Raw genomic sequence first — 55573 nt, forward strand, 5'->3', positions numbered from 1 at the left:
GTACAACTCTCACTGGATCAAATCCCAACTGATCTCTTATCTCTTGATATGCTTGTTCTTCCGCTTCATTATCTATCGTTTTTGCTCTCTTCTTTGAATTATTTACCTTGGACACCTGCCTGTCTCCAACAGCCTGTTCCACCATCTCCACGATTCTCTTTGGTCCACCTACTCCTGTTGTCCCTATTCCTATCACAAGCACCAATACTGCTGCCGCAGCTGTGATCCGCTTCCGGTGATGTCGTCTTTTTGCTCTGGATTTTTCCTCCTCTTTCTCTTTTCTCCGCTTCTGTAACTCTCTGCCCAGACGTAGTGCTTCCTGGTCTTCTTCTGACAAGCCCTCCATCGCCGAATCTTCCGAATCTGCATCTTCATGACCTGGGATCATCGCGTAGATTTTCCGTTCCATTTCTTCACTCGGCTCCGCAGACATTGCCTCTGGATCCGCTTCCACCATTTTTATAATTTCTTCTGCGTCCTTGTCGATTCCTTCCCATATTCTCTTTTCGTAATCGTTCAAATGCTCTTTCATAACTTCCTCTTTTCACTTGACCATCGCACTCCCCTCGTTTACAATTACTTTATTGATATTGATTGGAGGCGCACTATGAAACGTATTATCTTAACCGGCGGCGGCACTGCCGGGCACGTCACGCCGAACATTGCTCTGCTGCCGCGTCTCAAAGAACTGAACTATGATATTCACTATATCGGTTCATATAACGGAATTGAAAAGGAGCTGATCGAACAGCTCGGTATCCCATATCACGGGATCTCTTCCGGTAAGCTGAGACGTTATTTCAGTCTTCGTAACTTCACAGATCCTTTCCGTGTACTCAAGGGTTTCCGTGAAGCACATCGATTAATTAAATTACTAAAACCGGATGTAATCTTTTCCAAAGGCGGCTTCGTATCTGTTCCGGTCGTATTCGCCGGAAAGAAATGCAAGGTTCCAACGATTATTCATGAGTCTGATATGACTCCGGGACTTGCGAATAAGCTGTCTATTCCGTCAGCTACAAAAGTGTGCTGTAACTTCCCGGAAACAGTAGAATTACTTCCGGCAAGCAAAGCGGTACTGACTGGTTCTCCGATTCGACAGGAATTGCTGTCAGGAGACCGCCAGCATGCACTCGACTTTACAGGGCTGACAGACGGTAAGCCTGTAATTCTTATCATCGGTGGAAGCCTCGGCGCTGTAGCAGTAAATGAAGCTGTCCGTCGTATTCTTCCGGTATTATTAAAAGATTTTCAGGTTATTCATCTGTGTGGCAAAGGTAAGCTCGACCCTTCACTGAACGCATTGGATGGTTACGTACAGTATGAATACATCAAAGATGAACTGAAGGATCTCTTTGCATTATCAGATATTGTTATCTCACGTGCCGGAGCTAATGCAATCTGCGAACTGCTTGCACTGCGTAAGCCGAATCTTCTGATTCCACTTTCTGCCAATGCCAGCCGGGGAGACCAGATCCTGAATGCACGTTCATTTGAACGTCAGGGATTCAGCGCCGTAATGGAAGAGGAAGAGATCACCAATGAGAAGCTTCTGGATACAATTCATGAGCTTTTCCAAAACCGTGATCGCTATATCTCAGCTATGAAGAGCTCTAACCAGCAGGATTCCATCGATATGATCATTGATCTGATCGAGTCTGTTGCACGTGCATAATTTTTTAAACTGTAAAGATATTTTTATTGTATAAGTACAGAAAAAGGTGTCAGTCTGACACCTTTTTCTGTTAAGTATTAATGTGGTCAAACTCGTCTTTATATTTTTTTCTGATCCAATCCTTGATTCTTGTCAACGTACTCATCACTGCATTCAAAGACATTCCCATACGGTCAGCTATCTCCTGTCTAGGCATCTCATTACAATATGCATATACTGCCAGATTATACCATTTCCGCTTTTTGGTCTTTAGTGCCGCCAATATCCTGCATGCACATTCGATTTCATCTTTCTCACGTAAAGTTCCAAAAAATTGTTCTTCCGGATCTTCTTCGTACCCAAGATAGTCTTCCATCGTTTCTTTCGCCCATAGCAGTCTTTCATAGCTTATATGTTTTACGTGATTCACCGCAACGTTCCTGGCTGTCGTCGCCAGCCAGCTCCGTACGTTTGTCACACGACCGGTTTCTGAAAAAATGTAATATCTGCCAAAGACCACCTGTGAAATGTCTTCTGCCTCTTCTCTATTGCAGGTATAATGATACGCTATACGGAATACCATTTTATGATATTCCTCATATACAGCATCGAATCCATTCTTTTTTTCGGACTCTATTCCCACTATTAATTCCCTTATTTCTCATTGCTTCATAACATTGTCTACGAATATATTCCTATATTCCGCTATTCTGTCTCTTTTACCTTCTTCAGGACTTCATCTCTGACTTCATCCGTGAGTTCACCTGCATTCCACATTGGAAAAGCATTATCGCCTTCGTATCTTGGAATCAGATGCATATGGTAATGGAACACTGTCTGACCCGCAGGTTCCTCATTATTCTGAAGTACATTGAATCCATCACAGTTCAGTGCTTTCTTCATTCTTGTAACCATCTTCTTCGCAAGAATGATAGACTTTCCTGCCGTCTCCTCCGGAATCTCATACAAATTCGCATAATGCTCCTTCGGCAAGATCAAAGCATGTCCCTTTGTTGCCGGACCAAGATCCAGAATTACACGGAACTCTTCATCCTCATACAAGGTAGCAGATGGAATCTCTCCATTTGCAATCTTACAAAAAATACAATTACAGTCTTTCATAACAATTACCTTCTTTCCTTATATTTACGATTCGTCGCTGTCTCCTCTATATTGTAATTCTATGATATCAGTATAACATCATAATTCGTCTTCATCAATATAGATTCCGTCCCAGTCCCCCCATCTCGGCCGCTTATGGCGATTTAAAAATTTCTTTACAGGATTCCAGAGATTGTCCGTCTCTTTCATAATTTTACTGCCCATCTCCTGCCTTGTGATCCAGTCATGTTCCTCTGTGTCATATGTGTGTGTACTTTCCTGATACACATCGTCCTCTTTTGTATCCCATATCTCCGTTTGTGCTTTAGTAATTGCTTTGTCAACTTTTATATTTCTATTCTTTTCTTCTAATTCGCTTAGACTTTCTATGATTCCTGTAAGACTGTAATTTTCTCTCATTGTTTCTTTATGAAGCAAAAACGCAGTCTGGACACTGGCTATATCCTGATAATCAGTCCATTGTACAAAATATTCCATTAACTTATGAAAGCTTTCCCGAATCGTACCATCATACTGTGGCATATAACAAAAATGAAATTCACCGTTCTTTTCAAAAATCATTTCCGGTTCCAGCAGGATTCTATTTGAGTTCAGTAAATAACGTTCCACATCCCAAATTGTTTCCTGCATTTTTGATAGAAACTTTTTCATCTCTTCTTTAGTAATCTTGTCCTGCCGATATTTATTTTTCATTGATACCAGCCCCGTAATTTCATATTCGTATACGGTCATTTCTCCCTCACCGCGTATAGCAACAGGCAGCACTCCTTTTATCTGATTCATCTGCAGCATCCGTATCTGATAATCTGCTTCCGTAATGCCCGGAACACAAATGCGCAACAATGTTTTATTCAACTCGCTTTTTACTTCTGTATGTATTTCCATTTGTTCCTTCTTTCTAGTATCTTTTCAATCCTAATTTTCGATAACTTCTTATCTTTTCTTCTGGTTTTGTAATGCTTGAAGACTCCGCGACCGAAAGCTTCATACGACCTTTTGTTGCATCTGCTGTAATCGTAATCTGGTCTTTGTTAACTTTTGCATTTACACTTGGATTGCCAAATACAATACATTTTCCCCTGATCCGTTCTTCAAAAATTGTTGACACTACGGTTTCTGTTACTTCATCCTTTTCTCTGACCTTTGTTCCGGCAATTGCTGCCGTTTCGTGTGCGGCAGCCGCTGTAAGTGCCTTATCATGATAATAAAATATTCCCATAATGCTCAGAAAAAATATCATTAATATAAAAGGCACAATATATGCCATTTCTACTGTAAACATTCCATTCAATTCCATTGTTCTAATTTTTGCAAGTTTTCCTTCATTTTTGTATATTTTATAATTTCTTTTCATCCATACCTCGTTTTCTTATGCATTTGCAGCCATCATTATCTCCGTCAGCCATACGGCTATATATCCAACTGTAATAAGCGGAACCAGAGGTATTGACGTTCGCTTTTTGAATCGACTTCGCGCCAGTATAATCCCTGCTACCACTGCTGTTAACATCCAGGTCATCACTAACAGTTCAAGCATATTCCAGATTCCCAGATACCCTCCCAGAATACACATCAACCAGCTGTCTCCATATCCCAGACCCTCTCGTGTTGCTTTACTGATTACGATAAAAAGCGATCCGATCACCAGACCTGCCAGATATGATTTCCATGCTCCGGAGCCCACGGTAACCACAGCTATACCACTCTCAATTCCGGTTATTAAAGCACAGCCTATAAGTGCAATCACAGATACTTTATGCTCCTGTACATCTTTATAAGCCATGAATACTAATGCCAGACATACCATCATTCTGCCAATAACCTGGAACCAACCGTATTCCATCAGATATATATTTATTTGCTGCATTTTGTACATGCTCCTTTCCCTACTGCCTCTGATACAGGAATCGCATATACCGTTCGTTTAAGTCCACTACAACTTAATGAATTATGATAACGATTGCCATAGTCTGTCAGATATACCTGCGAAGCCGCACTTCCATGCACACATCTATCGCAGGGATGATATTTTTCCTGATCATTGTTACGCAGGTCATCCACCGTTCCTGCATTGACTGTTCGAATAGATAGTTCCAGATAATTGCAATGATAATCCCGATGGTATACCATGCCTGTCTCCGTAATGTACACGGTCTCATTATCCTCTTTATCCCAGAATGCCGACTGATAACCATTCCATCCTTTCATCCGCATAGTTTCTTTCATATGAACCGACTTTGCTGCAAATACAGGTATCGGAAGCTTCACCTGATAAGTCACTTCCATTTCCAGAATGCCTGTCAACATCGACATACGTGAATTCTGACAGCTGATTCCACTGCTTCCATTTACGACAATGCTTCGTTCCAATCGTTCACTGCCAATTGCCCTGACAATATCTGCCTCCAATGCGGACGGTGAGACCATCTGTGTCAGATAGCAATCTTCTGCCGCGCGTTTTGCCGCATATTGCATTCCATTACGCACACTGGTGCGTATGGACATTACTTCCATCATGTAAAAAAGAGCTAAAACCGCCAGAAAAAACAATGGAATTGCAAATGCCGCCTCTATTGTAATAGATCCTTTTGTTGCTAAAAGGCAGAAGGATGTCCTCTGGTTTTCAGTTTGTTCATTTGTTTTTGTATTGTGATACGAGGGATTCACAGAGTAATTCATCATATGCCTTGAGGGAGGCATCATAGAGAGCATCTCCTTTCTATATATGCAAAAAAGATTGTTACTATATCCCAAAGGACATCCTTCTGCCTTTCAGCTATTGATAAGTATAATAAGTGTTAAATGTATAAGTGATTCCTCTTCGAAGCCGCACCGTCGAGGCCACTTCCATCCTGTAAACGCAATGATCTGCACGAAACCACGTAAGTCCCTTTTCGTTACGCATGCATAGTTCTATCAGATCTTCAGTCCGAAGAATCAGGTTTGTTTTATTTTCCAGAAGAAGCAATCCTCGTAGATAGCCCTTATAATCCAGACCTTCTTCTGCATCTACTCCTTCTCCATGGTCATCCTCAGTTCCAAGTGTCATAAGCCCGGCAAGCGACAATTGCCATGTCTCCGTACTTTTTACTAACGGTACTTTCCCACCTTTCATAAGACTTCGAAGATCCATAACACTTTCCCCCAGTGCCCACGCTAACAGCAATGCCTGTGCTACCGCTTCACTTGCCACCGGAAGTGCAATCAGACTACATAGTGTCAGAGCAAGACTCTGCGCCTCCGCCTGTTTTGCTGCATCCTGCTGAAGGAACGCATAATTAGGCGCAAACCGAAGCATCAATAAACGTTTTAATACTGCATTCAGATTCTCCCGGTCGCTCTTCTCCCCGGCAAGCAGATACTCCATTTCATACTTCAGTGTGCCATCTGCCCCATCTTCCTCCACTGCTGTATCAAAATGCCCTAAAAGATATTCATTCAACAGCATCTTCGATAAAGACTCCTGTTTTGCCTTGTCACTGAAATCTCCATATCCACGCTGAAGGGTCCTTCCTGATACCAAAGTATCGGACGTCACACTGGCATCAGATACTTCTTTCCCCTCTGGCATTACAAGTTCAGTCAACGGAGTAGATGCAACTCTCTGCATATTGGAAAGCGGATTATTCTCTGTCGGAAGCTCCTGTTCATTCTCCGACAGAATCCCCGCCAATTCTTCATTTACACGATCCTCTATCTTAACCGACTCTTCCGCTTCATCTGCCCGCTCTTTCCAGACATCCTCATCCTCACCGAAAGGATTCAATGAACTAAGACCATACTTACTTTTCATATATTTCGCTATCTGATCCTCTAATGCTGCGCCATTATAATCCGTCAACAATTGCACCCGTTTCATTGTCTGTTCCATGCCGGATGCTCCATAATAAGACAACCGGTCAAAAATTCTTTCCTCACTATAATCACTGCTCTCATAAGAAGCATCCAGCACAAACAGATCAAACTCTTCCAGCATATCCCGCTGATATTCCGCAAATACTGATTCCATGGCACAGTTCATATCTGCTCTCCGATAACTTTTGGCAGATTGCAGGGACGCACTTTCCATCATGCTTCCGGTAAATCCAACCAGTAGCACAAAGATTAATGCCAGAAATGCTGTTACCTCACCACGTTTCTTTTCTGATTTATATGCCGGAACTTTCACTGGTAATTTTCTCAAATATCGTATTTACAAGACTGGTAAGCTGCGACTTAAAAATGATTACCAGACCAATCAGCACAACAAGGATCAGAATAACTTCCACCACACCGATCCCCTTCTCATCGCACAGGATGTCCGTGATCCTCTTTTTTAATTGAAACCCCTTCCATCTCATTCGGTACAACTGTTTCTTTATCATACGTATTCTCCTTTCTTCACATCCAAGCTTCCTTGCCTCTAATCGTCTTTACATCTGGGTGTCCTTACATTTGAATAGATAAAAATGCCGGAACTATAACAATAAGAAGTACCATCGCAAGCATCATAAACATTGGTAGCAAAAGCTTAGTTCCTGCCTCTTCGCCCCTTTTCTTCGCAGCAGCTTTACGTTCTTCAAATGCCTGATCGGCTTCTGTCCGAAGCAGTTCTGATAAACCTTTGCTTCCTTTTCGCAGATTCTGTGTAAGCAACGCAGCCAACTTCCGATATGCTTTTAACCCACATCTTTTCCCAAACTGTTCGTACGACTCCAACTCTGTTACTCCACTCTGCATCTCGTTGCATGTCTTCGCCATTTCTTCATAAGCAAAACGGATTCCCCGATAATTTTTCTGCTTCTCATAATCGGTTACAATCTTCTGCCAGGCACTTTTTACTGTGATTCCTGCTCCCAAAAGTAGCGTAAGTTTATCCGTTATCTCCGGATAATCTAACATCATCTGCTGCTTTGTCTCCTGATCTTCTTTTTGACGATTCTGCCGGTCTAATGCCAGCAACAGTATACATATCATCGGTCCTAACGCTAACACATACCATCCCCGGAGATTCTGAGGATTACGAAGCACTATCGTATTACCATCTATCTGTGTCGGAATCTTGAATTCTGACTTCTGCCTGGAAGACTCCTCCTGTTTTCTCAGTTCTTCTGTCACAAGCAAGACTGTTTTCTCATCATTATCATCTAGTGGCGGATATATTTTTACTGCCATTTCAGTTATTGCACGCTTCGTCTCATCCTGCTTATATATCAGACAGGCTTTCAGGTTCACCAGAACTCCTTCCGGTTCTTTCATCAGATTTTCTTCATTCAGAACACCATATACACTGATCACATCATAGCGATCAATCTCCCACTCTACGCGAACAGGAATGTCTGGAATTTCCTTGATCAGATTCAGGTCATACCGCACATTGTCCAGATTTTTATTCTGTCCAAGGATTCGATCACCAAGGTTTTCTGTCTCCTGATCGAAGACTTTCTGAAGTTCTTCATCTGAATAATTCCTTTCCTGAACCGTAATCCTCACTTTGTCTTTCTGACGTATACCGTTTACTATCAATTGAAGTTCCATTGTTATACTTCCATGTCCACTGCTTTCTCTGGGGATACTCGTCACCGATTTCGTTGCCTCTCTCTGATCTGTCACAAGCAGTATCACTGCCAATACGCAGCTTCCAATGACGATTCCCAGCATCAGACTTCGATATTTACAATCTTTTCCCCAAGCAAATATGCGCCGAAATATATTGCCAGACATGCTGTCATCACTCCTATTCCTGTCGGATTCCCATATAGTATCTTCATAAATTCCGGAAAACTGAATTTCATATAAGCAATCATCACAAAGGGAATTACTGCCATGACTTTAAATTCGTATTTTCGTGCCGCAAGCATCGTCTCTATCTCAGCTCTTACCTCCAGCTTGTCCCGGATCTGCCCGGCTGTATTGCGAATAATACCAATCATATTACCTCCGCTTCTTCTCGCCATAACAAATACATTTACAAAGTTCCTGACGTCCTCCTGCTCTACACGCTCTGCCCATTCTTCCAAAATCCGTTCTGCCGGAATCTGCAGATAAATCTGGCGAACCATATGCGTAAATTCTCTTTGTATGGCCGTATCCTCCTTATAAAGTATACTTAGATCCTTTTTTGTTTCTTTCATAGCATTTTCAATCGAATATCCTACCTGAAGTGATGCCGCAAGTGACTGTATTGCCTCCCGAAACTGCTCCTGAAATTCTCTTCGTTTCTGATTAATCTTATCCACTTCCCAGTGCAAAAAATACCAGACACCAACAGGTGTTAAAATGATAAATGCGATTTTTGATTCATAGAACAGATACGCCAAAAGCATTTGAAGTGACACAGTTTTGAATAATGCTGATGCATATTCAGAGCGTCTGATATCCTGCCGAAAATAACTTTTCCGTATTTGCAAGATCCTGAACTTTCTTCCACTTGCCGGCAATTCTTCCATGTTCTCTGCCTGTTTCTTCAAACTGGTACAAAATCCTTGTATCAATTTCTTCCCCGTTATAATCCATCACCTCTACAATCTCCAGAAGCTTTCTGCTTTTATCCCAAAGTCTTCCAATATGAATAATGATATCTATCGCCGATGCAATCTGTCTCTGAATAGCTGCCAGTGGTACGTCCATCCCCATAAGCACCATCGTTTCCAATCGCCTGAGCATGTCCTTTGGACTATCCGAATGCCCGGTACTCAAACTACCTTTATGTCCTGTTGACATCGCCTGCAGCATATCAATGGTCTCAGGTCCGCGGACTTCTCCGACAATGATGCGGTTAGGACGCATACGAAGTGCCGAGCGTATCAGCTCACGAATCGTGATCTCGCCAATGCCTTCCACATTGGCATTCCGGGCTTCGAGCCGCACAAGATTCGGAACATCCAGTATCTGCAATTCTGCGTTGTCCTCGATCGTAATGAGACGTTCTTCCTTTGGAATATACTGAGAGAGTGCATTCAAAAGTGTCGTCTTACCGGAGCCGGTTCCTCCGCTGATAAATATGTTATATCCGGACACAACCAGTTTTTTCAGCACTCCTGCTACTTCCTCGCTCAGAGCCTCCAATTCTACCAGCCTGTCCATCGTAATCTGTTCTTTCGGAAACTTACGGATCGTAACTACCGGTCCATTCAACGCCACCGGATACAGCACCACATTAACACGCGAGCCGTCAGCAAGTCTGGTATCTACGATCGGCGATGCCTCATTTACCAGACGGTTCGTCCCAGCCACAATCTGCTGAATCACATCATCCAGTTTGTCCCGAGATACAAAATGCCTGTCCGTCAAATACAGCCGTCCATGCTTTTCTACAAATATATTCTGCACTCCATTGATCATAACCTCTGTAATCTCATCATCCTCAATCAACTCCTGCAGCAAATCCAACTTGCGAAACGCATTGAAAAGCTCCTTCCCAAGTCTTGCCTTTTCTTCCAACGGAATATATTCCACCGCACTTTCTTCTTCCAGCACACAAAATATCAGTTCCTGTAATTCTTCATCCTCTACTTCACGAGACAGATCCAGCCGCCCCAGTATTTTTGTTTTTAATGCTTCTTCTGACGTCACAGCGAATCATCCTTTCCCATAAACTGCCGTACCCATGTCGGCAAAGTGTTTCCTCGTACTGACAGAGCTTGGAAACAGCCAACCTGTCTCCGGAAGTCATCATATAGACCTGGTCACAACTTTGTAAAATGTCAAAGATTCCCTGAATACAGTCACCTATATCCAGAATCAACACATCGTAAATACTTCGTTCCAATATTTCCCGAAGCAGCCATAGCCATTCCTCTGTTGTCACTGTTTTCAGATCCTCTGGGTATGTCACCGGAGGAATATAATCCATCCCAGACATCTGCTGTACCAACGTAGTTATTAAGAGTCCCGGATTACCGGTCTCCTGTTTTGCATAATACAAAAGCATCGACAGATTCCTTTCCTTTTCGTCTGCAAAATGACCACCTATTCCGGCATATGGTTCCATATTCAGATACAGAACATTCGATTTCTTCGCAAGCTGTATACCATTCTTAATCGCCTGTGAGGTCTGTCCCAGTCTACGTATCGGACTATAATATCCGATCAGCTGACCTCTGTTCTTTTTTCTCACAGCCCACAGATCTCCCATTCCACTCGCAGTCAATCCATCAACCAGACAGGTATAGATGGCATCTGCTGACTGATAACGGTAGATCCGGGGCTTATGATCCGGAGGTGCACTTGTCTCAAAGACCGACAGATACATCACTTCCTGGATTGAATCCAATACTCCTTCCGTGAATTTCATATTTTCATCTGCCAGCAGAATATCAATCTTCGTATCCCGCCTCATTGACAGTACCTGCTCCGGGCTCTCACAGATCTTTACCTGTAATGACAGGTCTCTTTTCCCGCCAAGGTACTCGGCAAGACGAGCAGCATATTCCGTTTCTGCATCGCAAATGACTAAATTTTTTCCACTCACCATCATCCTCCCTCCTTAAATTAATTTACATAAAACATTTCTGCTTAGTCTTTTCCTCCTTCTGTACTTTTCCATTTTTCAGTTACTTCTGTTTTGATTTCTGATCGACCTGATCAGATCACGAAACATAATCAGATTTTTCAACTAGATTCAACAACTCAGATACAAGTTTATGTAACTTGTAAGATGTATTATATTCTTACTTTTCGCAAAAGTCCACCACTTTTTTAAGAATATGTAAACATTGTATATTTTTCACAAAATGTGATATACAGAAATACCATAAAGCAACGCAACCCCAGGAATTCCAAGGGTTCCGCTTGTCAAAAAGCTAAATAGATTCATTCCAACCGCAACATTTATCCCCTGATAAGCAAGAAATTCATTTACAAAGAAAATCATACATACACCGACAAATGCGCGCACAAAAAAGTTTACGATAAATCCCGGACGTTTTTCAGACATATATCCTTCTCCATTTCTGTTTTTATTACAGATATATGCTTCCCATACAAAAAAAAGAATGCATCCGCAGACACATTCTTTCTATCACGTTCATTATTTACTTATAATTCTATCTCAATCTTTCTTCCCGACCGCTGATACTGATGATACTTCACTCCCGCCGCATCAAACATCATCATAGACGCCTGCACCCTGCTGCTGCCATCGTATTTGTTGCAGTCATAAATGACCTCTTTAATTCCGCTCTGAATAATTGCCTTGGCACATTCATTGCAAGGGAACAGAGATACATATAATTTCGAGCCTTCCAGACTTCCGCCACGATAATTCAGTATTGCATTCAATTCACTGTGCACTGTGTAGAAATACTTGGTCTTTAGATCATCTTCCCCTTCCCTGACCCATGGAAACATGTCATCAGAACAACCTATCGGGAATCCGTTATAGCCCATAGATAAAATCTTATTATCCTGACTGACAATACAGCATCCCACCTGTGTATTCGGATCTTTCGAACGACTGGCCGACAGCTTGGCAACTCCCATAAAGTACTCATCCCAGCTGATATAGTCTTCTCTTTTTGTACTCATTACGCACCTCCGTTATCTCTATGTTATCTATAATTTCCTCTATACAGGCTCTATACATGAATTACCTGATGACCTGCCGCCTTCAACAGCCGGTTCATGATCGCGCTTCCAATGCCTTCTTCCTGAAATGCTTCACTATATATCACATTGACTCCGTCTGAATCAAATTCACGCAGAACGCCGAACAGACCTGCCGCTATCGTGCGTTCATCCGCCCTCGTTCCAATACACTTAACATCGCCTGCCAGATATTGTTCCATCGTCTCAGCCGTCGCGATAATCCCCGCCCGCATTCCATTTGCTACATGTTCTGCTGTCCGTTCATTAATATAGTTTACCACTGCGTCTGTGTCACCCTCTACAACCGTAAGCTGTGCCTTTGGTGCATAATGACGATACTTCATACCCGGAGCTTTTGGTACTTCTTTACTGTCCGGCTTGATCAATGTATGATCTACTGCAACCGTTCCAACTACACCCTCAAACATTTCTTTGGTAATTGCTCCCGGTCTCAAAATCATCGGTGGATCTACCGTCACATCCAGAATCGAAGATTCCACTCCGATATCCACCGGTCCACCATCCACGATCATATCAATCTTACCAGTCAGATCTTCTTCCACATGCTGTGCAGTCGTCGGGCTCGGTCTTCCTGAAGTATTAGCACTTGGTGCGGAAATGTATCCACCGCCAGCCAATATGAGATCTCTCGCTATCGGATGGTCTGGCATACGAACCGCCACGGTATCCAGTCCACCGGTTGTTCCATGCGGCACCAGGTCACTCTTCTGAAATATCATCGTAAGCGGTCCCGGCCAGTACTTCTCTGCTACTTTTTTCGCTGCTTCCGGAATCTCTGTCACGATCTTCGGCAGATCCTTCATATCTGCAATATGCACGATCAGCGGATTGTCTGATGGTCTTCCTTTTGCGGCATAAGTCTTCATAGCAGCCTCTTCATCCAACGCATTGGCGCCCAGTCCATATACTGTCTCTGTCGGAAATGCAACAAGTCCGCCTTTTTTCAAAATATCTCCGGCCTGGCAAATGATATCTGCTTCCGGATGTTCTTTATTTACTTTCTTAATTATTGTCTTCATTCGTTTCTCTCGCTTTCTTAACCCTCAGTATAACACGCTTTTTTTTATTTTTCCATATAAGCCTTTATTCCTGCCACAATCGCTTCTGCGACTTTTTTTTGATACTCCTCCTGCTTTAATAAACCAGCCTCTTCTGTGTTGGTTAAGAATCCACACTCTACAATAATTGTAGGACTTTCCGTTCGTTTCAGCAGATAATATGTATCATTTGCTTTCGCCTTTCTATGATTCGTATCATCCAATACCAGCAAAGATTCCTGCATGATTTCTGCTGCCTTCTTTCCTTCCCCTGAATGCGTATAATAAAACACCTGTGCTCCTTTAATCTCTTCCTGTGGATAGCTGTTCTGATGAATGCTGACCGTCAGCAATGGTTTCTCTTTGTTAATCTGCTCTACTCTCATTTTCATATCACCGATTTTAGTTTTTTCTCCACTATCTTCTGACAGCATCTCATCCTTTTCTCTGGTCATTACAACTTCAATTTTTTCCTTTTTCAATAACTCTTCCACATATTGCGCGATTGCCAGGTTCACTTCCTTTTCTTCCAATCCATTAATTCCGATCTTTCCGGGATCAGAACCCCCATGCCCGGCATCCACAACCACTTTATTTCCAGCGACATCTTTTACGTTGTCACTCGCCGCATATCTACTTACTTTTCTGCTGGCAAATATCAGCCCAGCTAACAATAACACTGTAATCACCAATTCTATTTTCTGACGCAAAAAAATATCCTCCGATGGCTTATATCAATTAAATATATGCCTCTCGGAGGATATCTATTCATTTCCACTTACCTGTTAATATCAGACCTTACTTTCTTAGCTCTGATATCAGTTCACATACTTAAGGATTACATCCCAGATATCAGATGTCTCCTGTCCCAGACGCCATGCGGCCGAACCCGCCAGATTGTAATCTTTGATAAGCTGCAGCTTAGGTGCCAGCGATTCCGCATCTTCCAGCCATACTTCATAGGTACTTCCGTCGGCTTCCCAGGTCGCATAATTCTGTTTGGTCTTATCATCCCATTCAACAGTGACGCCAGCCTGCTCTACTACGGTCTGTGCTTCTGCCATACCGTACGCTGTACTTTCTACATTCATAGTATAGTCTTCATTATCCGTCCCTTTTGCTTTTGCCAGTTCCGCATCGGTCTTCGGCGTCTCTTTCCACACTCTCGTAAAGAATGGGATACCACTGATCACCTTCTCTGACGGAACTTCTTTGACCGTCTGTTCTACACCATTTTTCACATAATCATAAGATGCCACAGATCCTGCTTCCGGTGAGCCGCCATAATGCTCATCATATCCCATGATGACTACATAGTCTGCAAATACACCCTGCTCTTTTCTGTGATACTGCTGATTATATGCCTGTGGTACATAGTTATCCACAGAGAGTACCAGTCCATTCTGACGGCACTTTACAGACAATTCGCGAATAAACTGAATGTAATGTTCACCGCACTCCTCTGAAATCTTCTCAAAATCTACATTAATACCATCAATGCCCGTCGACAACGCTGTTGAGATAATCTGATTAATGAGATTCGTTCTGCTTGACGTATGGCTGAGCAGTTCATAGGATTCATCATAAGAATTAATGCCTCCGTCAAAATCACGGATTGCCGCCCATACTTCAATATTAGCCTGATGTGCATAGTTCACAACTTCTGTACTGGCAATAGATTCCAGATCACCATCTGTATCTGCCACATGGAACCATGTCGGTGATAATGTAGTAAGTCCTTTTGTCTGTGCGATCAACTGCAGAATGCCGCTGTTAGCATCGGTATTCGTCACATTGCTCCAGGCCATATTAATCGTATAATCTTTGGAAATATTCGTATATTCCGGCTCTTTAAAGTCTCTGGAAATCTTTTCTTTCGTAACATCCTTCAATGATCTCTTGGCAATATAGCCGATAAATCCATCTTCTGTACGAACTTTCTTCCAGTCACCTTCGTCCTCGATCACGCGTACCTTGTCGTTCTTCTTTACTTCTGTAAGAATCGGGCTCTTCACACCACCCTGATACCGTACCTGTGTGTCACGTTTTACCTGAGCCACATCAACACTTCCAGTCTCGGTATTCACCATTACACGACTCGGCTTATCGTATACTTCAAAATCCATATTCGTATACTGCTTAACAAAATCAAGTGCAATATAAGCTGTACTTCCTTCAGTCTTTACAATGACATACTCTTCGCTGTTCTTCTCTTTTCCAACAGAATAATCCTTGCTTCCCACGCCAACAGATACTACTCCATTCGGCAATGTATACAGCAACGTATTCTCATTCGGATCCCAGTAGAATCTTTCATTGATATAATCCCGTACGACGGAATATTCCACATACGTCTTACCGTCCGTAATCATCCCTTTCGGATCTATGATCTGATTATTCACAACAATAGCAAGCTGATTATCATTTTCAACCCCATAATATTTATTCAAATCAGCAGTCTCTTTCGATGGTCCATACTTCTTCCATAATAAAAGCGCTGCAATAGTACCTACTATTAATATGATCAGAATAATCATCTTCAGTAACAGATTACGCTTACGTCTACGGCGTGTCTGTCTCCTTCCCCGTCGTCGTCTTCTTCTCCTCTGATCCATAATCTACCTCCCTGTTATCTTTTTTCATTATACCAACAAAAAACCGGAGCGTCATTATATATTTCGACATTTTATGAATTAGTTAGAGGGTATTTACGTTTCCTTATTAGTAATCTGATGAAAATACAACTCTTTAATGTCACCATTTTCATTAAGCACATAATCCCGCATATATCCCGTATTTTCCCGCAGCATATGTGCGCGCACGATCTGTGTCGGACTTGCCGGGCTTCCTTCCATTTCCATATAGACTCCCTGCTTCTCATATTGATACAGTTCATTGAAAAGCTTCTGATATTCTTTTTCTTCTGATGTCATGGGTTCCTCCCTCAATGCATCAACTCCCAGCGCAGGACTACGTATAAATAAATGACCGGATGTGCATTGTGATATATTGCCGGTACAGAAAATACGATACACTGCATATAATATTATTAGGCATGGATATGTTGTTGAAAAATCTCTGATGTTTTTGAAAATTCGAATACTGATTATAATCTGATTTGTTGAAAGTACTCCTGTCTGGGAATACTATTTTCTGTACGGCTATTATAAATGATTTCTTATGTCTACGCAAGACTATTTTTAGATTTATTTTATTGAACATTTATAATTTCCTATGCTATACTGTCTAAAAGGAAGTGATAATATGAAAATTGAAAAGATTAACGACAACCAGATACGCTGTACTTTAACAAGAGCAGATCTGGCCGACAGACAGCTTAAGCTGAGTGAACTGGCATACGGTTCAGAAAAAGCAAAATCACTTTTCCATGATATGATGCAGCAGGCAGCTCACGAGTGCGGTTTTGAAGCAGAAGATATTCCGCTGATGATTGAAGCAATTCCAGCTTCCGCCGATTCGATTGTGCTGATAATTACTAAAGTGGAAGATCCCGAAGAGCTGGATACCAGATTTTCCAGATTTTCACCAGCCGGTGGCGATTGGGATTCCAAACGAGACGGCATTTCTCCGAAACTTGACGGCGCAGAGGATTTATTGAATCTTCTTGGAAAAGTAAAAGAAAGCATCTCTGCTGTACCTGGACAGGAGCAGGCCACACCGGATAAGGCAGATAAGAAGCCTTCCGATCTGCGACTGTTCTCATTTGGTACAATGGACAGTGCGATTTATGCGTCTCAGCTCCTTAGTAAGATGTACCACGGTTCGAACACTTTATATAAAGACACAGATGCAGATATGTTCATTCTGGCATTGACCCAGTCTGATCATACATCAAAAGATTTTAACAGAATCTGCAATATGCTGTCCGAATATGGTTCTCAGGAGAATTCCTCCGGAGCAACTCTTGCATATCTGGAAGAGCATTGCGATATTATTCTCGCAGCCGACGCTGTTCAACAGCTTGCACAAATCTAATTATAAAAAACCGGAAGTCCATATGGGCTTCCGGTTTTAATTATGCTTTTCTACATATATATTTTTATATACTATGCATTCAGAATAGCATTTAGTTTCTCTGTCAGAAGATCTGCGTCAATGCCATGCACCATAGCTGCTTCCTCAATAGACTCTCCCTGAGAAGATGGGCATCCGATACAATGCATTCCAATCTCCATAAGAGCTCTTGCAACATCTTCAATCTTATCTCCACTGGTCATTAATAATTCGCCAATTGTAGTCTCCTTATTAACCTGTGCCATGCTATCGCCTCCTTTATCATTTCTGTAAGCATTCCTTATTATATCCGCTTTTTCCCATTGTGTAAACATTTAAAAGCCGTTTCTTTATAAAATTTGACTATTCAAATGTCAAGATACATTTCTCTTTTTTTCGACATTGTTCAAATTTTATTATATCTCCACAAAACACTCGTTCTTTTGTTTTCGTCGAGTAATCAACCAAAATCGCACATTTTAATGTTGATAATGTTGATAAGTGATGATAAAGTACGGTTTTTTCACGGATTTTCTATTTTTTAATGTTGATAACTTTCCAAACTAATGATGACAATTTTTTACAACTTTTTCCACTTTTGTACATTTTTGTGTATTTTGTACATTTCCGCTTTTCTGATACCATTACATAATAGTATACCCTTGTTACATAAAAAAAGTGTGCAAAACAGGCACACTTTTTTCACATTTTATACCACTCTTCTTACCGTTTTTATACTCATACAGGTAGCCGGAATAATTCCGATACCTTTGGATGGATTAATTGCATTCACAATCTGATCATTTCCTATATATATGCCTACATGTCCCTCATATAATATAAGATCTCCCGGCATAGCTTCTTCATAACTGATTCCAGTTCCTGAATATTCCTGATCCCATGTCGTTCTTGGAAGATTAATTCCAAAATGTTCGTACACAGACTGAACAAATCCGGAACAATCTGCTCCATTTGTCAGGCTCGTCCCACCCCACACATAAGGATTCCCGATAAACTGACAGGCATAATCTACAATCTGCTGTCCAAGTGTCGATACATTAGCAGCCTGCTCCGCTGCCTGCCGGGCCGCTTCTTCTTCAGCCTTTTTTCTCTCCTCTGCCAGCCTTGCTTCTTCCTCTTCTCTGGATTCAGCACACGGTACTGCTTCCGTAATATGCTCAGCTGACGATTCGGACATAATCTCATCCGCCCGTTGCCAGGCTTCTTCTCCCGTAATAATATACTTTGTGTATACGTAGCCGGTTACTGATCCGGACTGCACCCTGGTCCACTCACCCACAGGACCGATAATCTCCGATGCCGAGCCCGGATACAGCTTACCAACCCATTCACTCTCTCTGGAAGGCTCGCTCCTTATAAAGAGAAATGTATCCGCATCTACATTTGTAAATGCCATTTTAAAATACTCACCTTTTATCGTAGGTACCAGATAATCCGATACCGCTGTCTCTATTCCAGTCGAGTATGTTTCATTCTGTACCTTACTGATTCCCACTTCTGGCACAGCCACCTGATTATCCGCAGCTCGTACCCTCTCCCCGGGAAACATCATTGTTCCAACTGCCGTAACTAAGAGCAGTCCGTTTCTAAGACTCGAATTCATAAACATCCTCCTTCTTTCGTCTATGTCTTCTTGTCTTTTGTACGCCTGCAATCAGGCCGGCCGAAATACATCGTCGCCAAATGTTACAGAATTGTTACAACTAATACTTTGCCATTATAACAATGCTTGTATTCTCTGTCAAGGCTTACTCCCAGCATTTACAGCTATATTCTCTTACATTTTGCTTGCAATTTCCTTATATTTCCGCATCATCTTCTCTGATTTTATTACGTAAATGTTACATTTTGTCGTTTTTAATTATTTTTCAAAATATCTATTGACAAATCGAACTTTTCATCCTATAATTCAATCATAGTAATTATTACTGTTATTGATTTAGGGAGTAAAAGAGATGGCTACATTAAAATACAGCAGACAGCGAGAAGTTATAAAAGAATATCTGGCCAGTACCAAAGAGCATCCAACTGCTGATACGGTATATCTGCATGTACGTAAGACATTTCCAAAGATCAGTCTTGGAACCGTCTATCGCAATCTGAATCTCCTGGCTGACACAGGTGAAGCACTTAAGATTACAACACCTGACGGAGGCGTAAGATTTGACGCTACCACTACCCCGCATTATCATGTACTTTGTTGCAAGTGCGGATGTATCCAGGATCTGGATATGAAGCCAATTGACACATTAGATGAGCAGGCACAGCAATGTTACAATGGAATCATCCGATCTCATTCAGTCTTATTTAATGGAATCTGCAGTCAATGCAGTAAGGAACTTTCAACACATTGATTTACTTCAGTATAATTACTGATTTAAATATAATAACTAATAATGTTAATAATATTTTAAAGAAAAGGAGATAAAAGTTATGAAAAAATTTGTATGTTCTGTATGTGGTTACGTTTACGAGGGAGAAGCTGCACCGGCTGAATGTCCAGTCTGTCACGCAGGTGCTGATAAGTTCATTGAGCAGAGCGAAGGAAGAACATGGGCTGCTGAACATGTGGTAGGTGTAGCCCAGGGCGTCAGCGAAGATATCCTGGAAGACCTGAGAGCAAACTTCACTGGTGAATGTTCAGAAGTAGGTATGTACCTTGCAATGGCAAGAGTGGCTCACAGAGAAGGATATCCAGAGATCGGACTGTACTGGGAGAAAGCAGCTTACGAAGAAGCTGAACACGCTGCTAAATTTGCAGAGCTTCTTGGCGAAGTTGTAACAGACAGCACAAAGAAGAACCTCGAGATGAGAGTAGAAGCTGAAAATGGCGCAACCGCTGGTAAATTCGATCTTGCGAAACGTGCAAAAGCTGCTAATCTCGATGCAATCCATGACACAGTTCACGAGATGGCAAGAGACGAAGCTCGTCACGGCAAAGCATTCGAAGGATTGTTAAAGAGATACTTTGGCTAAGCTACAAGCCGAGTAAGGATAAAATAAAAATAGCTAGAGGGCATTTATGCACTACTAGCTATTTTTTATTTTAGACTTATTGGGCGACAGCCCAACAGCGAAAAGTAGCGTAGCGGATTTGAGCTGGCTCGGCGTAGCTGATTATACGGCGACAGCCGTCAGTGAGAAGTAGCGTAGCGGATTCGAACTGGCATGGCTCACTACTAGCTATTTTTTATTTTAGACTTATTGGGCGACAGCCGTCCATGAAATAGACCGTTAGGTCTATGAATGGGCATGGCGTTTTAATAGACTTAGCGACACCCGTCCATGAAATAGATCATTTTTTCTTTTCATCCTTGATTTTTCTTTCTCCTTGGTATAATATCTATATATACTACATATAGTTTTTAATACTACTTATCAAAATATAGATATTTCAAGGAGGTATTCGTATGTCAGACACAATCAAAAAACATGTAAAAGATCCAGGAAGTGCGATCACTCATTTTATAGGAATGCTCATGGCGGTATTTGCTGCTGTTCCATTAATTATCAAAGCAACGCATGAACCAAGTCCTATTTACGTTGTCTCTATTGCAATCTACGCAGCAAGCCTTATTTTATTATATGCAGCAAGTACGACCTATCATACTTTCGACCGGTCAGAAAAGGTTAATACAATTCTCAAAAAAATCGATCATATGATGATCTCTGTATTAATTGCCGGAAGCTATACACCTATCTGTCTACTTGTACTTGGCGGAAGACTTGGAATCATTCTGTTGGCTATCGTCTGGAGCATTGCTATTGCCGGTATTTTGATTAAAGCTTTTTGGGTATACTGCCCGAAATGGGTATCTTCTGTACTGTATATTGGAATGGGCTGGACCTGCGTCCTTGCATTCACTCAGCTTTTGAATTCCATGTCACCGGCAGCCTTCGGATGGCTTCTTGCTGGTGGCTTAATCTACACAGTCGGAGGCATTATCTACGCATTAAAGCTTCCGATTTTCAACATGAAACATAAAGATTTCGGAAGTCATGAGATTTTCCATCTCTTCGTCATGGGCGGAAGCATCTGTCATTTCGTAGTAATGTATGCATTTGTTTTATAATCCGATTAAATGATGTTGGGGTCAAAAGCCCCAACTATGATGCCTGCGGATTGTTCCGTGCTATGCACTCCCACAATCCTCCCAATTATTCGCATATCGTGGGATTAACATCCCACTTTTAGGCTCATATTGGGGCGGGTCCCAAGGTCTTTCATCCACTTATGAGCGAGCTCATGTGGATTTAGACCTTTTGACCCTGGCATCATTAAATTAATCATTTTAATGAAAACGCAAAAGAGTTGTATGATATCCCTTTTGCGTTTTCTCTTTTATCATATTTCCATTTCTGAATCTTCCAATTTAGCATATTCTTTTTTAATCTGTAAGATACTTTTATCTGGCGTCGGAAGATCTTCCGGCATCGTTCCGCCAATATCTTTAATCGTTTCTCTTACTTTCTTTCCTACTTCAAAATGAATCTGATTAGCCTCATTCTTTCCGACAATATGCTCTCTTTTTAACTTTTCATTAGTCTGAGTCGCCCTAAAAAGATTCGCCGCCAGTTCTGTACTTCCCATATGATCTAATATCTTCTGACTCTTCTTCAATCCTTTTCGCTCATGGATTTCTTTTACTCCTAAGCCTCCATACAACCCCTGATAGCCGCGATTCTGAAAAATAGCATAATCTTTTGGTTTCTCAATTCCTGCCATACGTGCCGTCTCTGCAAGAGACTTGTTATGTACTGCCAGCTCCCCTCGTATCTCTAATCGCTTTTTATCTTCTGATAAATCTTCAAATTTCTCTGCTAATTCCTGCTGTCTCGTCTTCACAGCAAAATAGGTCTGACCTAATGCAATTACTTTTTTTCTGGAATCTCCATTCTGCACTATAAGATAACAGGCGTAGCGTGAGAGTTCATAATCCTCCAGCGTTCTCGTTGCCCCTGATCCTATATCTACCATTTTGCCGACGTTGGCAAAATGGTCTGAAACATCATTTCCACTATTCTGGCAGGCATCCTTTGCCTTATTGATTATATTCTCAAATCTACGCCACTGTTTATACTCCAATGCTGTCTGTAATTCTCGCGCATACCAGAATTCCACTCCGTATTCATTCACATGCTTAATTGACTCAAATATAGATTCCGTATAATTACTTGATGCTTCTGCTAACATTTCCTTCCTTGCTTTATCCATACTTTCTCCTCTTTGCATTGCGTTTTTCGTCAACTTTTGTTAACAACAACGCTATCATACAAATTCAATAATTTCAAGTATTATATTTATTTTTCTTATATGTTATACTCTTGACACAACTGAGAAGGACAGCTTTCCATCTGTTTCGGAGTATCACGGAAGAGGTGGTGTCTATGAGTACATACGAAGAATTTATGATCATACTTACCGCATACAGCTTGCTCGTAGCAATTCTGAATTATACACATAGAAAATAGCCGTCCTGCTCCCGCCAAAGAATAGGACGACTATCTCTATAGTTACTTAAATATTTGCCTGGAGCGGATGGATTGCATCCATCTTTCCCAGTTGTTTTTGTTAAATGTATTATAACTGTTTTTCATTCATGTGTCAAATGGTACACATATTTTTGTTCTTTATCAGCTTCTCTTTCTGTTTCCTTGTAAGCTGTTTTATTGAATACTCCCTTTTCATGGCTTCGGCTTTGGTTGCGTATTCTTCGTAATATACCAGTTCCACCGGGCGGCGACTGCGGGTATACTTCGCACCCTCGCCGTCATTATGCGCTTTCACACGATGCTCAAGATCCGTTGTCCAGCCAGTGTATAATGTTCCGTCACTGCATTTTACCATATAGGTATAATTCCGTTTCATGTTATCTCCCCGATTTCTTATCATTTCCAGAGATAACTATACTCCATATTACGGTATATACGCAACCTTTCTGCCTATTTGCCAGCCGTAAGCCTTTGCAATTTCTGATACCAGATCCCCCAATCCGGTATGATTACTTTTATCTTCTCTTTCTTCTGATAATCACCATGCTGACTGCTGCCGCTGCTGCGATCATAAGAACCAGATAAAGTACCATATGACTGTTGTCTCCGGTAGCCACTCCTCTGCGTGCTTTATCTGGCTTCTTTGGAGTATCCGTTGTTTTACCATCTTTCGGTGCTTTGTAACTATTAGTAAATACGATATCGTCACTGTCTGTTTCTGCTGAAAGGGTACCCTCGCCGTTATCACTTACCTTAACTGTAACTTTGAATTCTCTCTCGTCATATGTAATGCCTGTCTGCTTATCGTTTACTTCCGACACGGTATATTCATATGTACCTTCATCCTCAAATTTCAGATTTTCGAACTTGATTTTTCCAGATACATCATTTTTTGCTTCAGCAATAACTTTACCGTTGACATCTTTTAACTGGAATGTAAACTCACCGTCTTTCAACTCTTTGCCGGTCAGCTTCTTGACCGCTTCAATCGTCACGGTAGCCGGTTCTGCCTTGTAAATGTTATTGAAAGTCACAGTATTTCCTTCTGCAGGAATCAGTTCATCATTTTCCTCAGACGATACCGCCTGATGTGTTACTCCGAGAGTTCCATCACCATTATCGGTTATCTGTGTATATACCAGATAGCTATGATCATCATATGTAACACCCGTTTCGCCGCCTTTCACTTCGCGAACTGTATAAACATGGCTGCCCGGCTGTGTATATGTAATACTGCTGAATACTACATTGCCGTCTGCGTCATTACTTCCTGTTGCCACAACATTACCATCTTCCACCAGTTCGAAGTTAAATTCGCCTTCTTTCAGCGTTCTGCCTTCCAGTGTCTTATTGACTTTTACCTGATCGGTAATGCTGGATGGAAGCTCAGCGACACGATATGTATTGGTAAAGCTAAACAGAGGTCCATCTGCCGGATTTCTTGTTACGGTAAGATTACCGTTACCATCATCCGTCAGAGTAAGTTTGAATATCTTGCCTATTGACGCATTTGCATCATTGGTCACGCCTGCTGCACTGCCAGATTCTGTAACCTTATATTCAAACTCTTTGGTTCTCACTCCACTGTCAGTTGTTATTGCATCCTGAAGAAGATCTGTTGTAAATGTGATTCTCCCAAAGTCCACATTTCCAGCTGCATCATTAACTGCTGTAGTCTGCGCCGGCATCGGTGCACCCTCTGTCAACGCTTCCAGCGTAAATGTAAATTTGCCTGTAATATCAGCTGGTGTCAGACTGGTATCATGTGCCAGAGTCTTGCTTCCTGTAATTTCCACCGGCACAGGTTCTGTACCGTACTGATTTACAAATTCAAATTGATTCTGTCCGTTTGGATAATTGGTAACTGCTGTCAGGACACCATTACCATGATCTGTCACTGTTACGGTAAAATCATAAGTTTCTGTTACTACACTTATCCCATTTGAATTTGTCCCGTTTTCGGTATCCTCATATATCCGATAGCTAAGTGTATATACCGTATTACCGTCAGCATCTGTGGATTTCACAGCATAACCTGCCTCAACTGCTTTATCAAGTACTACTGCACTTGCTCCGGCTGCTGTATCCGAGGTCTTATAGCTGATGGAGTCAAATGCAATGCTTCCATCCGCTCCATTCTGCTTTTCCTGCAATACTGTACCGTTGCTTCCATCTGCCGGTCTGGTCGTAAGTTTAAACTGAAATTCTCCAGCTCGCAGATTACGTCCATGCAATGTTTTCTTTGCAGAAATATCTGCTTTTGTTCCACCCGTAACTTCTGTGGAGGCATCATAGCGGTTGGCAAATACCGCCCTGTCTGTTACATCAGAAGCAGATCTATTATTATAAGTAACCTCTGCTTTAAGTTTTCCGATATTCTCAGTATCACGTGTCACAACTATCGTCACCTGTGCAGTATGACTATCGTATGTCATTCCACCTGCCTGTGTCTGAGGAACTGTTTCATTGATATTAAATGTATAGGTTCCCTCTTCTGTAAATGTCACATCACCAAACTGGAATGCTTTTGTAGCTCCGTCTTTTGCTCCCGCTACGATGGCTTTATTGCCATTTGCTGCTATCTTAACTTTCTCATTCTGTATAGCTGTTTTGGTAGCGTCATCTGCCGCTGTCAGTGTGAATTCAAATGCTTCATTTGCCTTCATATCTCTTCCAATAAATGTTTTACTTCCCTTAAGAGCTGTATCTCCAGTCAATGTCACTGGCTCATCCGGAAGTCCGATTGTCAGACGGCCATTATTGCCAAGATAAGTGGTAATATGTGCACCTTTGTAATTCTCATCCCATACAGGATTGATGGACTTTGATGCTGTATTGGTCTTATTAGCACCTTCCGCTTTGTCCTCTGCAAAATATGTCAGACTTGTAGTTCTCGGTGTTCCTGCCGGAATATAATACTCTTCGCCAGTATTCTTTGTTGCATAATTTCCAAGCATCAGATTGCTGTTGCCAGGAATGGTTACAGTATTTGTTCTGCTGACTGCTTTCCCATCATCACCCAATACATAATAATTCCTCTGATAATAATATGTCGTTGCTCCGGTAGTATCAATACTGCCTGTTGCCGGAGTGGTACATGCTTCATCCGTATAGAGCACTGTATCATTCTGGAAATAGTAAAAATCATTCGTCTCTGCAGGTTCAAACTTCGCATATGCACCTACGCCACCGGATTCTGCACCTGTCTGATTCTGATCATATTTATTGCTGTAGAAATGTACCTGATGATTCTCATCTTTATTCGCGTCAATATATGCTTTTAACTGCGCATCCGGATTTGCAAGCTTCTCTTCTACACCTGCCTTAAGGCTCACATCATAGAACAGACGCATCGGATACGTCTCATCTATAGTCATGCTTCCATCACTCTTAACTTCATAATATCTGAGTGGGATCAGATTGGCCGGAATTTTAACCGTAACAAGATCTCCTGTCTGAAGCTGGTCTTCACCGGCTGCCTTTTCTACCGTAATCTTAATATCTTCCAGATTGCCTTCCGGATATACATGGTTGGTATCCGGAATCTTATGATTAAAGGTATATGTCACAACAGTTTTACCGTCTTTAGTAGTTTCCGTCTTATCCGGATTTTTATACAATTGATTTGCGTACACCAGGGTATTGATGTCATCCACCTGCATATAATCGCCAAGCTGATCGGTAAGAGTAATGAATCCAGCATCACTTGGATCCTCACCCTGATCGACCTGGGTAGGTGACTGCGCAGAAGATATAATTTCATCTTCAATCTGAGTAAAGATATTTTTCAGTTCATCTGCTTTTGTTGCTACTTTGTAATATGCCACATCCTGACCTTTACTATCCTTCGCACGGGTTCCCAGCTTCTTATATGTCTCCGCATCCGGATAATTGCTGGACAGACCATGCATAAATGCATTAAATTTTTCTTTAGCACTCCATGATCCACTTCCGGAATGTCCGGTAATGCTGACATCCGCACCGCTAAATATACCAATGGTGTAAATATCTGCATCTGCTTTTATCGTTTTTGCAGATGTGATTGCATCGTTAGCCACACCATCAACAAAACCAGACTGGTGATTCGGCTCTCCATCTGTAAAAAATATAACAACTCTTTTGACATTCTTTCTATCAGCGTTATTATTCGCATCAGTTTTACTCTGATCCACAAGCGTCTTTGTCAGATCCATCGCATAATCAGCTGCTGTAGCGCCTGCTGAATGAAGTGAACTGACTTTTGTCTTCAATTCTGATTTATTTCCACTTGTGTAAGCCTTATATCCACTGACAACCTGCGTATAATTATACCAATATAAGTTTTGCCTGTACTGGTCATTTCCAACTTTACTCGTCTTATCACCGGCAAACTTTACAACTGCGATACGATTCTGCTTATTCTTATCTGCCCTTTGATCATTGACAGTTGCTGAACCGTCAATAAAACTGTTCACTGCCACTTTAAGTGCATCTATTCTTTTGGTTCTGTCAGCACTGCCCATCGGATCATCCATACTTCCCGATACATCAAGAACCAGTACGATATCCAGCGGCACTGTAGTCTGCCCTGTAATCTTGGCAGTCGAAGATAATGCAGACAAGCCTACCAGAAAATCTGAATCAGCACCTTTCTTGATCGTTGCTGTGCCGGACTCTTTTTCCCGGCTGGTAAGAGTCACATCACCTGCCGATACAGACTTGTCCGTCCATATACGCCCCACATTCTTTGTACTGTCATCCAATGCATTTGCATCGTGCCAGTTATTTATAGTTACATTGTCTGCCGTTGCAGTCCTGGCAGCATTCTCTGCGGCATTCACCTGCTGTGGCCATAGACTAAATACCATGACAGCTGCAATGATAAATACCAATAACGACGTCTTCTTCTTCATCTTCAGCTCTCCTTCCGTTTTTATCTTTTTATTATATAATGCTTTCTATTTTTTGACATCGTCCGTTTTTGAACAAATTTGGACATTTACATAAAAATAACAGGAGATTTCTCCGAAATCTCCCGCTTTCTGTTATTCTCCCATATAGTCTGTCGGATTCACCGGCTGTCCATCTTTCTTCATGGCATAATATACATTACAGCCCTCCAGTGAATAGTATTTGGTCGGCTTGCTGACATAGCCCACTACCGTATTTGCTTCAACGGTATCTCCCACATTCAGCGGTACCTCTTTCAGTTGACCGATCAATAGTTCATATCCATTTCCCAGATCCAGATTAACCGTCGTACCAGTCTGTGCAGTTACATCGATCGACTTGACAATACCCGCTGCTCCTGCGATCACCTGATCTCCTTCTGCTCCGGAAATAATCAGTGCCGGATTATACTTGAACTGATCCAATGTGGAAAAATACACGGTCTTATCCATGCTGTAATTCATAATTACCTGTCCGTCTACCGGCCATAACAGCTCACTATCTTCGGTAAAATGATAAGATGTACCACTTCCAGATGTCGCTACACTTCCTGTACCGCTCTGATCTGTTCCTTCCGTACTCTGATTATCCTCTTCCGACTTGTTCTGTTCCATCTTTTGATCCTGTTTTTCGTCATTCTGATTCTCAGTATCTATCGTCAGCTTGTCTGTATTTGCTGATTTTGCCGATACCTTGCTATTACTATCCTTTTTTTTCGTGCTGTCTGCCTGCTGCTCCTGTTCATCCTGCTGTCCGGATTTCCGATAATTCGTCAGTGTATAAGTTCCTGCGATTACCACCGCCGCTACAAAACAGAGCGCAATACCTATAGACGCACGCCTTCTTGCCGAAGGCTTTTTCCTCTTCTTCATATTCATCACCTCTGGCTATATTTTTGCCAGAAGCAGGGCTTCTTATTCAGTACTGTTCACAATATCTGCAACTTCTTTTAATTCTGTTCCTTCGAAAAAATATTCCAGAATTTCATCATATGTTTTACCATCTTTTGCCATTTTATTAGCCGAATACTGACTGAGCCCCAGTCCATGTCCTACACCCCGTGTAGTCACTCTTAGCTTCCCATCGTATTTCTGAAGTACAAAACTTCCGGATGCCAGCTTATATTTTTCACGAAATTCCTCTCCGCTCATAGACTCATCTCCCACCTGCACAGAAGTCACATATCCTGCTGTATCCGTTTCCGTAACGCTGACTTCCATATCATCCAGGATCTTCGTCTGAATCTGTTCTCTGGATTCTATATCATATGGACACTCTTTAATTTTCAGATATGGATAATCCTCACTCCCAAGTACCTCTTTGCCGTCTCTTGTATTGCCATTGGTCAACCGGCAGTACGGTACATAAGCAAGCTGTTCTCCATACATAAGTACTTGTCCTTCCGTGTCATCCCATGCATTTTTCAGACGGTTATAATTCTTCCTATAGCTTCCAGATCCCCACTGCTCACGCATGTCATCATTTGTCCAGTATCCATCATTGAATACCGTCTGACTTCCATTATCCTTAATCTGTGTATATACGGTTGTCCGCACCAGAACTGCCTGTGCTCTCAGTGCTTCTTTTTCATACGAGACCGGAATTTCTTTTGCCATCCTTCCGATACAGTAATCCTCTAAAGGCACATCCATTTCTTTCCCGTCACGCTCTGCTTTCACCTGCATGGTATCTACTGTTTTGGATGCAGGAACTGCCTGCCCATTCATAAATACGGTAATCACATACGGTAACAGCACGATAATAATCAGATATGAACCCAGTCGTTTTAATTTTTGTAGCATAAAAAATCCTCCCATAGGATTCTATGAGAGGATCTTTTGTTTTATTCAGCACTGTATCTGATTTTTATGGTCTGATTCGATTATGCTTCAACCTTAATCTTATGCAGATGCCAGATCTCTTTTGCGTACTCTTCAATTGTTCTGTCGGAAGAGAACTTACCACAGCATGCAGTATTCAGAAGTGCCATTCTAGCCCATCCTTCTCTGTCTTTGTATGCTGCTTCTACACGCTCCTGTGCTTCTGCGTAAGAACGGAAATCTTTCAGAATGAAATACATATCTGCGCGGTCGCTGCAATTTGTATTCAACAGACTGTTGTACAGATCGCGGTAACGCTCTGTATCTCCATCTGCATATGTGCCATCTACCAACTGGTCTACAACTCTGCGGATATCTGCATCATTATTGTAGATCTCGTAAGGATTGTATCCGCCATTCTTCTCGTAATTCATAACTTCATCAGAGCTCATTCCGAAGATAAATGCATTCTCAGAACCTACTTCTTCTACGATCTCAACATTGGCTCCATCCATGGTTCCAAGTGTCGGAGCACCATTCAGCATGAATTTCATATTACCTGTACCGGATGCTTCCTTTGATGCAGTTGAAATCTGCTCGCTGACATCTGCTGCTGCGAAGATCCATTCTGCATTTGATACGCGGTAATCTTCGATAAATACTACCTTGATCTTACCGTTGATACTGCGGTCATTATTGATCACATCTGCTACAGAGTTGATCAGCTTGATAATCTCTTTCGCACGAATATATCCTGCAGAAGCTTTTGCTCCAAAGATAAATGTACGAGGATAGAAACTCAGTTCCGGATGCTCTTTAATCTTATTATACAGGTACATTACATGCATAATGTTCAGAAGCTGACGTTTGTACTCGTGCAGACGTTTTACCTGTACATCGAAAATGGATCTCGGATCCACTTCGATTCCATTATGCTCAAGGATGTATTTTGCCAGACGCTCTTTGTTCTTGTATTTAATATCCATGAACTCCTGCTGTGCCTTCGGGTCATCTACATATTTCTTCAGACCGGACATCAGTGACAGGTCTGTAGCCCATGCTTTTGTACCAAGCTTTTCAGTTACCCAGGAAGCAAGCAGCGGATTACCGTGCATCAGGAAACGTCTCTGAGTGATACCATTGGTCTTGTTGTTGAATTTCTCAGGCATCATCTCATAGAAATCCTTCAGTTCACGTTTCTTCAGAATCTCTGTGTGCAGTCTTGCTACACCGTTGACAGAGTAACCAGCTACGATTGCAAGATTTGCCATTCTCACCTGACCATCTCTCAAGATACCCATTGTTCTCTTCTTATCTTCATTGCCAGGATACATCTCTTCTACCTGGATGATGAAACGACGATCAATTTCCTGAATGATCTGATATATTCTCGGAAGCAGTCTTGAGAACAGGTCGATCGGCCATTTCTCCAGTGCTTCTGCCATAATTGTATGGTTGGTATATGCACATGCTTTCGTTGTAACATCCCATGCCTCCTGCCATTCCAGGTGGTAATCATCCAGCAGGATACGCATCAGCTCTGCAACTGCAACAGTCGGATGCGTATCATTCATCTGGAAGGTTGCTTTCTCATAAAGCTTGCGGATATCGTCATGATTTCTCATGTATTTGTCTACTGCTGCCTGAAGACTTGCAGATACAAAGAAATACTGCTGTTTCAGACGAAGCTCTTTACCTGCATAGTGATTATCATTTGGATAAAGCACTTCTACGATCGTCTTAGCAAGGTTCTGCTGTTCTACCGCTTTGTGGTAATCACCCTTGTCAAATGAATCCAGCTGGAAGTCCACGATCGGCTCTGCATCCCAGATACGCAGTGTATTAACCTGGTTATTATCATATCCGACGATCGGATAATCATACGGAACAGCCAGTACAGACTCATAATTCTCCTGTTTGAACAGAGTCTTTCCTGTCTCATCATCATATTCTACGCGGATATTGCCACCGAAACGAATCTCTTTGGCATATTCCGGTCTGCGAAGTTCAAACGGATTACCATATTTCAGCCAATTATCCGGCTTCTCTACCTGATATCCATTCTCAATCTTCTGCTTGAACATACCATAACGGTAACGAATACCACATCCATATGCAGCATATCCAAGAGATGCCAGAGAATCCAGGAAACAGGCAGCCAGACGGCCGAGACCGCCGTTGCCCAGTGCCGGATCCGGTTCCTGATCCTCTACAAAGTTCAGATCGATTCCCAGTTCATCCAGAGCTTCCTTCACATCCTCATAAGCCGTCATATTGATCAGGTTGTTACCCAGTGCACGACCCATCAGGAACTCCATGGACATATAGTAGACAATCTTAGGATCATCCTTTGTGAGCTGTTTCTGTGTTGCGATCCAGTTCTCAACAATCATATCCTTTACTGCATAAGATACTGACTGATACTGCTCCTGCGGAGTTGCCTCGTCAAGTTCCTTACGGAACAGTCTTCTGCAGTTGTCCATTACATCCTTTTTAAATTCTGTCTTACTAATTTTTAAACTCATATATTCCCAGTCCTTTTACATTTTTGCTACGCCAAGCGTTACATTTTCTCCGTTGATCTTCCACTCTTTGACATATCCTGCAGGTTCAGCTTTCTGTACGCTGACTGCCAGTGTCTCAGTTCCGATCATATCTGCATTGTCTGCAAATACCTTCTCAGCCTTCTCTGTACCTGTATAAGTTACTGTGATCTTATCCATTACCTCGAAATCTGCTTCTTTACGCATGGTCTGAATCTTACTGATGATTTCTCTTACGAATCCTTCTTCCAGAAGTTCCGGTGTCAGATTCGTATCCAGTACTACGGTAATTCCGTTATCATTTTCAGATACATATCCTTCCATCTGAGCAGTCTCAATCAGCAGGTCTTCACGGAAGAGAGTAATCTCCTGTCCATTTACATCCAGTTTCAGAGCCTCTGTCGCATTCAGCTCATCCATTGCTGCGTTGCCATCCAACGAAGAAAGCACCGCTTTAATGCCGCCAAGCATCTTACCGTATTTCGGTCCGACTGTCTTAAGCTGTGGTTTGAATGAATAAGAAGTAAAGCTTCTTACATCCTGTGTAAATGTTACAGCTTTTACATTCAGCTCGTCTTTTACAATATCCTGATAGAATTCCGGCAATACCTTATCTGCCTTTACAAACATCTGACCGATTGGCTGACGGTTCTTGATATTAGCTGTGTTACGGCATGCACGACCCATTACTACCAGCTTCAGGACTTCGTCCATATTATTTTCCAGTTCTGTATCGATATGATTCTCGTGTACAGCCGGGAAGTCACACAGGTGAATACTTTCCGGAGCTGAAGCGTCAATACTTCTAACCAGGTTCTGGTAAATCTCTTCTGTCATAAATGGAATCATTGGAGCTGCTGCTTTGCTGCATTCTACCAGTGCAGTATACAGAGTCATATAAGCATTGATCTTATCCTGCTCCATTCCTTTTGCCCAGAAACGCTCACGGCTTCTTCTTACATACCAATTACTCATATCATCCACGAAATCCTGCAATGCTCTCGCAGCTTCCGGGATGCGGTAATTGCCGAGGTCATAATCTACCTCTTTAATCATACTATTCAACTTGGACAGCAGCCATTTATCCATAACGGATAATTTCTCATAATCCAGTGTATATTTGGTAGCATCAAATTCATCGATGTTCGCATACAGTACAAAGAATGCATAAGTATTCCACAGAGTACCCATGAATTTTCTCTGTCCTTCTACTACAGCCTTGCCATGGAAACGGTTCGGCAGCCATGGTGCACTATTGACATAGAAATACCAACGGATCGCATCTGCACCGTACTTCTCCAGTGCATCAAACGGATCTACCGCATTACCCTTAGACTTACTCATCTTCTGACCATTTTCATCCTGCACATGTCCAAGAACGATAACGTTCTCATATGGTGCTTTGTTGAAGATCAGTGTTGAAATTGCAAGCAGTGAGTAGAACCATCCACGAGTCTGGTCAACGGCTTCTGAAATAAACTGTGCCGGGAACTGCTGTTCAAACAGTTCTTTATTCTCAAATGGATAATGATGCTGTGCAAATGGCATAGAACCACTGTCAAACCAGCAATCAATTACTTCCGGTACACGGTGCATTGGCTTACCGCACTTCGGACACTTAATGGTCACTTCATCGATGTATGGACGGTGAAGTTCGATATTATCCGGACAGTTATCAGACATGCTCTTCAGCTCTTCGATACTTCCGATTGAATGCTGATGTCCGCATTCACATTCCCAGATATTCAGCGGAGTACCCCAGTAACGGTTACGGCTGATGCCCCAGTCCTGTACATTTTCAAGCCAGTCTCCGAACCGTCCCTTACCAATACTTTCCGGGATCCAGTTGATCGTGTTATTATTAGCGATCAGTTCATCCTTCACATCTGTCATCTTGATGAACCATGACTCTCTTGCGTAGTAGATCAGCGGAGTATCACATCTCCAGCAGTGCGGGTAGCTATGCTCGAACTTCGGTGCGTCAAAGAGAAGTCCTCTTCCGTCCAGATCTTTCAGGACTTCCGGGTCAGCTTTCTTAACAAATAATCCGGCAAATGGAGTTGTCTCTCCCATGTTACCTTTTTCATCTACTAACTGTACAAATGGGAAGTTATATTTACGTCCAACCTTAGCATCATCTTCACCAAATGCAGGTGCAATGTGTACAACACCGGTACCATCTGTCAGTGTTACATAATCATCACATGTAACGAAGAAACATTTCTTGTTCTGTTTTGCTGCGCAGTCTGCTGCACACTGATATAACGGCTCATATTCTTTGTATTCCAGATCTTTTCCTTTGTAAGTCTCCAGTACCTCGTATGCCGGCTTGCCATCTTCAGCGAGCTTGCCAAGTACAGTATCCAGAAGTGCAGATGCCATATAATAGGTATATCCGTCTACACATTTTACTTTAGCATATTCTTCTTCCGGATTCACACAAAGACCGATATTAGACGGTAATGTCCAAGGTGTAGTTGTCCATGCCAGGAAATAAGTATCCTCACCTTTTACCTTAAAGCGAACAATTGCTGAACGCTCTTTTACATCTTTGTATCCCTGCGCTACTTCCTGAGCTGACAGCGGAGTTCCGCAGCGAGGACAGTAAGGTACAATCTTGAATCCCTTATAAAGAAGTCCTTTATCCCAGATCTTCTTCAAAGCCCACCACTCAGACTCGATAAAGTTATTATCATAAGTAACATATGGATTATCCATATCTGCCCAGAAACCTACGGTGCTTGAGAAATCTTCCCACATTCCTTTATATTTCCAGACACTCTCTTTACATTTGTTAATGAACGGCTCCAGACCATACTCTTCGATCTGATCCTTTCCATCCAAGCCCAAGAGCTTTTCAACTTCCAGTTCAACCGGCAGTCCGTGCGTATCCCATCCTGCCTTACGAGGTACCATATATCCTTTCATAGTACGATATCTCGGAATCATATCTTTGATAACACGAGTCAGTACATGACCGATATGCGGTTTACCATTGGCCGTCGGAGGTCCATCATAGAATGTATAGGTCTCTCCCTCTTTACGATTTTCCATACTCTTTTCAAAAATATGATTTTCTTCCCAGAACTTCTCAGTCTCTTTTTCACGATCTACAAACTTGAGATCGGTAGACACTTTCTTGTACATAATCTTCCTCCTTAATAATAGTTTGAAGTGCGTTTTGTATGATCTGCAGTAACTATCCTGCAATAGAAAAAGCTCCCATCCTGAATAGGACGAAAGCTCTATAACCTCGTTTGTAACCACCTAAACATACTTCTCTGATATGTCTGCCCTGTAACGGGAGCAATACCGCCGCAATCTACCGGATCTGGCATCCATCTGTCATTCTTCTTTCGATCAACGGAACTCGGAAGTGATATTCAGATACAATCTAGTCGCACCGGGCTCTCACCACCCCCGATTCGCTTTGCCTTTCCAAAGTATCCTACTGTCTTCGTCAAAGTTTTTTACATACGCTGATATTATAGTAGAAAATCTCAGCATTCGTCAAGGGGTTTTCTGTCTTTTCCTATGCTCTTTTTCTAAGCCTTTTCCTGCGTTTTCTTCTCTTACGTTTCCGGATGATTCCTGCTATAATCGAGCCAATACCCATTAGTATCACTACACCAACTGTGCAGATCAATACAATCCGTTTATAGTCTATCGATTTTTTATCTGACTCTGAAAATGCAATCTCTTTTTGTTTATAGTCCTTCGCCACAGTTACTTCACAGCTGCCAACCGGATTGTCCTTATAATAATAGGTAGCTGTTCCCTCTCTCTTACTGCCTTCATGAATCTCAACTTTGCATTTCAGCTTATCAAAATCCACCTCTTCAGGAAGCACTACACACGCACCATGTTCCAGCGCGTCATATGTGTCCTTTTTCTCATTCTCTGCAATATCTACATTTCTGAAATTCTGAAATCCATACTCCAGAAGTGCTCTTGTGTCTGAATACGTATGTCCCCCATAGGTTCTCATTACCACACACACCAACCGTCTTTCACCGTTATCTGCCAGTGTGATCAATGTATTTTCTGCCTCGGTTGTATATCCTGTCTTACCGGCAATTGCGTATTCATAATAATCTTTATTATCTTTTATCAGCATATGGTGCTTCTGCTGAAAGATATGTTCTTCAACCGTATCCGATGCCGGAATTGCATATTGTTCCGTCTGACAAATGGTAAAGAATTCCGGATAATCAAACAATGCTTTCCCTATCAGCGCCATGTCTCTGGCACAGGTATAATGATTTTCATCATATACTCCATTGGTGTTGGTAAAATTAGAATTCGTCCCTCCGAGATTCTTACATGTTGTATTCATCTGTCGGATGAACCAGTCATAATCCTGATCATGCTCTGCAGCAACAGTCTCCCCCACTGCACATGCTGCTTCATTCGCCGATGCCAGAAGTGTCGCATACAATGCCTGCTCCATGCTAATCTTATCTCCTGCCTTCAGCCCGATCGAGGCATAGCCAGATCCAAGACAGGATAATGCGTGATCTGAAATAGTCACTGTATCCTCCATATTTCCATACTGAAATGCAAGTAATGCAGTCAGGACTTTGGTAATACTTGCCGGATATTCTTTCTTATCTATATTCTTAGCATAGAGGATTGCTCCGCTGTCTGCATCCATCACGATCGCAGAATCTCCATAAGTCCCGGGGCCTTCCGGCCAGTTCTTGATCTCATTGGTCTGCACCGGAAGTTCGTAGGCTTCTTTCAATGCTTTCTCTCTGGCTTCCTTCTCTGCCTTTGCCGCTTTTTCCTCTTCGGTCATTTCACTTTCAGGCTTCTCATTACTCTCATTCTGTGATGCTCCTGCCTCAGATGCCCTGACCTGTCTCATACTGCCTGAGGTAAATGTTCCAATCAGGCTTACCGCTGACACTACTGCTATCAGCCTTATCATTCTTTTCATCCGGTTCCTCCCCGTCTTTTTCCCAATTATCCAATCATTATACCCGATATATGTCAAATACACAAGTTGAGCCAGTTTCCTCTTTTCTATATATCTATTTACATTTCAATTTTCCAATGTTACCATATTAAGAAGTTAAAAATGAAAGGGACTTATTTTCATGAATAGATATGATTTAATTGCTTTTGATATGGATGGAACCTTATTAGACTCTAACCATCAGATTACACAGGATAGTCTTGACGCAATAGATGCCGCCGTAAATGCCGGAAAAACAGTAATCCTCTCTACCGGACGTTCTTTGTCCGAATTAAAAGATTACCGCCAGATGCTTAAACATGTCCGCTATTTTATCTGCGAAAGCGGAGCACTTCTGGTCGATACGAACACAGACCAGATCATTCACTCCGAACAGATTGAACCATCTGCCGTCCGCGAGATCATAGACACCGCATCTCCTGAAAAGGCAATGATCTACATAGCAAGTAACGGCCAGAATCTTGCTACCAGAAGCTATGTGATGCGCATGGCAGACTTCTGTATCGGACAGTATCAGGATATCTTTCTGCAGACAGGAACTCTGCTGGATGATGTAGTTGCTTCTTATAACAAGAAACATTTTCCGGTAGAAAAGCTGAACCTCTTCTCTGCTACACCGGAACTGCGCGAATACTTTGTGCAGGCACTCTCGAACCTGCCATTAGAAATGGCCCGCGCCGAGGACACCTCTCTGGAACTTTCTCCAAAGAATGTATCCAAAGGCTCAGGCCTCTTAAAACTCTGTCAGTATCTGTCCATTCCGGTGGAACACACCATTGCCGTCGGCGACTCTGATAACGATATGGAAATTCTCAAAACTGCCGGTCTGTCCGTGGCTATGGGAAATGCCCGTCCACATATCAAAGAACTCAGCAATGTAGTCGTTGCCGACAATGATCACGGCGGATGTGCAGAAGCTATTTATGAGTATCTGCTCAATGAATAATTATTCTTTCGTCCACATCCATGACCGAACGATACGCGTCACAAGAATTGGTATAGCCAGTGAAAATAATATATACACCGTGTAGGCCAGCCATGGAGCTATGCTTTCCAGGTCCATATTAAGGACCATAACCAAAATAAATGGCATTGCGCATAGAAGAAAATCTGCAAATAGCTTGGGTACATAAATCTTTTGATCCATGCTTACAGACTTTTCTCTTTCTCGTGAAAAATTATAATATACGGAATATAATTCACTAAATGCCAGTATAGCAAATAATATTACGGAACCTATCTCGTCTCCGAATATAGCACCCACTCCATACGCTATACCTGCTAAGGTAGACCATATAACGCCAAACATGGTCATGATACGCTTATTTTTTAAGGCACTCAATGCATCATATAACTCCTGCGCTGATGCATATCGATCTTCTGGACGGCTCTCGCAAGCTTTCATTACAATTTCTTTTAGCTTTTCGCTTCCAATGGTAGGCGGCTGCAGTTTTTCATCTCTGCGTGGTAATGTCTGATTATTTAAAAGCCAATACATTACCATTCCCAGAGAATATATATCCGCTGTATGTCCATATTGTTCGCCCCGCAGCACTTCCGGCGCTTGGTATTCCATTCCTGTCTTCTGCTTCTCTGATGCTGTAATATCCGCATTTTTAAGTATACCAAAATCGCTCAGTTTATACTCTTCATCCTTCGATACCAGAATGTTGGACGGCTTAATATTTCCATGAATAATATGTTCTTTTTCACACAATATCAATGCGTTGGATATATCTACTCCTAATTTAATGACATTCTCATCAAAATAATCTTTCTTTAAACGCTGCGGCAGCGAAGTCAAAAGTTCCATTCTGATAAAAACATCCCCTCCCACTCCATCTTCGTGAGGAACAACTGTGAGTTCATCATAACTGACAATATTTGACTGCCCTTGCATTTCTTCCATAACTCTGAATTGTTGCACGTAACTCTCAACTTCACTTGCAGATCCAGATATAATTTTAAGTGCTCCTTTTTCCAGCTTTTCAGATACATTTCTTTCAATCTCATACACTTTCGTATCTGCACTGCCTCTGAGATATTTTATAATTTTCCAATCTGACCACGGTAGCTGAATTTTCTCATACTCTTCCATCGAATATTCTCTCCTTACCTGCACTATTCCCCATACTGTCTGCTAAGCCTCCTGATTTCTTCTCTCATCCGCTCTGCTACATCTTCCGGCCCGATTATTTTCACGTCGTCACCAAGAGAAATGATCCAGCTTAAAAACTGTGGACTTACATGTACATCGACGCTGACCCTAAAATGATCTGCATCTGCCGGAATCATCATGACCTCTTTACCAAATCTGTCAATAATAACTCCCGCCATCCGGTTATTCACCAAAAGCTTCACCTGCTGTTCTTCCCCGCGAAACATGCCAAAGCTCTTCCTTGCATAATCCGCCATATCTAATTTTTTAAAATGCTCTCTGCCTTCCCGATCTTCTTTCGACATCTGGATGCGGAGCATCTTATCTACACGATAATGTCGTATCTGTTCTGCATCCGAATCATATCCAATTAGATAATAATTTTCATCATCCCATGACAGCCCCCAAGGACTGATATGGTAATATGCACCTCCGTGGCGCAGCTCCATCTCCTTCTTCACATTCCACTGAAAATACTGAAACCGTATCTTCTTATTCTGCGCTATCGCATTATGAATCGCATCTACCGTATAATAAATACTTTCATTCATCGTCTTGATCCTGCCAGACACATACACCTGTCTCTGCAACTTCATCGCATCGTACTTGCTGACCAGCTTTTCCAACTTCTTGATCAGTGCATTCGATTTTCTCTCGGTAATAAATTTAGAAGACTGGATCGCATCTACCAACAGCTTTAACTCCGGCAGTTCAAACGGATGATTCAGGACATGATACCGATATCTATGTCCAATCTGTGCTCCTTCTACCTCTATCCCAAGAATCTCCAGATCTTTCAGATCTGCATAAAGACTCTTACGGTCAGCCGGAATATCATATTCCTTCAACGCCGCTATAATCTCAGGCATCGTAAGATAATGCTCCTCATCCGTTCGCTCCAGCATAATCTGGGCAAGACGGTATATCTTAAATTTCTGATTAGCTCCTCTGGACATATATCCCCTCCGGTTCCTTTACATCACATAATATCACGGTTTTTCATTTTTTCGACCTTTTTTGAAGCATTGGCCATAGCCTTTACCACAGAACGGTCTTCCATCTTGATATCTGTTTCCGCAATATCATTAGCCAGATACTTTTTCACCAGTTCATTCAATCTCTGATGCTCTTCCTCATGTTCATTGTAATCAAAGATTGTCTGCTGGGTACACTCATAATCCTGATCTACGATATAAGGAATATTCTCATCCTGATCCCAGCACTCCTGAATAGCAGCCACCAGGAATCCGATCAGATTCTTAATCGGCTTCTTCTGAATATTAACAATATCAATTGCCTTTCTTACCCTGTCACGGTCATTGCCGGCTGCCCGCACTACCGCGATCAGATCTTCCTCACGCAACGGATATGACGGAAATGCATTCTTAATATCCGATACCAGACGTACATCTACTGCGTCAATCTCCTCCTCCGGAATCATCTGATCATTATATTCCGGCGGATTCTTCAGATAAATGTGGAACTTCACCGATGTAACTTTATTGCTTTTCCCACTTTTGACCGGTTCGAAATCAAACCCAATATCCGAATAGTCAGCATTATTAATTTCTTTCTGCGCAACCACCAGAATACGCCTCTTAAAATCATCCCACCGCTTCTGTGTCCGATTCGCTGCCACTTCTTCTGCGATGATATTCCAATCCATATTCCTGCGCATTGCCTTCTGCACTTCGCTGTCATTAGGATCGATCGTACCCATCTCAAAACGCAGTTCACCCAGAGAATATATCACTGACACAATCTTTTTCTTACTCTTCTGCAATACCCATCTCTGCGTAGACAAGAGCTCATACAGGCGCAATGAATATGCCGATTTAAATTTGCACAAAAAATAGACATTATTGCGGGTAAATTTCTTCTGGATATTAATCACATCTGCTTCAATCTTACGGTTAAATGTCGTATACAATATACCGTCCGAATAATAACAGTCGGTCACAATATTCAATCCAATAATTTTTTCTGCCGCATCATCGTACTTAATAATCTTAAAATTCAATATTGGTTCCACCGCTGCCGACACTGCCGTATAAATGCTGTGTCCGGACAGATCCATCGCATTCCGCAGGTCTGCCACTCGCACTGCGCTGGATATCTCCCCATTCGGCTGCTTCGCAATAGACGCCAGCGAGAAATTCAACAGTTTCTGTACAAATAAAGATGCATTGAACTTCGCATGAATCAGATCATTCGATTTTGTCAGCATCAGTGCCTGTTGCTCTCTCTCAATCTCATCAATATTGATGATGAGCTGGTTATCCCTCTTTTCAATTGCTTTTCGTCCCATAACTCCTCCAAACCCTTAATTAATCTTTTGAATTGCTCCCCTTACAATAGCTACCGCACTTTTTGGGTATCCCTCTCTTTAAAAATGGCTACCGCACTTTTTGGGTATCCTTACTTTTAAAAATGGCTACCGCACTTTTTGGGTATCCTTGCTTTTAAAAACGGCTACCGCACTTTTTGGGTATCCTTGCCTTTAAAAATGGCTACCGCACTTTTTGGGTATCCTTGCCTTTAAAAATGGTTACCGCGCTTTTTGGGTATCCTTACTTTAAAAAACGGCTACCGCTTCTCTGGTATCCTCATTAATCTATCTATATACTGTTTTGAATTCTACACTATCCGACCATTTCTGTCAATCCTGCCGCACTTTTTGGGTATAACTACCGCACTTTTTGGGAATAATTGGGACTGACATGTCCAAAAAAAGCGGTAACCAACTTTCTCTACTGTTGGTTACCGCGCTTTTTGGGTAATTCCTTATTATTATTAAATGATTCAACCTGTTATGTTTCAACTACTACCCATAAACTGCGGCTACCTTTCCCAATTTTCGTTGTAGCCATGTCCGAAAACTGCGGTTACCATCTCCATAAACTGCGGTAGCCCTTCCCATATACTGCGGTCATCATTCCCGAATTCTGCGGTAGTTGTCCCCCGCAAGCCTTGATTTATCAGGGTTTGCGTGCTCTCTAAATATATTAAACATGTTGTTGTCATACTATATTATATATATTCTATTGTGCACATATATAGTCCATTTGCATTTCCCAAATAGTGCGGTATTCCTATCCTGACTAGTTCTTTATCTGTCTGGTACTAATATCTCTCCAGCTCTCGCATTACATTTTCGACTTTCCAGATAGCATCTCTTACCTGATCCCTTGCTTTATTGATCCTGTCCTGCACCATCCAGTCCACAAAGAAATTATCAAAGAACCAGTCTGCAAATGAGAGAAAATCGCCTGTCTCAATATCCAGATTAATCACCATGCTCACATCATTTAATTCTTTACTGAATGACCGAAGATCGTATTTTGCCTGCTCCATATTCTGCTTTGCACGATCCATCCTAGAGCTTTTAATCAGACTTGTGATTGTTCCACCGCCAAACATATCCCACAATCCCCAGCTCCGTGCGCTGTCCAGATTGGTCTGTGCTTCTCTCAGACTATGTAATGCGCGGTTACCAGCTTCCATTGCTTCCCTTTTTTCTTTTTCAAAATCGTATGCCATAAGTTATGCCTCCATTAACACAATTACTTTTCCTGCATTCATCTACTTAAATTCCACCACAACTTCTCTGCCATCAGCCACATTTTCAAATAAACCACGAACTATATTGGTTGCATTGGCATCTGCTGCATCCAAGAGACCATATTCCGAAGAATTTGCCTGCTTCTTTGCTCTGCTTTCTGCCTCACTGACTACCTCCAGCAGATCATCCTGATTCACATTTAAGATTGCAAAACCTGTATCATAGATTTTCAGATCATCTGATTTGATCTTAATTGAATCTTCATCAATAGTGCAGTGTGGAATCGTTACCGTTATTTTATTATCTGTTTCCTTAATTTCCGCTTTATTTACATCAAATCCGGCTGTAACAGTTGTCTGGTATCTTACCAGAAAATTATTCTTTGTAAGAATCGGGACCTTTCCTTTGGAACATTCAAATACATCCGTGATTACAAGTTTTTGTGTTGTAAGATCCGATGATTTTTCCAATACTGTTTCCAACGGCGTTGTATCTTTTGCTTTTGAATTCCTATAATAACTTACTCCGCTAAATATTCCGATTCCGGCTAATATAATCAGTACAATAATCACGATTCTTTTTATCTTTTTCTTCATTTTCTTTACCTCTTTCACCCTTATATGTCAGACCTTTTGTTACCTTCCCGGCGCTACTAATGCTACAATTCCAACAATAATTAATATCGGAAATGCAATTGACATCAGACCACCGATTACCATTCCTATCAGGATCAATGGAAGAAATACAACCGTTAGTAATAACTTCGATATTCCCCAGGCTGCTTTAACTCCAAAGATAAATAACTTTCCGAATATCCAAATCATACATATGGTAAATAATAATGACAACATTTTCTTCTCCTTCTGTCGACTCTCTCTTCGACTCTTTATTAGTTTTTGTTCGCGGGTTCTTTCGACCTGAATTCTGATTTATTTTTCACTCTGAGTCTGTCGCTGAATTCGGGATTTTTCTCTATTTTTTCTATTACCCTTATCAGCTGTAATCTCTTTGCTGTATCCAAGCCGTTCACCCCACTTCGCTTGTTCTTGCTGTTTTGGTATGATTCTATTATAATCAATAAAGAATAATAATCTACTTCTGAAACGTGGAAATATACTCTTGTATTTCTCCAATTCAGAGAGATATGAGGTATCACAATGGGAAAACAATCAACTCGCAAAAATAAAACGATATATCAGATCTGCCGGGAAGCTCAAGGTCTTACCCGAGAAAAGGCAGCTGAACTAATGGACGGCATCTCTGATTCAAAGATTGAAAAGATAGAATATGAACTGCAGGAACCAACGCCATATGACATTGTCCAAATGGCGGACTGTTATAAAAGACCAGATCTTTGTAACTACTACTGTTCCCACAAATGCGCTATTGGTGAGCGCTACGTCCCAGAAGTAGAGGTATCGGAGCTCTCTAGTATCATCCTGGAGACAATTGCCAGTCTCAATGAGATCAATCCCCTTACCGGGCGCCTCATTCAGATTGCGCGTGACGGCAAGATTACCGATGATGAAATCAAAGATTTTGCATTTATCAGTCAGAAATTGGACGAAGTATCTCTGGCGATAGATTCCCTGAATCTCTGGGTGGACAAAACCGCCAGCGAAAACGGATTAAATATTGAATTACTGAATGAAACAAAAGAAACACTCAAAAAGAGTAGCAGATAAAACGAGGTAAAGCAAGCAGTTATGTATTGTTCATGGATTGGGAAGATATGCATATTCGTTACAGTGATAAATTCTCTGACTAATACATCTAGCTCTTTTATTATGCCCTTGGCGTTTGGCATAATAAAAGAGCATATTAACATCTTAAAGTATCAGATCAATTATCGTTTTTTTCAGCATCTTCATATCAACCGGTTTTGATATATGGGCATTCATTCCAGCCGCGAGAGAACGCTGAATATCCTCTGAAAATGCATTGGCGGTCATAGCAATAATCGGGATTGTCTTTGCCAGTTCATGTGAACTTTTGCGGATTGCCATCGTTGCCTCATAACCATTCATGACCGGCATCTGCACATCCATAAGAATCATATCATAGTCACCTGGAACCGACTGTTCAAATGCCTCTAAGACTTTTTCACCATTCTCACAGATTATGCACTCTGCACCCTCTATCCTTAACAATTCTTTTAGTATCTCCGCATTCAGTTCATTATCCTCTGCACACAAAAAACGCATTCCTTGCAGACTATTGACATCCGGCTCTTTTTTTTCTGACTGTGATGCCAGCGAGACCGATTTGTCCTCTGCAATTCTCAGGTCTATGAGAACCTCAAAACAGCTTCCCTGTCCCGGTTCACTCTCCACATCAATCGTTCCTCCCATAGCTTCAACCAGATTTTTGGTAATAGCCATTCCAAGGCCAGTTCCCTGTATCTTATTCGTCACAGAACTTTCCGCACGAGAAAAAGCATCAAAGATTGTATCTTTGAAATCTGCTGACATTCCCATGCCATTATCACTGACTAAGAAACGATACTTTGCATAGACAGATGAATTCGTTTCACATTCTTCTATCAGGAACTGAATCATTCCACCTTCCTGCGTGTATTTCATCGCATTAGATAACAGGTTGCTGAAAATCTGCATCAAATGAACCTGGTCTCCATTCACCCATTCATGCCGGATATTTTCTTTTGTAACCGTAAGAGTCTGCTTTCTTTCGGTTATCTGTGAATGGAATACGGTATTGAGTTCCGTAATAAAATCCAGAATAGAAAAATCTGTATACTTAAAAACTGTTTTTCCCGCCTCAATCTTGCTCATATCCAAAACATCATTAATAATCCCTAATAGATGCTGTGATGAAATATCTATTTTATCTGCATACTCTATCACTTTATCTTTGTTGTCCGCATCATGTCTGATCAAAGAAGTCATACCAATAATTGCATTCATTGGCGTACGAATATCATGCGACATATTGGACAGAAACTCCGTTTTCGCCTTATTTGCATTTTCAGCTGTCTGCAGTGCTTCTGTAGCAATGTTCTTTGCTTTATTCAGCTTTTTGTTGGCCGTTTTCATCTCCTTCATTGCCTGTAGTTGAAGTTCATTATTTCTTTTCTCATATTCAGCTTTTTTGTTGGCAATACTGAGATTAGAAACGCTGTAGAATAATCCAACAAAAAGCAAAAGTACAAAACCTGTCATGAGTATTGTTGCAAATACTATCGTTTTCTGATAATCTCTCAGCACATTATCTACAACGCCTTTTTTCACAATACAGATTAACATGGAGTTGTTACTTTCTATCGGGCAGTACCCAAGATAGTAGCGGTTTTCCTTTCCCAAAAGTTCTACTCCCTGCTCTTTTTTTTCAAGCTTTTTGTTAAGGATTGCCATCTCGTTTTTTGTAATGGCCTGCGCTTTTAGTAGGTGCTTCAGTAAAGAATAATTTCTAAAAAATATGTCTTCTTCCTGATTGGTATAGGTAACATTTCCATCACTGTCTAACATGAACAGATATGCATTCCCATCATATCCTTTAAGCTTTAACATAGAATCCAGCCTTGAATGATTATACACGGTTCCAATTGCTGTATAAGTTTCCCCATTAATCGTATACTCCTCACACGGAATTGCAACTAAATAACCTTCTTTTTTCGTATGTTCATAATCAAGGCAAACTAGTTTTCCTATGTTATATCCATTCCTTAGATCCAGCAGTAACTTACTTGGCATATCAACCCGCAGTTTTGTTCCATCTGCCGTTATTGCCTTTCCATTTTCCTGAAGGAATATAAGTGTACTTTCAGATTCTTTCTGCCAAACTTCAAAAAATTTTTTATCTGTTTCAAGGGACAGTTCTTTCTCCTGAAGTAGAGAATCCTCAAGCAAATGCAGTTGACTGTAATATCCATTCACCTGAAGATCATAAGTCTGCTGCATCTGTTCGATAACTGCTCTCATACTGCTTTTTCCGTTTTCATCAATATACTTGTCCATTCTGTTCAATAATAGTTTTATAAAAATCAGGCTTGAAAGAATGAGACTCACCACAAACAATCGAACTATAATCCTTTTTCTTTTTGTTATCTTTTGTTCTATCCTCATTTTTATTTTTCAACCTCTATATAATCTTCCGGTGCTGACGGCTGCTGTCCGTTTGCCATAGCTGAAACCCAAGCACTTGATAATGTAGTGTCATTAAGCTGCTCGATTGCACATTCCGGATTTATTTTTTTCAAAATAGACATTGTAGTCTCCGTAAGAAGAATAGAATACTCTTTTTCTTCGTCTAATTTCTTTTCATTTACTATTATATCCTTTAACGAGAATTTATTTTCTTCATCTTTGATAACTATTTTCATACCAGATGCTATCGGTAATTCATATTTATCAGTTACAGAAAAATCATCGTTAGAATCCGTCAAATATTCACTCACAAGTTCATGTATCTGTTTGCCGTTTATTTTAGCAAGATATAATGAAGTATCAGAACTCTTCGCTGTCATTAGCGCAACTCGACTGCTAGCGCATTCCCCTTTATAAACAGACGAAGTAAAATAATAATATGGCGCAAAAGCCAGCTGTGCATCATTTTCTTTTCTGATTGTAGTTAAAATCGAAGATGCCGCATCACGACCATTTTTATCATTCAGCGAAATAGAATACTTATGTTCAAAATTTACTGTAGCTTTTTCTTCTGTGTCTTTACTGTTCATTACATTACGAAAAACATTATAGGCCTGCGTTGCATCCATTTCCCCTGACAGCAATCCGTGAACGGCCTCAAGACTGGCATCAAAAGATTTTTGAGCAGAATATCGGATATAAACAGAATTATCACTAATCTCATCTTCCAGTCCAGGTACATCTTCCATCATGCTTGGAACATCTATATTTAATGAAATCACACCACTTCCATCTGCTATCAGCTTTTGTCCTTCTTCTGAGATCATACAATCCAGAACATCTAATGCCAGATCCAGTTTTTCCTGATCTTTTTCCAGATCTTTGTTGAATGCTATATTTAGAGAAGGGGTCATATTTATAAAAGCTTCATCCGAAATTTGTGAAAAAAACGGTATACGAATTAATTCTGCATCCATCTGTTCCTGAAAATCCTGCATAAGCGCCGGATATCCATGAAACATCGCTGCTTTTCCTTCAAGAAACATCTGAGTTGCAGTGTTAATATCAACGCTGATATCCTCTTTCGTAAAATGTGAATCCCTTAGAAATGTATTGGTTTCTGAGAAAATACGCTCCCATAATGCATCATCAAACTCTATATCCTCTGATGCACTTTCAGCTGAGCTTCGCCATTTGATTCCGTCCAGACTCATGAATTCACCAATTGCACCTGTCTGAATCACCTCATGTGCAGACCAGTCTTCTGCAAGATCCAGGGAATAAGGTTTTATACCGTTATCATAAAATTGCTGACATGCCTGTGCATATTCTTCATAGTTTTCCGGAATCTTGATTCCATACTGATCAAACAATGTCTTGTTGGCAATGATTGTCTGCGGGATACCGCAAATAGGAAGCCACTGAATTTCATCTTTTGAATTTTTATAGTATTGTAATGCATAGGAGTAATACCTGGAAACCACATCATAAGAAGCGAAATCCATAAGATAAGGCTGTAAATCCTGTGCATCTGTTCCAGAAAATCGACGTACTGTTATGATATCCGGCAGTTCACCATGTTCTTCAAAATAGCTGTATAAATCAGTATCATTGTTACCAACAATAAATTCAATATCGTGATCTGGAAACTGCTCCTGGATATATGGAGCAATATTTTTCATCAAACGGTTTTCCCACAAATACACGGTAAGGTGATCATCATTTTTAGATATCTCTTTTTTAGATTGTCCACATCCGGATAAAACAGCAGTTGCTAAAAGTACACCCGCCACCAATGCGGCCAGATAACGTTTCTTTTTTTTCATACGTCAAATTCCTCATTCTCCCGATTATAACACATTTAAATTGCCAATATACATCAGCTTTATTCGATTTTCTAACCAGCTTTACGGCAGGATTTCAAGCCAGTATCCATCTGGATCTACAATGAAATAGATTCCCATTGCTTCATTTTCAAAACAAATACATCCCATCTCTTCGTGCTTTTTGTGCGCTGCCTCATAATCCTCTGCCTGGAATGCCAGATGGAATTCGCATTCACCCAGATTATATGGCTGCGGATGATCTTTAAGCCAGGTAAGTTCCAACTCAAAATCACTTACATCGTTGCTCAGATACACAATGATAAAATCATCGGTAGTCTTTCTTCTTACTTCGTGCAGATCAAGGGCCTCGTTGTAAAATTTAATAGATCGGTCCAGGTCTGATACATTGTAGTTTTCATGAATCATTTTAAACTTCATAATTCTTCTCCTTTTGTACATTCTGTGTTTTTAATGTGTGACTTATTTTCTATTGTATTATAAATATAATTTATTTTCTTTCCTGCCTGAACAAATCTTCTTCATGTTCCGTCCGGCTATAAAGCTAATAAATTTACTATAGTTTCTTGCCTTCTTTGGACAGACTGCCACGCAGTGCATGCAAGAAATACACTTATCATTATCTGTAATCTTCGGATCATCCAATGAAATAGCGCCTGTTGGGCATTCTTTTGCACACAGACCACAAGAAGTACACTTTTTATTTACAGTCGGTTTAAACGGCACGCCACCATATTGACGATATGGTCTGTTTCCCGGAAACTCAGGTGTTCTTTGCGTTGCAATATTTTCCATAATCTTTGTAGCAAATCCCATCAATTCCTTTTCATCCTGCGAATCCGGACGACCGGTTCCAAATTGGTGTAATAAAGAATGTTCTGCGACAGCCTCCATTCCTGCGATGCATACAAAACCTGACGCTTCCAGAATATCCTGTAACTCCAGTAAAGTATCGTCAATTGCACGGTTTCCAAATACCACTGCAAGAATCGCCTTCGTACCGTCTGCCTTTACATTTCGAAACATTTCTGTTATAACTGACGGAATGCGTCCTCCATAAGACGGTACACCAACCAGACACACATCATCTTTTTTAAATTGTGCCTTTTTAATCTTATCTGGTTCTTTGATCAGGTCGATTACTTCAGCTTCCTGTTTAGCCCCGTTAATAATAATATCTGCCACTTTCTTTGTACCCCCGGTCGGGCTGAAAAATATATTATAAAATTTCATTATACTCCTTGCCTCCAATCTAAGTCCATTCGGAACACACGGCTCAATTTCATCCATGTCTATATCTGCATAATCTCTCCTTTAATTACATCTGAACGGAGTGCGAACCTCAATGAGATTACCACTCGGATCATACAGTCTTACAAGCTTCTGCCCACCTGCAAGTTCTGTCAACTTTGTGGCATATCGAACGAAATGCTTACCAGATTCATATTTCGCAATCAATCCATCTATATCAAAATCCTCGAAATACAGTTCCATCATGTTATTGAATGGCGTAGAAGTTTCATCCAATGTTTTCTCCCATATGTCGGCATCCTGCAAAACAAGCCCCTCCGATAAGATCACATTACCTTCATTCTTAAGAATCACTTGCATTCCAAATAAATCCTTATAAAACTCTATGGATTTTTCTATATCATCCACCACAATCAGTACATTTTTCAGCATATCAGTCACCTCGCAATCCGCTTTGGTTAAATAATCTTTCCGGATAAATGATCAATTTCATGCTGACAGATTTGTGCCGTCCATCCTGACAGCTTCTGACGCTGTTTTTTCCAGTTGAAGTCATAATAATCTACTTCTATTTCCTGGTATCTGGTCGTTTTACGAACACCATCCAAGGATAAACAACCTTCTTCTGTCTCATACATGTCACGCTTTGAAACAATCACCGGATTAAACATCACTACATCCATGAATCCCATATTTACAATAATGATATTCTTTTTTACACCAATCATATTGGCAGCCATACCAACGCACCGTTCCCGGTTTGCCTGCAGTGTGTCCTGCAGATCCTTTCCAACCTGGATATCTGCTTTCGTAGCTGGTTCGGATGGCTGACCTAAAAAGAAAATATCTCTTACAATTTGCTTTACCATTTTCTTTCTCCTATAGCTTTCATTTTCTTTTTTCCATTCTACCACAGGCTTATCTTTATTCGTCATTTTTTTGATATTTTCTTTTCCGCTTTTTCTCTGATTCACATCCCCAAATAAGAGGTGACAATAGAGCGGATTGCCAATCACTGTGTAGACTGTCGTTACCAAATTACTATCTCTGCAAATTACAGCAACACGATCTCTTCTTAAACGTTCTACACGTTCTTTTGCATAGACTTCTTTGTTTTCCGCAGATTAAACAAAGTAGTTTGCTCACGCAAAACTCCACTTTAACTTTCACTCAAGCTTTTCTTTAGCTCAATGATATTCTCCTCAATCCGCTGTATCACAGCCTTGAAATCATCATCTGATTTCCCCGTTGGATCATCAAGTCCCCAGTTATCATCAAACACCTTTCCAATAAAAGGACATCCCACATTGCATCCCATGGATATTGCAATATCAACATCTGGGATATCAGTAATCAGCTTACTATGCTGACCATTTGCTTCCATGTCTATTCCATAAATCTCTTTCATGATACGAACGGCATCCTGATTAATCTGAGGCTTTGTCTCTGTTCCGGCCGAATAGCTTTCAAATATATCTGATGCCAGATGTTTTCCCAATGCCTCTGCCATCTGACTACGGCATGAATTATGAACACAGATAAATGCGACTTTTTTCTTATTCATGAAATGGGCACCTCTCCTTAATACATTGGTTGTTCTTATCAGAATGAATACACTTTATAACAGGCTTTTCCATTTGTATATTGAAATTCTCTTCCACATAGTCTATCGCTGAGATTATGGCTATATAGGAATCTCTTTTACAACATCTTGGTCCACCAATGCTTCCGATTGCGTCAAGTGCCTTGGAAGTCATTTTATTAGCCAAACCCCAAGGTTCATTTTTAAGTGGAGTCGCTCCTGAGATTATTGATATAAACATTCCTGTACTAATTCCAGCACCACAAGCACCCCAGAATCCACATACGCCACCCGGAACAGCTTTTCCGCGATTCATCATTTCAAGTAACGCTTCTGGCAAATCAATCTCACCACCTGCATTTTTATATGCAGCAAGGAGCGCTGAACCAACCATAACATGATGCTCTGGTCCATGCATATGACAGAATGGCTGTTCCATCATTTTTCTTATAATTTCTATCGGATTCTTAGATGTTTCACTAAGACATATGTCTATAATTACATCCATTCCTTTTGTATGGCATTCATTACATACATAATGACCCTGCTCACATCGGGTTTTGCTTAATTCCTTTTTATGGCATAACACGCACTCCATCATTTCATCTTTTTCAAGATATATAAGTGGTGCTTTACATATAATACATTCTTCTTTCATTTCCATTTCCTACATTCCCAAAGCTTCAACAAATGAACTTGCCTCTCTTATTACTTTTTTGTTCAGAGAATAATGATGCCACTTGCCTTCCTTGCGGTCATTTACAAGCCCACAGTCAACCAATATTTTCATGTGATGGGATAAAGTGGGCTGCCTGATATCAAATTTATCCAAAATCTTACATCCGCATTTTTCTCCATCTGACAGCATCTGAACAATCTCCAGTCTATTTGTATCCGATAATGCTTTGCATATTAGTATCATGTCTCTTGTATCCATTTTGCCACCTCACATAGACAATCATCTATATATCAAATTACCATACGCATAGATGCTTGTCAATGTGTATTTAGTCAAGCGGACACTACGTACATCTTTAATAAGATTTTGAACTCCTCATTTTGCGGAATGATTGGAAGTAATTTATAAATGTCATAAATATCGATATACATTCTTCTGTCATAGATGTATAAGGATTATGCACAGTTCGTTTTTTTCATAAAACCTATTCTGTTTTTCAACTTCTGTGCTATAATGCTTTATTATAAAAATTCTCATGGACAAAACGAGGTAAACCAAGTGAAAAAGCAAACACTTGTGCCTCTTATCGTTTTTTTACTGGGCATATGCCTTGTTAGTTTGATTGTATACAAAACAGACACCCACGAAAAAGAGCAGAGACACATAACAGCACAATTAAACGTAGCCACCTATGGCGAACAAATAAAGAATGAAATTACAAATGGAATTGAGATCACAGATACCTTGAAGCAAATCTTAATAAGTGAAGATGGCGAAATCCATCAGTTTGAAACAATTGCAGGAAATCTTATGTCTGATTCTATTGAAAGTGTACAGCTCGCTCCTAATGGTGTTGTTACAGATATTTATCCGGCTAATGAAAATGAGGCAGGTAAGATTGATTTGCTCCATGATAAAGACCGCAGAAAAATTTCCTGTTACGCAAGAGACAACCATACAATCATTACGCAGGGCCCCTTCAAATTAAAACAGGGAGGATATGGAATTGCAGTCCGCAATCCCGTATACCTGAAAGATAAAAACGGACATGAGTATTTCTGGGGATTTACTATTGTTATCCTGCGTGTTCCGGATATTTTTTCAGATTCAATCAGTGCACTTTCAAATTTTGGATACGAATATAAAATTTCAAAAACAGTCGCTCCATGGAGTGATACTTATAAAGTGGTTTATCAATCAGATGGGCAAACAAATCATCCTGTTTCTTATACATTTACAATAGGAGATGAAAACTGGAAATTTGAAGTAAGTCCTAAAAGTGGATGGAGAAATGCCACTCTACTGACAATCATCATCGGAATGTTTCTTACAATAAGCCTTCTCCTGTCAGTTCTTACCAGAATATGGTTAGTAGAAAATGAACATAAGAAAAAGTTTCAGATACTGGCGCGCACAGATTCTCTTACAAATATTTATAACCGCTATGGATTTGATGAATTTACAGAAAAAATGATTCAAAAAAATCCAAAAGCACATTTTGTGGCTGCGCTCCTTGATATCGATGATTTCAAGTTTATTAATGATATCTATGGACATAATTACGGAGACAGGGCGCTAAAGAATCTTGCAGACAGCATGAAGACTTTTTTCCCATCCGATGCATTACTTGGAAGAAATGGTGGTGACGAATTCTGCATTCTTTTACCAAATTGTACCTTTGCAGAAGCAGATATACAGCTGCAGAAATTCACCAAACTTCCTAAATCATTCTCATACCATGGTAAGGAACATGCATTTTATATTTCTCTAGGATATGCAGAATATCCAACATTTGCATCCAATCGTTCACAGCTCATGCGCTGCGCAGATGCCGCTCTTTATGAAATAAAGCTTCATGGAAAAAATGGATGTATGGTCTACAGAGAAGGACTTCGGTCAGGTGCCCGCAAACAACTTGGATTCACATTCAAGGATATCTCTGAACATCTTCCAGGTGCATTCATCATATACAGAGCTGACAAAGAAGATGATGAACTATTTTTTGCAAATGATGAATTTCTTCATATGTCCGGATATAAAGATATAGATGAACTGTTCAGACTTACTGAGAAAAGTTTTCGCAACTTGATTCGTGAAGATGAACAGCAACAGATAGAATCAAGTATCTGGGAACAGATTGACAATGGCAATGAAAATGACTATATTCACTTTCATCTTCGAAAAGCTAACGGAACTTATTTTTCTGTTCTTGATCATGGAAGAATTGTAGAGAGCCCGCAATACGGGAAAGTATTTTATGTATTGTTCATGGATTTGGAAGATATGCATATTCGTTACAATGATAAATTCGCAAGATAAAATATTGCAAAAAAACAGAGCGTATGATCTATTTTCATATAATGTTTATGTCGGCAAGCTCTATCAAAAGGAAATCGACTTTGTTGCTCAGAGAGGCAGCGAGAAGATTTATATTCAGGTCAGCGACAACATTTCCGGGCAGGAAACATTTGAGAGAGAATACTCTCCTCTGCTTCAGATTCGAGATGCTTATCCGAAAATGATTATTGCCAGAACCAAACATCCCCAATATAGTTATGAAGGAATCGAAATTCACGATATAGCCGATTGGTTACTACAAGAATAAGCAGGGCGAAATATCTCTGTCATTCTCTTTTGAAATGATAGAGATATTTTTATTATGACGGAGATTGTAGATGAATCCAGACGAAGCATCCTGCGAAAAGAGTTTTATATGGACGTACTGAACTGTGATCCGATGTAGTTGAAAATCCACTTGAAAGCAAAGACTACACCATCAAGGTGGTCACAAAAAAGAGTGTTGAAAAAGTAATCCGGGGAACCTACGATAAGAAAGGTTTGAACTGTATAACATCTTTTCTCTGACATTTCTTTGTCCTCTTTTCTTTGAATTATGAAAGAAAAATTATCCCTTCATATAACGAAACGCTCAGAGCCTGTTTTACAGTGGTCAAAAGCAAATTTTTTTACTTTTTTTCTTACGAGTTTTCTTGCGAGTTTTTTTTAATGCCACTCGTAAGAAACTCGTAACATTAGATTTCTGCATTTTTCTTGAAATCAAGTAAAAGAAAAAGAGCATATGGAATTGAATCCATACACTCTATGATTACTGAAACTTTATTTCATTTTTAATTCAACAAACTGTTAAGGAAACAATCGGAGTTGGTGTAAACGAAAAAGCAGCCTTGAGTTCTG

Annotated in this window: 52 protein-coding genes and 1 pseudogene (1 of these 53 running past the window's edge); 9 read left to right on the forward strand and 44 right to left on the reverse strand. The window is 40.9% G+C overall.

The features are described from left to right. Positions 1–532 carry the 5' portion of a DUF4367 domain-containing protein gene (locus DWZ93_RS13110; RefSeq protein WP_118453198.1) on the reverse strand. The gene continues 341 nt to the left of window position 1, outside the view, so the window shows 532 of its 873 coding nt (coding positions 1–532); it begins with the start codon at positions 530–532; its stop codon lies off the left edge, out of view. Between the two features lie 75 nt (positions 533–607). On the opposite strand from DWZ93_RS13110, the gene DWZ93_RS13115 reads away from it, so the two are divergent. Beyond that, complete coding sequence (locus DWZ93_RS13115) at positions 608–1675, forward strand: undecaprenyldiphospho-muramoylpentapeptide beta-N-acetylglucosaminyltransferase (RefSeq protein WP_118453199.1); 1068 nt, start codon at positions 608–610, stop codon at positions 1673–1675. A 70-nt stretch (positions 1676–1745) separates the two neighbouring features. On the opposite strand, the gene DWZ93_RS13120 is transcribed toward DWZ93_RS13115, so the two are convergent. The 18 genes from DWZ93_RS13120 to DWZ93_RS13205 form a co-directional block, all read right to left on the reverse strand. Beyond that, the gene (locus DWZ93_RS13120; protein ID WP_118453200.1) at positions 1746–2297 is read right to left on the reverse strand and encodes an RNA polymerase sigma factor; all 552 of its coding nucleotides are present in this window, start codon (positions 2295–2297) and stop codon (positions 1746–1748) included. A gap of 62 nt (positions 2298–2359) precedes the next feature. Beyond that, positions 2360–2776, reverse strand: coding sequence for an HIT family protein (locus tag DWZ93_RS13125; protein WP_118383252.1), 417 nt, complete (start codon positions 2774–2776; stop codon positions 2360–2362). Positions 2777–2854: 78 nt separating this feature from the next. Continuing rightward, positions 2855–3661 carry a DUF6382 domain-containing protein gene (locus tag DWZ93_RS13130; protein ID WP_243061293.1) on the reverse strand — a complete coding sequence of 269 codons (807 nt, stop codon included), beginning with the start codon at positions 3659–3661 and terminating at the stop codon, positions 2855–2857. Positions 3662–3674: 13 nt separating this feature from the next. Continuing rightward, positions 3675–4130 (reverse strand): TadE/TadG family type IV pilus assembly protein, encoded by a 456-nt coding sequence (locus tag DWZ93_RS13135; RefSeq protein ID WP_118453201.1) that lies wholly within the window; start codon positions 4128–4130, stop codon positions 3675–3677. A gap of 15 nt (positions 4131–4145) precedes the next feature. Beyond that, a complete protein-coding gene (locus DWZ93_RS13140) occupies positions 4146–4643 on the reverse strand; it encodes a prepilin peptidase (RefSeq protein ID WP_118453202.1) in 498 nt (165 codons plus the stop codon). Beyond that, a complete protein-coding gene (locus DWZ93_RS13145; RefSeq protein ID WP_243061294.1) occupies positions 4631–5293 on the reverse strand; it encodes a pilus assembly protein in 663 nt (220 codons plus the stop codon). Before DWZ93_RS13145 ends, DWZ93_RS13140 begins: the two co-directional genes overlap by 13 nt. 259 nt (positions 5294–5552) lie before the next feature. Then, entirely contained in the window at positions 5553–6944 is a 1392-nt protein-coding gene (locus tag DWZ93_RS13150) for a DUF5702 domain-containing protein (RefSeq protein ID WP_118453204.1), read from the reverse strand. After that, positions 6925–7116, reverse strand: coding sequence for a Flp1 family type IVb pilin (locus DWZ93_RS13155; protein ID WP_118383273.1), 192 nt, complete (start codon positions 7114–7116; stop codon positions 6925–6927). The genes DWZ93_RS13150 and DWZ93_RS13155 overlap by 20 nt, the downstream gene beginning before the upstream one ends. Positions 7117–7204: 88 nt before the next feature. Further along, entirely contained in the window at positions 7205–8479 is a 1275-nt protein-coding gene (locus DWZ93_RS13160; protein WP_243061295.1) for a type II secretion system F family protein, read from the reverse strand. Then, positions 8416–9225: a type II secretion system F family protein gene (locus DWZ93_RS13165; RefSeq protein WP_243061296.1), complete on the reverse strand. Its 810-nt coding sequence runs from the start codon at positions 9223–9225 to the stop codon at positions 8416–8418. Before DWZ93_RS13165 ends, DWZ93_RS13160 begins: the two co-directional genes overlap by 64 nt. Beyond that, the gene (locus DWZ93_RS13170) at positions 9119–10330 is read right to left on the reverse strand and encodes a CpaF family protein (RefSeq protein WP_118383259.1); all 1212 of its coding nucleotides are present in this window, start codon (positions 10328–10330) and stop codon (positions 9119–9121) included. The genes DWZ93_RS13165 and DWZ93_RS13170 overlap by 107 nt, the downstream gene beginning before the upstream one ends. Next, positions 10272–11228 carry a hypothetical protein gene (locus tag DWZ93_RS13175; RefSeq protein WP_147364677.1) on the reverse strand — a complete coding sequence of 319 codons (957 nt, stop codon included), beginning with the start codon at positions 11226–11228 and terminating at the stop codon, positions 10272–10274. Before DWZ93_RS13175 ends, DWZ93_RS13170 begins: the two co-directional genes overlap by 59 nt. A gap of 255 nt (positions 11229–11483) precedes the next feature. Beyond that, a complete protein-coding gene (locus tag DWZ93_RS13180; RefSeq protein ID WP_118453207.1) occupies positions 11484–11693 on the reverse strand; it encodes a pro-sigmaK processing inhibitor BofA family protein in 210 nt (69 codons plus the stop codon). Positions 11694–11794: 101 nt separating this feature from the next. After that, the gene (locus tag DWZ93_RS13185) at positions 11795–12283 is read right to left on the reverse strand and encodes a deoxycytidylate deaminase (RefSeq protein ID WP_118383262.1); all 489 of its coding nucleotides are present in this window, start codon (positions 12281–12283) and stop codon (positions 11795–11797) included. Positions 12284–12333: 50 nt separating this feature from the next. Further along, the gene (locus DWZ93_RS13190; protein ID WP_118453208.1) at positions 12334–13383 is read right to left on the reverse strand and encodes an L-threonylcarbamoyladenylate synthase; all 1050 of its coding nucleotides are present in this window, start codon (positions 13381–13383) and stop codon (positions 12334–12336) included. A 44-nt stretch (positions 13384–13427) separates the two neighbouring features. Next, complete coding sequence (locus DWZ93_RS13195; RefSeq protein WP_118453209.1) at positions 13428–14111, reverse strand: N-acetylmuramoyl-L-alanine amidase family protein; 684 nt, start codon at positions 14109–14111, stop codon at positions 13428–13430. A gap of 108 nt (positions 14112–14219) precedes the next feature. Continuing rightward, positions 14220–16016, reverse strand: coding sequence for a glycosyl hydrolase family 18 protein (locus DWZ93_RS13200; protein WP_118453210.1), 1797 nt, complete (start codon positions 16014–16016; stop codon positions 14220–14222). A 93-nt stretch (positions 16017–16109) separates the two neighbouring features. Next, positions 16110–16334: a hypothetical protein gene (locus DWZ93_RS13205; protein ID WP_118384560.1), complete on the reverse strand. Its 225-nt coding sequence runs from the start codon at positions 16332–16334 to the stop codon at positions 16110–16112. A 331-nt stretch (positions 16335–16665) separates the two neighbouring features. On the opposite strand from DWZ93_RS13205, the gene DWZ93_RS13210 reads away from it, so the two are divergent. After that, positions 16666–17397: an adaptor protein MecA gene (locus DWZ93_RS13210; RefSeq protein WP_118384561.1), complete on the forward strand. Its 732-nt coding sequence runs from the start codon at positions 16666–16668 to the stop codon at positions 17395–17397. Positions 17398–17468: 71 nt separating this feature from the next. Here the strand turns inward: DWZ93_RS13210 and DWZ93_RS13215 are convergent, their stop codons facing one another. Both DWZ93_RS13215 and DWZ93_RS13220 read right to left on the reverse strand, forming a co-directional pair. Then, complete coding sequence (locus tag DWZ93_RS13215) at positions 17469–17681, reverse strand: DUF1858 domain-containing protein (RefSeq protein WP_118384562.1); 213 nt, start codon at positions 17679–17681, stop codon at positions 17469–17471. 443 nt (positions 17682–18124) lie between these two features. Beyond that, on the reverse strand, positions 18125–19039 hold the full coding sequence (locus DWZ93_RS13220; RefSeq protein ID WP_118453211.1) for a C40 family peptidase: 915 nt from the start codon (positions 19037–19039) through the stop codon (positions 18125–18127). 352 nt (positions 19040–19391) lie between these two features. Between DWZ93_RS13220 and DWZ93_RS13225 the strand changes: the two genes are divergently transcribed. From DWZ93_RS13225 to trhA, 3 genes are all read left to right on the forward strand, one after another. After that, positions 19392–19790 (forward strand): Fur family transcriptional regulator, encoded by a 399-nt coding sequence (locus DWZ93_RS13225; protein ID WP_118453212.1) that lies wholly within the window; start codon positions 19392–19394, stop codon positions 19788–19790. A gap of 79 nt (positions 19791–19869) precedes the next feature. Then, entirely contained in the window at positions 19870–20412 is a 543-nt protein-coding gene (locus DWZ93_RS13230) for an NADH peroxidase (protein WP_118384565.1), read from the forward strand. Between the two features lie 434 nt (positions 20413–20846). Beyond that, positions 20847–21509 carry a PAQR family membrane homeostasis protein TrhA gene (trhA, locus tag DWZ93_RS13235; protein WP_118453213.1) on the forward strand — a complete coding sequence of 221 codons (663 nt, stop codon included), beginning with the start codon at positions 20847–20849 and terminating at the stop codon, positions 21507–21509. 272 nt (positions 21510–21781) lie between these two features. Here the strand turns inward: trhA and dinD are convergent, their stop codons facing one another. The 8 genes from dinD to DWZ93_RS13275 form a co-directional block, all read right to left on the reverse strand. Next, positions 21782–22651 carry a DNA damage-inducible protein D gene (gene dinD, locus DWZ93_RS13240; RefSeq protein ID WP_243061297.1) on the reverse strand — a complete coding sequence of 290 codons (870 nt, stop codon included), beginning with the start codon at positions 22649–22651 and terminating at the stop codon, positions 21782–21784. Between the two features lie 390 nt (positions 22652–23041). Further along, entirely contained in the window at positions 23042–23305 is a 264-nt protein-coding gene (locus DWZ93_RS13245) for a GIY-YIG nuclease family protein (protein ID WP_199665957.1), read from the reverse strand. 139 nt (positions 23306–23444) lie between these two features. After that, complete coding sequence (locus DWZ93_RS13250; protein WP_118453215.1) at positions 23445–27821, reverse strand: Spy0128 family protein; 4377 nt, start codon at positions 27819–27821, stop codon at positions 23445–23447. Between the two features lie 132 nt (positions 27822–27953). Further along, on the reverse strand, positions 27954–28730 hold the full coding sequence (locus DWZ93_RS13255; protein ID WP_118453216.1) for a M23 family metallopeptidase: 777 nt from the start codon (positions 28728–28730) through the stop codon (positions 27954–27956). A 42-nt stretch (positions 28731–28772) separates the two neighbouring features. After that, positions 28773–29660, reverse strand: coding sequence for a SpoIID/LytB domain-containing protein (locus tag DWZ93_RS13260; protein ID WP_118453217.1), 888 nt, complete (start codon positions 29658–29660; stop codon positions 28773–28775). Positions 29661–29740: 80 nt separating this feature from the next. Continuing rightward, on the reverse strand, positions 29741–32203 hold the full coding sequence (locus tag DWZ93_RS13265; protein ID WP_118453218.1) for a glycogen/starch/alpha-glucan phosphorylase: 2463 nt from the start codon (positions 32201–32203) through the stop codon (positions 29741–29743). Between the two features lie 15 nt (positions 32204–32218). After that, positions 32219–35368: an isoleucine--tRNA ligase gene (ileS, locus tag DWZ93_RS13270; RefSeq protein WP_118453219.1), complete on the reverse strand. Its 3150-nt coding sequence runs from the start codon at positions 35366–35368 to the stop codon at positions 32219–32221. Positions 35369–35753: 385 nt separating this feature from the next. Continuing rightward, a complete protein-coding gene (locus DWZ93_RS13275) occupies positions 35754–37160 on the reverse strand; it encodes a D-alanyl-D-alanine carboxypeptidase family protein (RefSeq protein WP_118453220.1) in 1407 nt (468 codons plus the stop codon). Positions 37161–37320: 160 nt separating this feature from the next. Between DWZ93_RS13275 and DWZ93_RS13280 the strand changes: the two genes are divergently transcribed. Then, the gene (locus DWZ93_RS13280) at positions 37321–38145 is read left to right on the forward strand and encodes a Cof-type HAD-IIB family hydrolase (RefSeq protein WP_118453221.1); all 825 of its coding nucleotides are present in this window, start codon (positions 37321–37323) and stop codon (positions 38143–38145) included. On the opposite strand, the gene DWZ93_RS13285 is transcribed toward DWZ93_RS13280, so the two are convergent. The 6 genes from DWZ93_RS13285 to DWZ93_RS13310 form a co-directional block, all read right to left on the reverse strand. Further along, entirely contained in the window at positions 38146–39297 is a 1152-nt protein-coding gene (locus DWZ93_RS13285) for a protein kinase domain-containing protein (protein WP_118453222.1), read from the reverse strand. Between the two features lie 23 nt (positions 39298–39320). Next, positions 39321–40313, reverse strand: a complete 993-nt coding sequence (locus DWZ93_RS13290; RefSeq protein WP_118453223.1) for a helix-turn-helix transcriptional regulator — start codon at positions 40311–40313, stop codon at positions 39321–39323. 23 nt (positions 40314–40336) lie between these two features. Next, complete coding sequence (locus tag DWZ93_RS13295) at positions 40337–41665, reverse strand: replication initiation protein (RefSeq protein ID WP_118453224.1); 1329 nt, start codon at positions 41663–41665, stop codon at positions 40337–40339. Between the two features lie 815 nt (positions 41666–42480). Beyond that, a complete protein-coding gene (locus DWZ93_RS13300) occupies positions 42481–42897 on the reverse strand; it encodes a hypothetical protein (RefSeq protein WP_118453225.1) in 417 nt (138 codons plus the stop codon). A gap of 42 nt (positions 42898–42939) precedes the next feature. Next, positions 42940–43515, reverse strand: coding sequence for a DUF4230 domain-containing protein (locus DWZ93_RS13305; protein ID WP_118453226.1), 576 nt, complete (start codon positions 43513–43515; stop codon positions 42940–42942). 39 nt (positions 43516–43554) lie between these two features. Continuing rightward, complete coding sequence (locus DWZ93_RS13310; RefSeq protein ID WP_118384568.1) at positions 43555–43770, reverse strand: hypothetical protein; 216 nt, start codon at positions 43768–43770, stop codon at positions 43555–43557. Between the two features lie 306 nt (positions 43771–44076). Between DWZ93_RS13310 and DWZ93_RS13315 the strand changes: the two genes are divergently transcribed. Continuing rightward, positions 44077–44604, forward strand: a complete 528-nt coding sequence (locus DWZ93_RS13315) for a helix-turn-helix domain-containing protein (RefSeq protein ID WP_118453227.1) — start codon at positions 44077–44079, stop codon at positions 44602–44604. Positions 44605–44748: 144 nt separating this feature from the next. Here the strand turns inward: DWZ93_RS13315 and DWZ93_RS13320 are convergent, their stop codons facing one another. The 9 genes from DWZ93_RS13320 to DWZ93_RS13360 all read right to left on the reverse strand — a co-directional run bounded on the left by DWZ93_RS13320 (position 44749) and on the right by DWZ93_RS13360 (position 52636). After that, complete coding sequence (locus tag DWZ93_RS13320; RefSeq protein ID WP_118453239.1) at positions 44749–46857, reverse strand: ATP-binding protein; 2109 nt, start codon at positions 46855–46857, stop codon at positions 44749–44751. Between the two features lie 146 nt (positions 46858–47003). Beyond that, positions 47004–48848, reverse strand: a complete 1845-nt coding sequence (locus tag DWZ93_RS13325) for an ABC transporter substrate-binding protein (protein WP_118453228.1) — start codon at positions 48846–48848, stop codon at positions 47004–47006. An 81-nt stretch (positions 48849–48929) separates the two neighbouring features. Then, positions 48930–49286, reverse strand: a complete 357-nt coding sequence (locus tag DWZ93_RS13330) for a VOC family protein (protein WP_005426079.1) — start codon at positions 49284–49286, stop codon at positions 48930–48932. 57 nt (positions 49287–49343) lie between these two features. Continuing rightward, positions 49344–50099, reverse strand: a complete 756-nt coding sequence (locus tag DWZ93_RS13335; protein ID WP_118453240.1) for an EFR1 family ferrodoxin — start codon at positions 50097–50099, stop codon at positions 49344–49346. Between the two features lie 81 nt (positions 50100–50180). Beyond that, positions 50181–50549 carry a VOC family protein gene (locus tag DWZ93_RS13340; protein ID WP_118453229.1) on the reverse strand — a complete coding sequence of 123 codons (369 nt, stop codon included), beginning with the start codon at positions 50547–50549 and terminating at the stop codon, positions 50181–50183. Positions 50550–50575: 26 nt separating this feature from the next. Further along, positions 50576–50986, reverse strand: coding sequence for a peptide deformylase (locus tag DWZ93_RS13345; protein ID WP_118384526.1), 411 nt, complete (start codon positions 50984–50986; stop codon positions 50576–50578). A 290-nt stretch (positions 50987–51276) separates the two neighbouring features. After that, complete coding sequence (locus tag DWZ93_RS13350) at positions 51277–51681, reverse strand: arsenate reductase ArsC (protein WP_118453230.1); 405 nt, start codon at positions 51679–51681, stop codon at positions 51277–51279. After that, positions 51674–52357, reverse strand: a complete 684-nt coding sequence (locus DWZ93_RS13355) for a DUF5714 domain-containing protein (protein WP_199665597.1) — start codon at positions 52355–52357, stop codon at positions 51674–51676. Before DWZ93_RS13355 ends, DWZ93_RS13350 begins: the two co-directional genes overlap by 8 nt. A gap of 9 nt (positions 52358–52366) precedes the next feature. Beyond that, positions 52367–52636 (reverse strand): ArsR/SmtB family transcription factor, encoded by a 270-nt coding sequence (locus DWZ93_RS13360; RefSeq protein ID WP_118384525.1) that lies wholly within the window; start codon positions 52634–52636, stop codon positions 52367–52369. A 186-nt stretch (positions 52637–52822) separates the two neighbouring features. On the opposite strand from DWZ93_RS13360, the gene DWZ93_RS13365 reads away from it, so the two are divergent. Beyond that, the gene (locus DWZ93_RS13365; RefSeq protein ID WP_243061298.1) at positions 52823–54697 is read left to right on the forward strand and encodes a diguanylate cyclase domain-containing protein; all 1875 of its coding nucleotides are present in this window, start codon (positions 52823–52825) and stop codon (positions 54695–54697) included. 37 nt (positions 54698–54734) lie between these two features. Continuing rightward, a pseudogene (locus tag DWZ93_RS13370) lies at positions 54735–54983 on the forward strand (ATPase); the annotation flags it as partial. Positions 54984–55573: the final 590 nt, after the last annotated feature.

Origin of the sequence: Dorea sp. AF36-15AT, from assembly GCF_003477705.1 — a bacterium.
GTDB lineage: Bacteria > Bacillota > Clostridia > Lachnospirales > Lachnospiraceae > Claveliimonas > Claveliimonas ammoniilytica.

What these genes read in the sequence shown, in the direction of transcription:
- DWZ93_RS13365 (WP_243061298.1), top strand. Translation starts at nt 52,823, where the DNA reads ATGTATAAGGATTATGCACAGTTCGTTTTTTTCATAAAACCTATTCTG.
- DWZ93_RS13135 (WP_118453201.1), bottom strand. Translation starts at nt 4,130, where the DNA reads ATGAAAAGAAATTATAAAATATACAAAAATGAAGGAAAACTTGCAAAA.
- DWZ93_RS13340 (WP_118453229.1), bottom strand. Translation starts at nt 50,549, where the DNA reads ATGCTGAAAAATGTACTGATTGTGGTGGATGATATAGAAAAATCCATA.
- DWZ93_RS13315 (WP_118453227.1), top strand. Translation starts at nt 44,077, where the DNA reads ATGGGAAAACAATCAACTCGCAAAAATAAAACGATATATCAGATCTGC.
- DWZ93_RS13155 (WP_118383273.1), bottom strand. Translation starts at nt 7,116, where the DNA reads ATGAGATGGAAGGGGTTTCAATTAAAAAAGAGGATCACGGACATCCTG.
- DWZ93_RS13265 (WP_118453218.1), bottom strand. Translation starts at nt 32,203, where the DNA reads ATGAGTTTAAAAATTAGTAAGACAGAATTTAAAAAGGATGTAATGGAC.
- DWZ93_RS13205 (WP_118384560.1), bottom strand. Translation starts at nt 16,334, where the DNA reads ATGACATCAGAAGAAAAAGAATATCAGAAGCTTTTCAATGAACTGTAT.
- DWZ93_RS13140 (WP_118453202.1), bottom strand. Translation starts at nt 4,643, where the DNA reads ATGCAGCAAATAAATATATATCTGATGGAATACGGTTGGTTCCAGGTT.
- DWZ93_RS13160 (WP_243061295.1), bottom strand. Translation starts at nt 8,479, where the DNA reads ATGTCTGGCAATATATTTCGGCGCATATTTGCTTGGGGAAAAGATTGT.
- DWZ93_RS13185 (WP_118383262.1), bottom strand. Translation starts at nt 12,283, where the DNA reads ATGAGTACAAAAAGAGAAGACTATATCAGCTGGGATGAGTACTTTATG.
- DWZ93_RS13305 (WP_118453226.1), bottom strand. Translation starts at nt 43,515, where the DNA reads ATGAAGAAAAAGATAAAAAGAATCGTGATTATTGTACTGATTATATTA.
- DWZ93_RS13130 (WP_243061293.1), bottom strand. Translation starts at nt 3,661, where the DNA reads ATGGAAATACATACAGAAGTAAAAAGCGAGTTGAATAAAACATTGTTG.
- DWZ93_RS13355 (WP_199665597.1), bottom strand. Translation starts at nt 52,357, where the DNA reads ATGAAAGAAGAATGTATTATATGTAAAGCACCACTTATATATCTTGAA.
- trhA (WP_118453213.1), top strand. Translation starts at nt 20,847, where the DNA reads ATGTCAGACACAATCAAAAAACATGTAAAAGATCCAGGAAGTGCGATC.
- DWZ93_RS13350 (WP_118453230.1), bottom strand. Translation starts at nt 51,681, where the DNA reads ATGAATAAGAAAAAAGTCGCATTTATCTGTGTTCATAATTCATGCCGT.
- DWZ93_RS13245 (WP_199665957.1), bottom strand. Translation starts at nt 23,305, where the DNA reads ATGAAACGGAATTATACCTATATGGTAAAATGCAGTGACGGAACATTA.
- DWZ93_RS13360 (WP_118384525.1), bottom strand. Translation starts at nt 52,636, where the DNA reads ATGGATACAAGAGACATGATACTAATATGCAAAGCATTATCGGATACA.
- DWZ93_RS13280 (WP_118453221.1), top strand. Translation starts at nt 37,321, where the DNA reads ATGAATAGATATGATTTAATTGCTTTTGATATGGATGGAACCTTATTA.
- DWZ93_RS13210 (WP_118384561.1), top strand. Translation starts at nt 16,666, where the DNA reads ATGAAAATTGAAAAGATTAACGACAACCAGATACGCTGTACTTTAACA.
- DWZ93_RS13190 (WP_118453208.1), bottom strand. Translation starts at nt 13,383, where the DNA reads ATGAAGACAATAATTAAGAAAGTAAATAAAGAACATCCGGAAGCAGAT.
- DWZ93_RS13145 (WP_243061294.1), bottom strand. Translation starts at nt 5,293, where the DNA reads ATGATGGAAGTAATGTCCATACGCACCAGTGTGCGTAATGGAATGCAA.
- DWZ93_RS13310 (WP_118384568.1), bottom strand. Translation starts at nt 43,770, where the DNA reads ATGTTGTCATTATTATTTACCATATGTATGATTTGGATATTCGGAAAG.
- DWZ93_RS13230 (WP_118384565.1), top strand. Translation starts at nt 19,870, where the DNA reads ATGAAAAAATTTGTATGTTCTGTATGTGGTTACGTTTACGAGGGAGAA.
- DWZ93_RS13250 (WP_118453215.1), bottom strand. Translation starts at nt 27,821, where the DNA reads ATGAAGAAGAAGACGTCGTTATTGGTATTTATCATTGCAGCTGTCATG.
- DWZ93_RS13335 (WP_118453240.1), bottom strand. Translation starts at nt 50,099, where the DNA reads ATGAAATTTTATAATATATTTTTCAGCCCGACCGGGGGTACAAAGAAA.
- DWZ93_RS13330 (WP_005426079.1), bottom strand. Translation starts at nt 49,286, where the DNA reads ATGAAGTTTAAAATGATTCATGAAAACTACAATGTATCAGACCTGGAC.
- DWZ93_RS13200 (WP_118453210.1), bottom strand. Translation starts at nt 16,016, where the DNA reads ATGGATCAGAGGAGAAGAAGACGACGACGGGGAAGGAGACAGACACGC.
- DWZ93_RS13300 (WP_118453225.1), bottom strand. Translation starts at nt 42,897, where the DNA reads ATGGCATACGATTTTGAAAAAGAAAAAAGGGAAGCAATGGAAGCTGGT.
- DWZ93_RS13275 (WP_118453220.1), bottom strand. Translation starts at nt 37,160, where the DNA reads ATGAAAAGAATGATAAGGCTGATAGCAGTAGTGTCAGCGGTAAGCCTG.
- DWZ93_RS13285 (WP_118453222.1), bottom strand. Translation starts at nt 39,297, where the DNA reads ATGGAAGAGTATGAGAAAATTCAGCTACCGTGGTCAGATTGGAAAATT.
- DWZ93_RS13345 (WP_118384526.1), bottom strand. Translation starts at nt 50,986, where the DNA reads ATGGTAAAGCAAATTGTAAGAGATATTTTCTTTTTAGGTCAGCCATCC.
- DWZ93_RS13320 (WP_118453239.1), bottom strand. Translation starts at nt 46,857, where the DNA reads ATGAGAGCAGTTATCGAACAGATGCAGCAGACTTATGATCTTCAGGTG.
- ileS (WP_118453219.1), bottom strand. Translation starts at nt 35,368, where the DNA reads ATGTACAAGAAAGTGTCTACCGATCTCAAGTTTGTAGATCGTGAAAAA.
- DWZ93_RS13225 (WP_118453212.1), top strand. Translation starts at nt 19,392, where the DNA reads ATGGCTACATTAAAATACAGCAGACAGCGAGAAGTTATAAAAGAATAT.
- DWZ93_RS13255 (WP_118453216.1), bottom strand. Translation starts at nt 28,730, where the DNA reads ATGAAGAAGAGGAAAAAGCCTTCGGCAAGAAGGCGTGCGTCTATAGGT.
- DWZ93_RS13215 (WP_118384562.1), bottom strand. Translation starts at nt 17,681, where the DNA reads ATGGCACAGGTTAATAAGGAGACTACAATTGGCGAATTATTAATGACC.
- DWZ93_RS13180 (WP_118453207.1), bottom strand. Translation starts at nt 11,693, where the DNA reads ATGTCTGAAAAACGTCCGGGATTTATCGTAAACTTTTTTGTGCGCGCA.
- dinD (WP_243061297.1), bottom strand. Translation starts at nt 22,651, where the DNA reads ATGGATAAAGCAAGGAAGGAAATGTTAGCAGAAGCATCAAGTAATTAT.
- DWZ93_RS13325 (WP_118453228.1), bottom strand. Translation starts at nt 48,848, where the DNA reads ATGAAAAAAAAGAAACGTTATCTGGCCGCATTGGTGGCGGGTGTACTT.
- DWZ93_RS13125 (WP_118383252.1), bottom strand. Translation starts at nt 2,776, where the DNA reads ATGAAAGACTGTAATTGTATTTTTTGTAAGATTGCAAATGGAGAGATT.
- DWZ93_RS13115 (WP_118453199.1), top strand. Translation starts at nt 608, where the DNA reads ATGAAACGTATTATCTTAACCGGCGGCGGCACTGCCGGGCACGTCACG.
- DWZ93_RS13260 (WP_118453217.1), bottom strand. Translation starts at nt 29,660, where the DNA reads ATGCTACAAAAATTAAAACGACTGGGTTCATATCTGATTATTATCGTG.
- DWZ93_RS13295 (WP_118453224.1), bottom strand. Translation starts at nt 41,665, where the DNA reads ATGGGACGAAAAGCAATTGAAAAGAGGGATAACCAGCTCATCATCAAT.
- DWZ93_RS13290 (WP_118453223.1), bottom strand. Translation starts at nt 40,313, where the DNA reads ATGTCCAGAGGAGCTAATCAGAAATTTAAGATATACCGTCTTGCCCAG.
- DWZ93_RS13220 (WP_118453211.1), bottom strand. Translation starts at nt 19,039, where the DNA reads ATGAATTCGAGTCTTAGAAACGGACTGCTCTTAGTTACGGCAGTTGGA.